Source organism: Bradyrhizobium sp. CFUWI, from assembly GCF_056429085.1.
In genome coordinates this window covers 566,516-619,896 of sequence record NZ_JBWJZE010000003.1, presented here as the reverse complement: position 1 = coordinate 619,896, position 53,381 = coordinate 566,516, and the positions used below count along the sequence as shown (strand labels likewise).

Here is a 53,381-nt window from a genome sequence, read left to right as displayed (position 1 = left end):
GGCCGATCGGTTTTCCGGCGCCAGCCAAAGCCTGGTACAATGCGTTCGACCCCAAGGACGTGGTCGCGCTCTATCCGCTCGATGGCGCGAACTTCCCGGTCACGCCTGCCATCGAGAACTATGCGAACGTCCGCAACGGGACAGACAACCGCCACGGCATCGTGGGCTACCTCGACGATCCCGTGGTTGCGCGGCACGTTCTCGACGCACTGGGCTCCTGAACTCGCGTAAAACCCGACCGCAGGGCCTCTCATTGGTTAACAAAGAGTCACCAAATGGTCACACCTGCCCGCAAAAGCCGCAGGTGTGACCGGCTGTTCATTGACGGGCCCGCGAAGGCATTGAATCATCGCGCATATTTTGGGTGTTGCGATGTTAGAGATCAGTGTTTTCTGCGTCATCCTGCTGGCGGCCGGCTATTGGACGACCATGTTCATCATGGGCCGTCGCGACGACGTCATCCATGGCAAGTTCGTCCGTATCGACGAGGAGGGCGATTTGACCCGTCCCGCGATGCCGGCGCCGCCATTCCCGAAGCGCCCGGTCAAGGCCGCGCAACCTGCCAGGCAGCCATCCGCCAAGGATCTCGCGGCCAAGCCGGTGAACAGCGAGGCGCTACAGTCCCTGCTCGCCGCGATCCAGCAGGATCTCAAGAGCATCGCCTAAATCGCAACGCTCAGACGCTACCGCGCTCGACCATGGACAATTCGACGGCGAGCCGCTGCTCGGCTGCCGGCGGACCGGATAGCCGCGCCAGAAGCAATTCCCCCGCGATCCGCCCCAGGGCCGCTGCATCGAACGAGATGGTGGTGAGGCCGGGCGTGATCTGATCGGCGACGTCGTTGTCGCCGAAGCCGAGCACGGCGAGATCGCGCGGTACCGAAAGGCCGCGGGCGCGCGCCTCGATCAGTGCGCCGGTCGCGAGCAGGTCATTGGCGCAGAACACGGCATCGACCTCGCCGCCGCGATCGAGCAGGGCGGTGAAGGCGGCGCGGCCGTCAACGAGGCCCGTGATCTCGCCGACACCGATCTCGTGGACGATCTCGAGACCGAGCTTTGCTGCGGCCGCGCGAAAACCGTCGCGGCGGAGGGCGCCACGGCCGCTGCTGCGGCCGATGAAGGCGACGCGGCGATGTCCGGCCTCGGCGAGCCTCTGCGCCGCCATCGCGCCGGCATCCGCATTGGGCAGGCCGACCAGCATATCGATGGGATCGCGCGGAAACGCCCAGGTCTCGATCACGGGAATGCCGAGTTCGGCCAGCGCGGCCCGGTTCTCCTCGAGCTCGATTACGCCAGTGAACATCACCGCGGCGGGACGGATGCCGCGCAGCGACTGGATCATCGCGACCTCCTTGGCATAGGAGTAGGAGGTCTGGCCGACCAGCACCTCAAAACCTTCCGGCTCGAGCGTCGCGGCAAAGCTGCGTACCGCGAGGCCGAACTGCTGGCTGAGGATGTTGGAGACGAAGGCGATGACCACGTTCGACCGGCCCGAGCGCAGCGCGCGGGCATGCGGGTTGGAGGCGTAGCCGGTCGCCTCGATCACCGAAAGGATTCGCTCGCGGGTCTTCCGATTGACCTTCTCGGGGTGGCGCAGCACCCGCGACACCGTGATCGGCGCGACGCCCGCGCGCGCCGCGACTTCCTCGATACGCGGCGGCCGTCCGGTCGCATTGCTGCGGCCGGGCGGCGCCGGAATGCGCACCACGTCATCATAGCCTGGCTTTGCCGGATCGGTCATCGAATCCCGAAGTTGGTCGCGGTCGATATCGTCTCCAAAGTTCAGTGCGCAGGCAACTCCTCGCGTGACAGCGCACGGCCGACCTGGACCAGGCAGTCGCCGCTCTGGCTGTCGGTGTGCAGGCGTTGCGAGATCACGATGCCGTCGGCGGGGAAGCGCAGCGCCTCTTCGGCAAGCTCCGGGCGCTCGAAGTCGTGGTACCAGCCGGCGACGTCGCCCGCCTTGACCCGTGCACCGACGGTGACAGCTGGCTCGAACCAGCCGCGGCGCGTCGCGAACACCGCCTGGGCATGGCTCTGCAGGGCCAGCAGCTCTGTGGCGCGCTCGACCGGCGCATGCGGCCCCAGCACAGGGGCCTGGACGAGGCCGAGCGCGAGCAGCAGCCGGTCGACGGCGCGCGCGGTGAGCGCCATGGTCTGCGGCGTCACGGTGCCGCCGCCGCCGAATTCGCCGGAGAGGCCGATCGCGCCGGCGCGTGCGGCCGCCGCCATGGAGGTCGGCGCCGAGGCGCCGTTCTCGGCGACGAAGGCGAACGGCATCCCCAACCCCTCCATCAGACGTAGCGCGTGGCCGAACATCTCGGGCGGTCCCTGCCGCTCGATCAGCGCGCAAGGCACGTGCGCCATGGACGTGCCGCCGGAGTGGAGGTCGAAGACGACGTCGTGTCGCGGAAACAGCTCGTGCTCGAGGAAATGCGCCAGACGAAATGTTGGCGTGCCCGCTTCATCGCCGGGAAAGGCGCGGTTGAGATTGCCTTCGTCAAGCGGCGAGCGGCGGCGCGCCGCCATCACGGCGGGCCAATTGGCGAACGGCAGGATGGTGATCTCGCCCTTGATGGCGTTCGCATCCAACCGGCGATACAGCCGCGTCAGCGCGATCTCACCCTCATATTCGTCGCCGTGATTGCCGGCCATCAACAGCAGCTTCGGCCCGGCGCCGTTCTTGATCCGGAAGATCGGGATCTTGAGCTGGAAGTAGGGGGAGCGGTCGATCGAGAAGGGAATGCCGAGATGGCCGGACCATTTCTGGTCCTTCTCGAAGTCGATCTCGTGGAAAAGTCCGGTATGCATGGCTCGCCTCGAGGCCGCGCCGCCACCGGCGCCGGCCGCAGGTTGAAGAAAAGGGCGGCGCCTTAGAGCAAGGCGACCGCGGTCATCTCGACGCGCAGGTCGGGATCGGCGAGGCGGGCTTCGACGCAGGCGCGCGCCGGCGGATTGGCCGGATCGATCCAGGCGTCGTAGACCGAGTTCATGGTGTCGAAATCGGTGATGTGCGGCAGGAAGACGTTGACCGCAATGAGCCTGGACCGATCCGAGCCGGCTTCCTTGAGCAGAGCGTCGATCTTGGCGAGCACCTGCTGCGTTTGCGACATGATGCCGGCCTTGCGGTCATCGGCGACCTGGCCTGCGATGTGCACCATGCCGCCGGCGGCGACGGCCTGGCTCATGCGCGATCCCACGACGTAACGTTTGATCATCTCAAAACTCTCCTCGTGAAGGTGGGCTCTCACATGATGCGAGAGCCCGTCCAAAACTCACAGCGTCGGCAACGACTGCTCTTCCTTGAACCATTTCAGCTGCAGTGCGCCGAGCTTGCCGTTGAGTTTGTTGAAGAAGATGTCGGTGTTGATCCAGTTGAGCAGGTTCTGCTCGCCCTGGCGGACGCCGACATGGGCCGGCGACTGGCGGATCACGAACTTCAGCTCGACCTCCTTGGTCGGGTTCTGGTCCTGTACCTTCAGCGCGATGGCGCTGTTCTCGGCAAACGTGTCGGCCTGTCCGGCCAGATAGGCCGCAATCGCCGCCGGCGTGTCCTCGAAGCGCACCAGCTTTACCTTCGGTGCGTTGTCGGTGAGCCAGACGTCGAGCGTTGAGCCCTTGGCCACTGCCACGCTGCGGCCGTCGAGATTGTCGGGCTTCTTGGCGGTCGAAGCGGGCAGCGACTTGGCGCCGTACACGCCGAGATTGACCACCGCGTAGGGCTGCGAGAACATCACCTGTTGGGCGCGCTCCGGCGTTGCGCCGAGACCGGCGATCAGCATGTCGATCTTGTCCGACAACAGGCTCGGGATGCGCGCGGCACCCGTCACCGGGACGAGCTCCAGCTTCACACCCATGTCGGCAGCGATCAGCTTGGCGAGATCGGCGTCGAGGCCGGCGATCTCGCCCTTGTCGTCCTTGAATCCCCAGGGCGCGGCGTCGGTCAGGATGCCGACGCGCAGCTTGCCCGAACCGAGCACGTCCTGAAGCTTGTCGGCGCTGGCGAGACTTGGCGCTGCGAGAACGGCAAGCGCCGCGGCTGCGATGGTGAAGAGGGATTTCAATTTTCTCATGACTCTCTCCTTGAAGGGTGGAAGGTTCTCACTTGGCGGATGCGATGAAGCTTGCGAGCTCGGGCGTCTCGGGGCTGGCGAACAATCTTGCCGGCGGTCCCTGTTCCCAGACGCGGCCCTGGTGCATGAACACGATGCGGTTGGCGACGTTGCGGGCAAAGCCCATCTCGTGCGTGACCAGGATCATGGTCATGCCTTGCTTCGCCATCGCCTCCATCACCTTCAGGACTTCGCCGACGAGCTCGGGATCGAGCGCCGAGGTCACCTCGTCGAACAGCATGAGGTGGGGCGCCATCGCCAGGCACCGGGCGATGGCGACGCGCTGCTGCTGGCCGCCGGACAGCTGCTCCGGCCATGCGTCGATCTTGTCGGCGAGGCCGACGCGGGTGAGCACATCCTCGGCCAGCGCACGTGCTTTCGCCTTCTCGATGCGGCCGGTGAGTAGCGGAGCCAGCGTGATGTTGCGCTCGACCTTGAGATGCGGAAACAGGTTGAAGGCCTGGAACACGATGCCGACGCGCTGTCGGAATTTCTTCAGGTCCGGCATCTTGGCGTGGACCTTCTGGCCTTCCACCCGGATCTCGCCGGAATCGACGCTCTCGAGCGCATTGATGCAGCGGAGCAGCGTCGATTTGCCCGAGCCGGAGCGGCCGATGATCGTGACGATCTCACCTTCCTCGACATCGAGCGAGACGCCCTTGAGCACCTCGACCTTGCCGAATGTCTTGTGCACGTTGCGGATTTCAACGAGAGCCATCGAGGCGGGCCTCCAAGGAGCGGGACCAGAGCGTGAGCGGCAGGCACAGCGCGAAATAGATCGCGGCGACCAGCGCGTAGGTGAGCAGTGGCTGGAACGTCGCCGCGCTCACCACTTGTCCGGCGCGTGCGAGTTCGACGAAGCCGAGGATCGAGGCGAGCGAGGTACCCTTGATCAGCTGCACCAGGAAGCCCACGGTCGGCGGCAGCGAAAGCCGCAGCGCCTGCGGCGCGACGATGTGGTGGAATTGCTGCCAGGCGGAGAGGCCGAGGCAAGCGCCGGCCTCCCATTGCGCCTGCTTTACGGCCTCCAGCCCGCCCCGCCAGATCTCGCCGAGGAAGGCGGCGGTGTAGAGCGTGTAGGCGACGGTCACGGCGACGAGTGCCGGCACCTGGATGCCGAGGAAAACCGGCATGCCGAAATAGAAGAAGAACAGCAGGCCGAGCAGCGGCACGCTCTGGATCACCTGGATGAGCGCGGCCATCGTCCAGCGCAGACCGGCAAAGCGGCTGATGCGGCCCATGGCGAGCCCGAGCGCAAGCGGCGCACCGAACAGAAGCGCGAGCACGACGAGCGCAACGGTCCAGCGCAGCGCGATGAACAGCGAGGCGAAATCGATGAGGGAGAAGGATCGCATCGCTTGTCCCTCAGCGCCGCCGCGGCCAGCGGAAGGCAGCCAGACCGATGACGGCGAACAGCGCCTTGAACGACATCGCCATGGCGAAATAGACCGCGCAGATCACCGCATAGACCTCGAAGCTGCGATAAGTACGGCTCTCGATGAAGCCGGCGACGTGAAACAGCTCGTCGGCCGCGACCTGCGAGGCGAGCGAGGTGCCCAGCAGCAGCAGCACGAACTGGCTGGTCATGGCCGGATAAGCGTTGCGCAGCGCCGGCGGCAGGATGATGTGGCGGAACACCTGCCAGCCCGACAGCCCGATGCACTGGCCGGCCTCGACCTGGCTGCGCGGAATGGAATCGAGACCGGCGCGGATGATCTCGACCGAGTAGGCGCCGAAATACAGCGACAGCGCCACGGCGGCGGCCTCGAAGGCTGGCAGCTTCAACCCGAAGTTCGGCAGCACGAAGAACACGATGAAGATCTGGATCAGGGAGGGCGTGTTGCGGAACAGCTCGATGTATCCGCGCACCATCCAGCGCAGCGGCGTGATGCGGCCCTTCAGCGCGACCGCGCCGGCGATGCCGATCACGAGGCCGGCCAGCGCCGAGATCACGGTCAGCTCCAGCGTGACGATGGCGCCCTCGATGAGCTGGTTCTGATAGCGCCACAGCGGCAGGAAGTTCATCGCGCTGCTCTCAGCCGAACTGGGTGGGAAGGGCGCGCGTTACGACCCCATCGGCGTCGAGGCCGAGGATGACGCGCCAGCGGTCGAGGCAGGTGCAGGGATGCGAGATGCCCAGGGCGATGATGTCGCCGACTGCAAGCGCGGCTTCGGGTGTGACCGACAGGAACGCGTGCTGGTCGTTGAGACGGGTCACGGCGAGCGCAGCGGCAAGCCCGTGCAGTTCGACGCCATCGCGGAATACGCGCAAGGGCACGGGCAGTCCCTGGTCGAACGAGGCGTCGCGCATGCCGAAGCCGGCGATCGCAAGTCCGTCTTCGGGACGCGACAGCACCTCGGCCCAGAGCGTCAGCGCGGGACGAAAGCTCTGCGCGGCGGAGTGGAGCAGGCCGTCGATGAGGAGGCCTCCGCGCCGGTCGACTTCCGCGAAGGCGCGCGCATAGATGCCGTGGTCGGAGAAGAACAGCGCGCCCGAGCGCAGGATCACACTCGCGTTGCCATCGGCCTGCGCCGCCGGCGTCAGTGTCCGCGCGACGATATCGAAATAGGCGGAGCCGCCTGCGCTCAGGATCAGCGGTCGCTGCGGGGCGGCGGCGCGCACCCGCGCCAACGCCTCGATGGTGCGCCCCAGCAGCGTCGCGATGGCGCGCATCGTCGCCTCGGGGTCGGACGTTGCGGCCGCGCCCTCATAGGTCGCGACGCCGCCGAGCACGAGCCGGTCGGCTGCGAGCACGGCCGCTATCGTCGCCTCGATTGCGGCGCGATCGCGTGCGCCGGCGCGGCCAGCACCGAGCTCGACCAGCACCGACAATTCCCTGCGGCCTGCGATCCGCGCGGCTTCAGCGAGCGCTGCGACCGCGGCCGGTGAATCCGCGAAGGCGTGAAATTCGACGTCGGGATAGGCGCTGAGCAGCGTCCCGAGCCGTCGACCGGCCGCGAGCCCGCCGATCTCGTTGGCCAGCAGCAGGCGTCGCTCGCCGCTTGCGAGCAGCACGGCGGCCTGCTGGGCATTGGCGACCGTCGTGCCCCAGGTGCCGGCTGCGCGCAGCGAGCTCGCGAGCTCCGGCGACATCGGCGTCTTGGCATGGGGAGCAACGCTGACGCCGGCGCTCGCGCACCATCTCAGGAAGAGGTCGCGGTTGGCCGCGAACGCGGCCTCGTCCAGGGTGAGGGCGGGGAGGGCCAGATCACCGCGCGATGGTGACCAGCGCTGGCGGCCAATGTCCTCGGTGGCTGCGCCATCGACCAGAGGGATGCCCCGCGTCGTCGTCGAAAGGCGTTGGCTATCCCACCGGGACAAGAACTGCATCGTCGCTCCCTCGGCGGCCCTTCGCCGCCGGAATGAAAGATATGTCCGTATGACAACGTTGTCATTAGCCAAATCTAATCATTCTTGGGATAAATCCGGTGCATTGAGGTATTTAGATAAAGATTCGTGCCTGCGAATTGGGCTAGTGCTCGCCGCCCATCTGGGCGAGGAGCTCTTCGACGTCGACATCGACTTGGCCCGCGGCCCTGACGTGGCGGACCTCGAAACTGTCGGGGCGGAAGCGATATTCGACCAGGCCGACTTCCTTGATCGCGATCCTGTCCTGCCGCCGATCGTTGATGATGAAGCCGGCCGACGGCGCCCAGACATGGCGGGTGTGGCGCCAGGTGAAGTCGCGCCGCTGGTGCACGTGGCCGCTGGCGACGAGGCGCAGATCGATCGTCCCGAGCATCTCGATCAGCCGTGCCCGTGCCGGCTGCGGCACGTAGCGGATCGAGGTCTCCGGCGTCTCGGGATCGTCGGGCAGGTCGAGAAACAGCGGCTTGTGCAGGAACAGCGCAACCGGCCTGCCGCTCGTGCGCGCGAGCTGGGCGCCTAGCCAGTCGAATTGCTCCGCCTCGAAAGCGAGCGCTGAATTCATCACCAGTGAATTGAGGCCGATGAAGCGCCAGCCCGCGGCCTCGAATGCCCAATGGTCTTCGCCGATGATGTCGCAGAACTGCCGGCAATGCGCCTCGCTGACCGGCGGCTTCGGCGCCGGCCCGATCGCGGTCGGATTATCGCCGATGTCGTGATTGCCGGGGATGTAACGGCACGCGACGGGAAGGGCGTCGTGCAGGCCTTTCGCGAAGACCATATCGTCGCGGCCGGTCGGTCCGTCGAAGGCGACGTCGCCGGTGTTGACGACGAGATCGGGCCTCTCGGCGTCGATACGCTCGCAAACCCGATGGAAGTTGGCGATCAGGCCGGGGAAGCGGCGGCCGAGATGGGTGTCGGAAATCTGCGTCAGGCGAAATTCGGACATGCGATCAACTTACCCGTTGTCGCGCGTCGGAACGATGACGGCGCCGGCATGGATCGCAACGAACAAAGTTTAAAGCACGCGGTAGCGGATCGTGTAGCCGTCCTGCGGCGCGATGGGACCTGCGAGCGGCGAGGCGATGCGGTCGGCGAGGTGCCAGGGCCCGAACTCCAGGGAGCGATGCGGTTCGGCGGGCAGGCGGAGGCGGAACTCGAACGTCCCCTTGCCCGGCAGGTTCACGACCAGCATGCGGTCCGCGGTGCGGTGGTTGAGCGCGACCGCGCCGCGCAGCAGGGCGCGGCCGTCGGCGAGGTCGCGCACGCCGCCGATCAGCGCCAGCGTCTGGTTGCGGTCGGTGTGCAGCTCGATCTGGCTGTCGGCCGCCGCCGTCAGCATCTCCCGGGGCATGCGGATCTCGAACTCGACCGCCGGCTTGGACGGATTGAGACCGAGATAGGCAAGCGCGGCATGGCGCATGTCGTAGGCGGCAAAGGCGAACAGAGCGAGCGCGGCGAGCGCCGCAAGGCCATGGCGGGCCACGTCCCGCCAGCTCCGGTAGTTCAAGCGGAAGTACACCGTCATCGCCAGCGCGACTGCGAGCGCCATCGCGATGCCCGACAGCGCCGACATCAGGATTCCGAGCTGGCCGTCGGCGGATTCGGTCCATAGTCTGGACAGGGTGGTCATGGCGCCATCTCGCCTTGGGGCCCCGAGTGGGCCGAAATCGCTTCAACTTTCGGTGGTTGGTCGCAAGATCGGGAAGGCCGGTTCAACTCGCTGATTGTCAGCGTTGGAAGTCGCGGCTAATGACGGTCCGCGACGTTTCGCCTTCCGGGAAAGTTCCGATGTCCGTTCAAATGGTCTTGCTGCCGGTCTTCGTCCAGATCGGGCTCACCTTCGCCCTGCTGATCGGCATGGTGGTCGCGCGCCGCAAGACGCTGGTCTCGGGCGAGACCAAGATCCGCGACATTGCGCTCGGCGAGCCGAACTGGCCCAAGGGCGCCACCCAGATCGCCAATTGCTACCGCAACCAGTTTGAGCTGCCGGTGCTGTTCTACGTCCTGATCGCGCTGGCATTGCCGTTGCGCCGCGCCGATCTCTTCATCGTGCTGATGTCCTGGGTGTTCGTGGTGACGCGTTTCGCCCATGCCGGGGTGTTCGTCTCCTCGAACGATCTCGGCCGGCGCTCCACGGTCTGGCTCGCCGGCGTGCTGGTGCTGCTCGCCATGTGGATCTACTTCGCGCTGAAGCTCTTGTTGCTGATCTAGGCGCTCGCCTGCCAATGCTGATCTGAAAGATCCAGAATGACCCCCGCTGCCCGGCTGTCCGCAGCCATCGAACTGATCGACACCATCGAGAAAGACCGCGTGCCTGCGGCCAAGGCGCTGAAGGAGTGGGGCACCGCGCACCGCTTCGCCGGTTCCGGCGACCGCGCCGCCATCGCCGGCCTGGTCTGGGACGTGCTGCGCCGCTACGCCTCGAGCGCGTATCTGATGGATTCAGATACCGCGCGGGCGCGGCTGATCGGCATGCTCCGGCTTGAGCGCGACATGGACGCGGCGACGATGGGCGCGTTGTTCGACGGCAGCCGCTTTGCGCCTGCGCCGCTGACGGAGGCCGAAGCGGCCGCGCTCGCCTCGCGGTCCCTTGAGGGGGCGCCGGCCGCGATCGCCGGCGACTATCCCGAATGGCTGGATCCGCACCTTGCAAAGGTGTTCGACGAGGACCGCGCGGCGGAGGCGGCCGCGATGGCCAGCCGGGCCCCGCTCGACCTTCGCGTCAACACGCTAAAATCCAATCGCGACAAGGTGCTGCGCAATCTTTCTCATCTTCATGCGAAACCGACGCCGTGGTCCGCAACCGGCTTGCGCATCGAGCTTTCGGCCGATGCACGCAACCCCGGCATCCAGGCGGAAGAGGATTTCATCAAGGGCGCCGTTGAAGTGCAGGATGAGGGATCGCAGCTGGCGGCCCAACTCACCGCGGCAAAACCCGGCGAGCAGGTGATCGACCTCTGCGCCGGCGCCGGCGGCAAGACGCTGGCGCTCGCCGCCCTGATGCAGGGCAAGGGCCGGTTGATCGCGACCGATCGCGACAAGCGCCAGCTCGCGCCGATCCACGAGCGGCTGTCGCGCGCCGGCGTTCACAATGCCGATGTGCGCTCGCCCAAGGGCGAGGCCGATTCCCTCGCCGACATCCGCGCCTCGGCTGATCTGGTCGTGATCGATGCGCCCTGCACGGGAACCGGAACCTGGCGCCGCAACCCCGATGCGAAATGGCGGATGCGCCCCGGCGCGCTGGAGATCCGCCTGCGCGACCAGGCCGAGGTGCTGGCGCGTGCGGTTCCGCTGGTGAAGCCGGGCGGCCGCATCGCCTACATCACCTGCTCGGTGCTTGCGGAAGAGAACGGCGAGCAGGTGAGGGCGTTCGTCGCGCGCCATGGCGAGTTCGCGATCGTGCCGCCCGAGCAGACCGCAAGCGTGCTCTGGGACAAGGCGGACGATTTTGCGCAGGCCGCACGACGCTCGGACGAAGGCTGGCTGATGACGCCGCGGCGAACCGGCACGGACGGGTTTTTCGTCTCGGTGCTGAGGAAAACGGCCTGATCAACCGTCATTCCGGGTTCTCGCTTCGCGAGCCCCGGAATGAAGGGGGAAAACAAAAGCCCCGCGAACCGGATCCCGGTCGCGGGGCCTTTTAACTCTGGCGTTCTGCCGGTACGTCCGTGGTCAGAACGCTGCGCGGGCGTTAGCCGACGCGGAGATTATCAGCCGACGACTTGCCGCTGCGGCGGTCGGCGACGATGTCGAACGAGACCTTCTGACCCTCGTTGAGGGAGGAAAGGCCAGCGCGCTCGACGGCGCTGATGTGCACGAACACGTCCTTCTGGCCGTCGTCCGGCTGAATGAAACCATAACCCTTTTGGGTGTTGAACCACTTCACGGTGCCCATAGCCATGGGAATTTCCTTTAGTTAGTTAGAGAGAGTACGCACGTGGACCGGTACGCAGCGTTGCGCCCATAGCCCTGTTCAGTCGATGTTTGGAGAAGTCATCTGAAGCGTGCGCGCCCGTTAGCAACGAGGCGAAGCGGCCCAGTCGTTCGGCCAAGTATCGATGATCACAATATAGCGAGAATTTAGGGCCAGTTCAAGGCACCACCCGCGGCTCGGAACGTCGCAGGACTTTGCTATTTTGCGGTGCAAATTAACCGCCGGGCGCAACTCAGTCCACGATGAAGAGCGTCGCTCCGGTGGCGGTCGAGGACCGGTGCGCGGCGTCGCCGAAATCCGAGACCTGGTAGCTCATCCCCGCCGTCAGCTTGAACCTGCGCCCGTCGCGCAACTCGGAGTCGAGCTCGCCCTTCAGCACGTAGATCACGTGGCCGCGGTCGCACCAATGGTCGGCCAGATAGCCCGGCGAATATTCCACCATCCGGACCCGGAGGTCGCCGATATTGAGTGTGCGCCACTTGGCCTCTCCCGTCTCACCAGGATGCGTGGTCGCCTCGACCTTGCTCCAGTCGGTGACGGTGAAGGGGGAGGTGGGGAGTTTCATGGTAGAGTCCTCTGTCAGCGCCGGCAGAGAGCTGGGCTAGCAATGACGGCGCAAGCAGCGTGCTCTCGCCTCACCCTCGCTGTCATCGCCCGACTTGGCGATCCAGTATTCCAGAGGCCGCCGTATTGAGCCGAGAGGCCGCGGCGTACTGGATTCCCCGCCTTCGCGGGGAATGACAGCGGTGAGGGGCGGCACCGTTCACCCCACCAAAATGTTCGGTCAATATTACTTACCTATATCCGTTTGTCCATGCCCAAAGAAGCATGTGGGCGCGCCGCCGCTGCGGTTGCGGCGCGCCCGCTGCCAGCGTATCTGCTGGCCATGACAGCAGCACAGAACGACCGCTCCGCGTCGACGCCCTCCGTGGCCTCGGCGCATGACAAGATTCTCATCGTCGACTTCGGCAGCCAGGTGACGCAGCTGATCGCGCGCCGCGTGCGCGAGGACGGCGTCTATTGCGAGATCGTCCCGTTCAACAAGGCCGAAAGCGCCTTCAACGAGATGAAGCCGAAGGCGGTGATCCTCTCCGGCGGCCCTGAATCGGTGCACGAGGCCGGCTCGCCGCGCGCCCCGCAACTGATCTTCGATTCCGGCGTGCCCGTGATGGGCATCTGCTACGGCCAGATGACCATGGCGGCCCAGCTCGGCGGCGAGGTCGAGGGCGGCCATCACCGCGAGTTCGGCCGCGCCGATGTCGAGGTCAAGGCCGACAGCCAGCTGTTTGCGGACGTCTGGTCGTCAGGCAGCAAGAACCAGGTCTGGATGAGCCACGGCGACCGCATCACCAGGATGCCGCCCGGCTTCTCCGTCGCCGGCACCTCGCCGAACGCGCCGTTCGCGATCATCCAGGACGAGACGCGCAAATATTACGGCCTGATGTTCCACCCCGAAGTGGTGCACACGCCCGACGGCGCGAAGCTGATCCGCAACTTCGTCCGCAAGATCGCCGGCCTCACCGGCGACTGGACCATGCGCGCCTTCCGCGAGGAGGAGATTGCGAAGATCCGCCAGCAGGTCGGCAAGGGCAAGGTGATCTGCGGCCTCTCCGGTGGCGTTGATTCCGCCGTCGCCGCCGTCCTGATCCACGAGGCGATCGGCGACCAGCTCACCTGCGTCTTCGTCGACCACGGCCTCCTGCGTCTCGACGAAGCCAAGACCGTGGTCGACCTGTTCCGCCACCACTACAACATCCCGCTCGTGCACGTGGATGCCTCCAAGCAATTTCTCGGCGAGCTCGAGGGCGTCACCGATCCCGAAACCAAGCGCAAGACCATCGGCCGCCTCTTCATCGAGGTGTTCGAGGCCGAGGCCAAGAAGATCGGCGGCGCCGACTTCCTGGCGCAAGGCACGCTCTATCCCGACGTGATCGAGAGCGTCTCCTTCACCGGCGGACCCTCCGTCACCATCAAGTCGCACCACAATGTCGGCGGACTCCCTGCGCGCATGAACATGAAGCTCGTCGAGCCCTTGCGCGAGCTGTTCAAGGACGAGGTGCGCAAGCTCGGCCGTGAGCTCGGCCTTCCCGAAATCTTCGTCGGCCGCCACCCGTTCCCGGGCCCCGGCCTCGCCATCCGCTGCCCCGGCGAGATCACCAAGGACAAGCTCGACATCCTGCGGAAAGCGGACGCCGTCTACATCGACCAGATCCGCAAGCACGGCCTCTACGACGAGATCTGGCAGGCCTTCGCCGTGCTGCTGCCGGTGAAGACGGTCGGCGTCATGGGCGACGGCCGCACCTACGACTACGTCGTCGGCCTGCGTGCCGTGACTTCGACCGACGGCATGACCGCGGACTTCTACCAGTTCGACATGAAGTTCTTGGGCGAGACCGCGACGCGCATCATCAACGAGGTGAAGGGCGTGAATAGGGTGGTGTACGACGTGACGAGCAAGCCGCCTGGGACGATTGAGTGGGAGTGATTTTATGCTGTTTCGTCGCCATGGCGGCCACTCCGTATGTTCTGAAATTGAGACCGAATTTTTTGGGAAGGTGCCGGCACCGCGGTGTGCAGGGTCACTGCCCTCCCGTCGGTGCCGGACGTAGCCACTGCAAAAGCAGCCGGCTTGTTTACATGTTCAGCATACGGCCGCCGTCCACGACGATCTCGCTGCCGACCGTCCAAGCCGAATCGTCAGACGCGAGATAAACCACCGCCTTGGCGACTTCCGCCGCGCTGCCGAAGCGGCCGGCCGGGATCCCTGCGATGATGTCTTTGTTGATCTGCTCGCGATAAGCATCGGGAACGCCAAGCTTGTCGTAGAGCGGTGTGTCGATCGGACCGGGGCTGACCGCGTTGAATCGGATGCCACGCTGCAGGAGTTCCGCGGACAGCGTCTTCGACAGGTTGAGGAAGGCCGCCTTGGTCGCTCCGTAAACCGACGAGGTGGCGGCGCCGACATGCGCGCTGATCGAGGTGTTGAGTACAACCGACGCCGGATTGGCGAAGATGGGCAGCAGTGCCTGAATCAGGAAGTACGGCCCCTTCACGTTGATCGCGAAGATCCGGTCGAAAACTTCCGGGGTCCACGCTTCGATTGGCTGCCAGATCGAGATGCCGGCGTTGAGGAAGGCGACGTCCAACTGGCCGTAATGCTCCTTCACCGCAGCGGCGAGCGCCTGCTGCTCTTCGACGCTCGCGCTGTCGGCCTTGATGACGGGAACTTCGGAGCCCAGGATCGACTTGGCCTGTGCGATTGTCTCAGGGTTGTTGCCCGTTACGATGACGCGCGCGCCCTCGTTCAGGAACTGTTTGGCGGCTTCGAGGCCGATCCCCGTTGTGCCGCCGGTGATGAGGGTGCGCTTTCCATTAAGTCGCGTCATGTGTATCGCCCTTATATTTGAATTCATTGCTATGACCCAAAGTGTCGGCCATGGTCGCGCCAAGTCCTGTTGGGTATCTGGTAAATAGGCGCCACGCAGGCTTCGAGCGCGCCGGATCCGCTCAATATCTTGCCCAATTATCTCAATGTGCTCCCGGCAACCACACCACACAGGCACTGCTCGTTGATGAAGTGGATCATCGAGCAGCGCAGAATCATCTGGATGAGTTGATTGCTGCCGGGTCATTGACCGTTCGCGGCCTAGCTAGCGAGACATAGGCAGTCTGCAGCCCCAAGCCGTTCCAGCCGTGGAAGCTGGATCGCGCGCCTTGTCGAGCCTCAGTTCGGCGGTGCCATAGCGCGCCTCTGTCGGCCAAAGGTCGTAGAACGTCGAGGCGGCAAGGGCGGGCGTGCCAGGTCTGGAGGTGGCGCATGAACTCGTCGGTTGACCAACTTCCGATCCCAATCTCACGGTCGGAGGTGATGTTGCACACCTTTCACCTCTGTGGGATCGCTCGTCGGGCGGACGGTTTCCATGTGGCCCGGCGTATGGCATTCAGCGCAATGGACAGGGCGTTCGATCGGATAGCGCCTCGGTGCCATTCCGCAGACCGGTTGGGGGCCTTAACAGGCTAAGGCTGCGCGGCAGGGCGTGCCACCGGATGTTGGCGGCGATGCCATAGCTCAGCCCGGTGCGACTGTTGCAATGATGGCTCATGGCCACCGCCTGGGCGATGACGGGCACGTCCGATGGACCGGTCGGTTCGGGTCGTCAGGCGACGTGCGAGACGACGTCGAAAGCGCGCGTCTCGGACCGCCCGGCTAGGAACGGCAGGGTCAACGGCCGATTGGCCGCCATGTGCGGCGAATTGCGGTGCGCGGCGAGGGCATCCTCGTCCTCGTAGATTTCGACGAGCGTGTAGCCGTCCGGCGCGACCCGCGACCGAAAAAGCGCGTAAAGGCTGTTACCCGGTTCGTTGGCACGCACCGCCGCCGCCTGGATGGCGAAGGCGCGCTCGAACTCTGGGCCGCTGCCCGCCTTAACTGTGAGTTCGATCATTATTCCGATCATCATTTGCCCCAACCTGAAAGGGTATGGCATACTCGGCACCCTGTCGTGGTGCCGGGGATGCCGCTAGCCGCCTACACCTGCTTGATGAACTCCTGCGTGGTGATGGCATTGGCGTAGAAGGGTGCGATTTCGGCGAGGAAATCTTCCTGCTGCTTCTTCGTGTAGCCCGCCGAGGCATCCCAGACGACGTTGGTGTGATAGCCGAGGTCGTGCTCGTTGCGCATCGAGGATTCGACGCACTGGCGCAGCGAGAAGCCGGCAAGATAGATGTCGAAGATTTCGTTGTTGCGCAGATAGCCGTCGATCGTGGTGCCGACAAAGACGCTGCTGCCTCCGGCGCGCTCGCGCACGACATGTTCGCCCGCGGCCGGTTCGAAGCCGGGGAAGAAATCGGCCTGCTCGCCCAGGAACGAGCTATAGGTGCGCATCATGCTGCGCAGCCCGTACTTACCATCGCCCAGCACCTTGTATTCCGGCTCGAACTTCAGCGAGGCGTGGAGGACATGCATACCGCGTCGGCGGGCCTCAGCGAGGATGATCTTCGAATTGGCGATCGCGGTGTCGACCTGCTCCCTAGCGCGCCATGCTGCCGAAGGTGGTCGCGGAACAGCTCGGGATAGGTGTCGACGACGGCGTTCCTGACGCTCGACCGATCGGCGAGCGCCGCACGCCATGCGTTCACGCGCGGCAGGCCGTCGAAGATCGCGGTCGCTGCCGCTGGGTCGATGATCCCGAAATAGCGGAAGAGCGGGGCATAGACGGCATCGACCATGCCGAAATTGAGGCCGGCAAAATACGGCCCTTCGCCCAGTTCCGCCTCCAGTTTGCGCAGCTTGTCGCGGAACGCGGTGCGCCGAGCGTCAGCGGTTGGAGCGTCCACGGCGTGGAGGAACTGCCAACCGTCGGCCATGGTCTGGGTTGCGAACTCGATCCAAGCGCGGTGCCGAGCGCGGACGAGAGGATCCTCAGGGTACATCGAGGCACCGTCTTGCGTTTCGTTCAGATATTCGCAGATCACCATGCTTTCGAAGAGAACCGCATCCTCTCCGTTGGGCTGTCGCACCTTCAACACCGGGACCTAGCCGGTCGGCGATAGCGCCAGAAACCAGTCAGGCTTAGCCGACAGGTCGACGTTTATACGCTCGAACGGCACTCCCTTTTCCAACAGCGTTATCGCGGCGCGCTGGACGAATGGGCAGAGCGGGTGACTTATGAGGGTTAGGTTTGTGTCGGTCATGGGCTGGCCCTTTGTCGAAATGATCAATCCAGGCGCCGCTGCCGCAGTGCCGGTCCGATATCAGACAAATAGTTCCCGAACGCTCCGCCCGCCCGCCCGATACTCTCAATATATTGCCCAATTGTCTCAAGGGGCTTGCTCGGAGGTTGAATGGTGTCATAATAAGACCATGACCGATCATCTTCAGCCCCATCTCAACCTTGCCCTGCGCCACGCGCGATCGGGGATGACTGTGACGCCGATCCCCCGTCTCGAGATCGGAGTAGGTCAGACGACGTCCGGCACATCGCCCTGCCTATACCGCTCGATGATTTGCTTCATCTTGCAAGGTTCAAAGGACGTAACTATCCATGACAACCTGCATTGCTACGGTGCTGAGCAGTATCTGGTCAGCGCTTTGGACTTGCCGCTGAGCGGCCAAATCTACGACGCTGGCCATGGCCGACCGTATGTCGCAGTTTCGCTCGTTCTCGATCCTGCATTGCTTGCGCAAATTGCTTCCACCATGCCGCCAATACGCGACACTGACGCACCGGGCAGCGGTATCGCGATCAACCCAATGACGCCCCAAATTCGCGAAACATTGCTACGACTGCTTGCGCTGCTCGACACGCCGAGCGACATCCCCGTCTTGGCTCCAATGGCTGAACGCGAATTGCTCTATCGTCTCTTGCAGGGACCGCAGGGACGCCTGCTGCGTCATATTGCTCGGCCTGAAGGAGCGCTTGGTCGGATCCGGCGTGCAGTTGAGTGGATCCGAGACCACCATAACACTCGGTTGCGGATCGAAGACCTGTGCGATGCAAGTGGCATGAGCCGCGCCAGCTTGCACCGCCACTTTGTCGCACTGACTGGACTTAGCCCGATCCAGTACCAGAAACAGATCCGGCTGCAGGAGGCGCGGCAGTTGCTGCTTGCCGGTGGGAACAGCGCCTCCGACGTGGCATTCGCGGTCGGCTATGAAAGTGCCTCGCAGTTCAGTCGAGAATATCTTCGGCAGTTTGGAGCACCGCCCGTTCGCGACCTGCGTCGGCTTAGACAGTCGATCGAGAACCCCGCAATTCACTGATCGTTGCGTCGCCGCCAGACCACGTGCGCTGACACCTTGTCGCGCATTCTGCCCGAATTGCGAGCTACCTAGTTTGCGCGTACATCAACTTGAACGCCGCGCCCGGGAAAAGCCCCGATCTGTCGCCATGAAGCGCTGGATCATGGGAACTATCAATTTGGACGGCTCGGACACCCCTTGGCCGGTTTCGTGAGCAAGTGCCTCGGCGTAGGCGACTAGGTCGCGATGGACGGTGGCGGGCAGCTCTAGGGTCACTCTCACCGACTTCTCATCTTGAATTGCGCCGAGCTTCAGCTTCGTCATCTCACGGTCCGTAGGGTTCGAGGATCAGGTCGCGCGTGACGATCACGCGCACGGGAAAGCCCGGACGGATGGTGAGCGTCGGCGCGATGTTGAGCTGGCGGCGGACGATCTGCTGGCCTGCGTCGTTGATCGTGTCCTGACCGCCGTTGTGGATCGCCTGGATCAGCCGATCGTTGTCGTTGGGGTTGATCCAGATCGTAGGCCCAATCGTCGGCCTGTTGCTCAATAGCGCCGACAAGGGCGCATGGCCGGCACTTCTGGCTGCGACCGGCAAGGTGGAGCCCGGAGGCTATTACGGTCCTACCGGCTTTGGCGGAATCCGCGGAGTAGTCGGCGAAGCAAAGCGCGCGCCGCACGCCGAAGATCCCGCGCTCGCGAAGCGGCTCTGGGACGTCTCCATCGCCATGACCGGCATCGATCCAGGCTTGCCGGCCGCCTGACGTCACTCACCAGATCAACGCTGCGAAGCCGTGGCTTCCAGGCGCTGCGATGCGCCTCATGCATCGTCACGCTACATCCGCGTGATCTTCGATGCGGCATCCGCGCTCAAAGATGGCGCAGTTTGCGCAAGTCTTGGCGCCGTCTGTCAATGCCGCAGGTCCGGCGCCGACCTATCTTCCTCACACAAGCAAGGAAGGTGACATATGTTCGATCGCAACAAAAAATCCGCTCTCGTCACGGGAGCATCATCCGGCATGGGCAAGGAGATCGCAAAGCGGCTGATCGCCGACGGCTACCAGGTTTACGTGGCTGCCCGGCGTGTGGCCGAGATGGATGACCTGAAGGCGCTCGGGGCGCATCCGCTCCGCATGGACATCGCCAGCGAGGCCGATATCGTTGCGGCGGTCGATACGATGATGGCGCAGACGGGCGGCGTGGACGTGCTGGTCAACAATGCCGGCTTCGGCCTTTATGGGCCGATGGAGGAGATCAGCATGGAGGAGGCGCGATACCAGTTCGAGGTGAATGTCTTCGGCCCCGGTCGGCTGACGCAGCTGTTGCTGCCGGCGATGCGCGCAAAAAAGGCCGGCCGGATCATCAACATCACGTCGATGGGTGGCAAGATCTACACGCCGCTGGGCAGTTGGTATCATGCCACTAAACATGCGCTGGAGGGCTGGTCCGATTGCCTGCGTCTCGAACTCGCCCCACTGGGCATCGATGTGGTCGTCATCGAACCCGGCTTGATCGAAACGGGATTTGGCGACGTGGTGGCGGACAGCCTGCTCAAGCGTTCCGGCACCGGGCCGTATGCGGAGCTGACCCGAGCGGTCGCGGCCGGAACCCGCGACACCTATGGCAAGGGAAGGACCAGCCACCCGCGCGTGATTGCGGATGTGGTCGGCAAAGCAGTCGCCGCCGCTCGTCCGCGCACCCGCTACGTCAGAGGGAAGTTCGGTGCGCTGCTGATCGCGATGCGCACATGGCTGGGTGACCGCATGTTCGATCGCATCATCCTCAGCCAGCTCCCGAAGGGAGCGTGAGCGTCATGCGGCCCGCTCCCGCTGACCGGTGCAAGGTGCCGCATGGATTGTGGCATGCGGTGGAGGCGATCGGCATCCCGCCCTCGGCGCTGCTGCGCCAGGCGCGGCTGCCGGTCACGCTCCCCCAGACCGGGCAAGTCATCACGACTGCGCAGTATTTCGCGCTGATGCGGGCGCTGGAGACGCTGTCCGACGATCCCGCGGTTGGCCTCAAGATCGTGCGCAGCGCCGACACGGCCGTCCATCCGCCTTCCACGCTCGCCGCCTTTTATGCCCGCGATCTGCGCGACGGGCTCGAACGGCTGGCACGGTTCAAGCGGCTTTGCACGCCGGAGACCCTGCAGGTCACCGACGGTCTGGATGGGGGACGGCGCAGCTGCACCGTGGGAATGTCATGGTTTCACGCCAGCGAGGCCGAGCCGTCGGTGAGTGTGGACGCGACCTTTGCCACGCTGATGGAGCTGGCACGCCGCGGCACGGGCACTGACGTACGACCCTTGCGCGTAGACCTCGCCCGGCCCGGCGCACGAAGCGCTGCCCACGAAAGCTATTTCGCCGCGCCGGTCCGGCTCGGCGCGCCGCGCGACCTTCTCGTGCTCGACGCCGCCGATCTCGATCGACCGTTTCCAGGCTACAACCCCGAGCTGCTCGCCATGCTGACGCCGGCGCTGGGCACCGCGCTCGAGGAGATGCAGGCGCGCTCGCTGAGCGAACAGGTGGTCCTCGAGCTCAAGCGCAGCCTGCCGAGCGGTCGACCGGACGTAAGCGAGGTCGCCCGCCGTATGGGCATGAGCGAGCGGACGTTGCAACGTCGGATCACCGAGGAAGGCCGCAGCTTCCGCGAGCTGCTGGTCGAGGCCCGGCGGGAGCTTGGTCGCCGTCTTCTCAGCGACGAAGCTTTGGAACTTGACGAGATCGCGTTCCTTCTGGGTTACCAGGACGCGACCTCGTTTCATCGCGCCTTTCGCGAGTGGGAAGGCGTCACGCCCGCACGTTGGCGGCAGCTCCGTTCCAATGACGCCACCTACACGGCGCACTGATCTTGAGCAAAGAACGCCAACAGTGCGTCTTTGACGGTAGTGTTGGCGTCCATCTTCGTGGGGTGGCGCCGTAGCAGGGCGCCTGCGCCAGCCCGAAGCTCATCGGACCGCTTCGACAGTAACGCGATGGACCTTGAATTGTGTTACATATAGCCGTATGTAACCTCCATGACCCACATCAGCATCCGTGATCTCCAGAAGATTTCCGGCGAGGCGATCGGGGCGCTGCCGGGGCCGACGCCGGTGAAGTCGGGCGAGCGGACGGTGGGACTGCTGATCCCGCTGAAATCGGCCGATCCCGATCGCTTGGCCGCCGTGTTGAGGCGAGCCGAGAAGCTGGCGAAGGGGCGCGACGCAGCTGCGGACGACGCGGCGCTGGTTGGATTCGGCGACGTCGATCCGGTCGATTGGTCGGTCGCCGCCGTGAAGGCCCTGACCGGCAAGCCGAAGTGAAACTGCCGTCGACGACGATCGTCATCGACGCGGCCATCCTGATTGCCGCGGTTCGGGGCCGAAGCTCCGGCGCGATGCTGAAAGCCGCCGAGGGCACGGTCCTGGTCACGACGGACCGTCTGGTTCAGGAGGCACGCCGACGGATCGAGCTCGGGTTGAAGCGGCCGGAGCTGCTCGATGTGCTCGACGAATTGGCGGAGTTGCTGACGGTTGTCCCCGTCGCCGCCCTGGAGCCTGTTCGCGTTCGCTGCGAGGAAGCCCTTCGCGATGCGGTGCCGAGCCGCAATGGTTCAGTGCGCGACGCGCACGTGCTGGCGCTGGCCTGGAGTGTCGAGGCCGATGTCTGGACGACGGACCGCGATTTTGCGGGAACTGGCGTTGCGACGTGGTCGACGCCGAACCTCATGCGAGCACTTGCCGAAGCCGGCGCGCGCTAGGGGCATGCAAATCATCGCGCAGCCGCCCGGCGCAAACGCTGGATCTCCAAACCGCAGTGCGGTGCTAAGACCTCGCAGTGTCCGAGCATTCAATCGATGAAACGCATTGCCTCGTCCACGTGGGCTGGAGCAGCGAGTTCGAGAAAGATGGCAGGCGTATCGATGTGCCTTTCACCAACGCCTATCTGCTTGAGCAGAATGACGGGCTGCTGAAGTTTTCGGCTGGATTACGGGTGATGAAGTCCAACTGCTCAAGGACCATGGCCTCTTGTGAGGCTTGCCCCGACGGCAGCGCGTCCGCGAGCTTGCACTGATTGGAGAAGCTCGGCGCCGGCCCTTCTGCGGGGCGGTAGGACATTTAGGCGTCTTGAGACCGTATTGTGCCAACGATATCGTCCAAGGACAGTGCCCGCAGGATGCTTAAAACCCTCGATATATGATGATCGAGGCAGCTGGAACCAGCGCACGTTGAAAGCGTTTGCTGCGGGCCGCAGTTGATGTGGGGGCGGAGCTATGTCCGACTTACTGCCCAGCGCGTTGGATCTTGCGCGCTTTCAGTTCGCCTTCACGGTGGTCTGGCATTTCCTGTTTCCCGCCTTCACCATCGGACTGGCGAGCTATCTCGCCGTGCTCGAAGGCTTATGGCTGTGGACGGACCGGGGCGCCTATCTCGATACCTATCGCTATTGGCTGAAGATTTTCGCCGTCGCCTTCGCCATGGGCGTCGTGTCCGGCTTGGTCATGTCATACCAGTTCGGCACGAACTGGTCGGTGTTCGCCGACAGGACGTCGCCGGTGCTCGGACCGCTCCTTGGCTACGAAGTGCTGACGGCATTCTTTCTCGAGGCCGGCTTCCTTGGGGTCATGCTGTTTGGCCTTGGCCGCGTTGGTCCCCGCCTGCATTTCGTCGCGACGTGCTTCGTGGCGGGCGGCACGTTGCTGTCGGCCTTCTGGATTTTGGCGGCGAATTCCTGGATGCAAACGCCGGCGGGACATGCAACCGGGCCGGACGGCCAGTTCATTCCGGAAAGCTGGCTCGGGATCATCTTCAATCCGTCGTTCCCCTACCGTTTCGCCCATACGGTGACGGCGGCTTACCTGACGACCGCGATGATCGTGGGCGCGGTGGGGGCCTGGCATCTCCTGCGGGACAGGATGAACGAACGCGCCCGCATCATGTTTTCGATGGCCATGTGGATGGCCGCAATCGTGGCGCCGATGCAGCTCCTGATCGGCGATCTGCACGGCGTGAATTCGTATCACCACCAGCCCACCAAGGTCGCCGCCATGGAAGGTCATTTCGAGACCGAGCGCCGCGCGCCTTCCATCCTGTTCGGAATGCCGGATGCCGATGCCGGCGTGACGCGCGGCCAGATTGCCATTCCCGGCTTCGCGAGTCTTTACCTCACGCACAGCCTTGATGGAGAGGTCAAAGGGCTGAAGGCGTTTCCGAAGGACACTTGGCCCACCAATATTCCGCTCGTCTTCTGGGCGTTCCGCATCATGGTCGGTTTGGGCATTCTGATGATCGCGCTCGGTGTGGTCTCGCTCATCCTGCGTTGGCGCGACAGTCTGTATGACTCGCCATGGCTGCACCGCTTTGCCGTGGCTATGGGACCGTCCGGGCTCGTCGCGGTTACCGCCGGATGGACTGTGACGGAGGCTGGCCGCCAGCCTTTCACGGTTTATGGACTGCTGCGGACGGCCGACAGCGTCGCGCCGATCGCCGCGCCGGCGGTGGCCGCATCGCTCGCTGCATTCGTCGTGGTGTATTTCGTCGTGTTCGGCGCGGGCATCGCTTATCTGTTTCACCTCTTCCGCCAGGCGCCCGAAGCCGGCGAGCACGGACCGCCGCAAGGCCAGCCGGTGCGCACGGCCGGCATCACGCCGGCGCCGGGGCTCGTCAATCGCGAGACGCACGGAGCAGAACCGAGGCAGGCGAGGATCAGGCCATGAGCATCGACCTCACACTGATTTGGGCGCTGCTGATCGCCACGGCCGTGCTGCTCTACGTGGTGATGGACGGCTTCGACCTTGGCGTGGGCATCCTGTTTCCGGCCGAGGTGGCGAGAGCCGACCGCGATGTCATGGTCAACTCCGTGGCACCGGTCTGGGATGGCAACGAAACCTGGCTCGTCCTGGGCGGTGGCGGATTGTTCGCCGTGTTTCCGCTGGCCTACGCGACGATCTTTCCCGCGCTTTACATGCCGCTCATTCTGATGCTGCTCGCGTTGGTGTTTCGCGGCGTCGCCTTCGAGATGCGGTTTCGGGCGCGGACATCCGCCGGTGAGATCTGGTGGGACCGCGCATTTTCGTGGGGCAGCTTTGTCGCGGCCTTCCTGCAGGGCGTCTGCCTCGGCGCCATCGTGCAGGGCATCCGCGTGGAAGGGCGGGCCTACGCCGGCGGTTGGTGGGATTGGCTGACTCCCTTCTCGGTGCTGACCGGAGTTGCCCTGGTTGTCGGCTACGGCCTGCTCGGCGCGTGCTGGCTGATCTGGAAGACGGACGGCGCCCTTCAGGCACGCTGCCGGAACTATGCACGCGTTCTCGGGTTTGCGACGCTCGGCTTCATCGCGGTCATATCCGTGATGATGGTCATCCAAAGCGCGGCGTTTCGCGAGCGATGGCTGACGCTGCCGAACATGCTTTACGCAGCGCCTGTGCCGATCCTCCTGGCTCTGCTGGCATGGCGCTTTCACCGCGCGCTGGGCAGGGCCGAGGATGTGGCGCCGTTCCTGTGCGCGCTCGGCTTCTTCCTGCTGTCCTATATCGGGCTGGGGATCAGCATGTGGCCGATGATCGTGCCGCCTTCCGTCACGATCTGGCAGGCAGCCACGCATCCCAGCAGCCAGTTGTTCCTGCTCGTCGGGGCAGCGGTGCTGGTGCCGGTGATCCTTGTCTACACGGGCTACGTCTATTGGATATTTCGCGGCAAGGTGCGGCACGGCGAGGGGTATCACTGATGCCGCGTGTGTCTCGGGCCTGGCGGCAGTTGCTGTGGTTCGTTGCGCTGTGGACCGCGGGTGTGGCCACGCTCTTCGTGATCGCATTGCCGATCCGATGGTTGCTGAAGACAGGATGAGGGCGTTCTCCTCGCCGTCGGCGTGTATGCGCCGAACGTGCCCGGCACTTTCAAAAACGCACTCGACAACTTCGCGACCGCTGCCGAGGCCGTCGACGTCCTCTCACGTGAACCATTTGCCACTGTCGCGCCGCCGCTGGGCCGCTCTCGCGCCCGTGCCTCGTCGCATCGGCGCGCCGCCGCCGTCCTGACCCGCGCGTAGGCACCCGGCGCAAACGTCGGATCTCCATCACGGCCTCTCGTGATACGACAACCGCATCGTTCCCCTCCGGAGCCCGCCTTCATGTCCGTCGCGACCGCCCCCAGCCAGCTGCCCGTCACCGCCCTCGAATCCGACCCCGAAACCCTCGGCTGGATGCGCGGCTTCCCGCCGTCGCCCGATCGCCTCATCACCTTCCAGGACGGCTCCTTCCGAACCTTCCCCGAGCTGCGCTGGGCCTGGAGCAACATCCGCCAGCTGGTGCCTACCGTGAATGTCTGGCGCGGGGCAGGGCCAGCGTCTCCGCTGCCGCGCGCGGATCACGACATCGGCGCGGTCGCCTCGACCACGATGGACGGGCGGCCCATGACCTTCGCAAAGATGCTGGAGGAGACCTACGCCGACGGCATCGCCGTGCTGCATCGGGGCAGGCTGATCTACGAGCGCTACTTTGGCGCCTTGAAGCCGCACAAGCCGCATATCGGCATGTCGGTGACGAAGTCGTTCACCGGCGTGCTCGCCGGCATTCTGGTCGCCGAGGGCAGGATCGATCCGCAGGCGCCCGTCACGGATTATGTGCCGGAGCTGAAACCAAGCGCGTTCGGCGATGCGCGCGTGCACGAGGTCATGGATATGACCACGGGGCTGCTCTACACCGAGGTCTATACCGACAAGAATTCGGACGTGTGGGGCCTGCGGCGCGCCAACGGCATGGCGCCGATCCCGGCGGGCTACGACGGTCCCACCACCATCTTCGATTTCCTCATCGCGCAGAAGAAGCAGGGCGAGCACGGCAAGGCCTTCGCCTACAAGACCGTGAACACCGACGTGCTCGCGTGGATCTGCCGGCGCGCCAGCGGCTTGACGCTGTCGGAGCTGCTCTCCGAGCGGATCTGGCAGCCGATGGGCGCGGAAGAGGACGCGCATTATCACGTCGACCGCATCGGCACCGAGAGCGGCGGCGGCGGTCTCTCCACGACATTGCGCGATCTCGCCCGCTTCGGCGAGACCATGCGCAATCACGGCCGCTTCAACGGCCGCCAGATCGTGCCGTCGCAGGTGGTCGAGGACATCGCGCGCGGTGGCGATCCCGAAAAATTCAAGCCGGCCGGCTACACCACGCTGCCGGGCGCGTCCTATCGCAATCAATGGTGGGTCACGCACAACGAGCACGGCGCCTACATGGCGCGCGGCGTCTACGGCCAGGGCATCTACATCGACCCCAAAGCCGAGATGGTGATCGCGCGCTACGCCTCGCACCCGGTCGCCGGCAACGCCGCCAACGATCCCGTGACGCTGCCGGCCTACATGGCGCTGGCAAAGGCGCTGATGGCGGGCGGGTAGGCGATAGGGGCGCACGCCCACGCCTCACACTCGCTGTCATCGCCCGACTTGATCGGGCGATCCAGTATTCCAGAAGCGATCGATTGATCGAGATGGCGCGGCGTACTGGGTCGCCCGGTCAAGCCGGGCGACGACAGCTTGCCAAAGCCGCAACATCGGTCGAGCAGGTCGTGCCCGTCACCGGCTAAGCCGCCTCGTCGTCCGCCTCCTGCCAATGCGGATAGGTGACGTAAGCGGTGACGGCGCCTTGCTCGTGCGAGCGGATGGTGACCGTCTCGCCCTTCGGCATGTAGACGATCTCGTGGGGACCTGCGGTGACGGTGCTGCCTTGGCTCATGACCGACAGCTTGCCCTCGAGGACGATCATGACGTCGTCGACCTTGATCGTCTCTTCGAGAGTCTGGTTCGGTGCGTAGCGGCCGAAGCCGATGGTGACCGGGCCTCCGTGGCGCTGGTCGATCACATTGCCGGCGAAGATCTCGCCGTCCTGTCCCGGCGAGCGTTCGAGCGATGCGTCGGAGATGGCCAATTTGCGAACTTTCATGAATTCCTACCGTGTTATCCAGCCCCGGCGGGTGGTGGGGAACCGATAGACGTTTGAGCAGGTGTTTGGTTCGCGTCGCCTCGCGAGGCGGTTTGACGCAGCGCGGCGGCTCAATATAAGTATTGACTTATATTAGTGTGGCTCGATATTCCTGCTTGAATGAAACGACAGGAAGGCATGCCATGCAGATCGATGTCGCGAGAGTTCTGGGCCTTGTCACGCGTTCGGTGACGAATTTCGAGAAGGACGGAAAACCTGCAAGTGCCGTGACGCTGACGCGGCTCTACGACACCAGCGTCGACGATCTCTGGGACGCCGTGACCAGCAAAGAGCGCATTCCACGCTGGTTCGCGGCGGTCGAGGGCGACCTCCAGCTCGGCGGGCGGTACCAGGTCAAGGGCAATGCGGGCGGCACCATCACGGCATGCACGCCGCCGACCCATTTCGCCGCCACCTGGGAATTCGGCGGCGCGACGAGTTGGATCGACGTCAAGCTGTCGGCAGAACGAAGTCAGGCGCGTTTGACGCTTGAGCACACCGCGATCATCGAGGATCATTGGAATCAGTTCGGTCCAGGTGCGGTGGGCATCGGTTGGGACCTCGCTCTCGCGGGGCTCGAGCGCTATCTTGCGACCGGCGCATCGGTCGACCACGAGACGGCCGAGGCCTGGATGGTCTCGCCCGAGGGCAAGGACTTCATGACGACCAGCGGCGAGCATTGGCGTGCAGCGCATGTCGTAAGCGGGGTCGACCCGGACGAGGCGAAGCAGCGCTCGGACCGCACCATCGCCTTCTATCGCGGCGAGATGCCGCCGGACATCGCCCATCCCGGCACGGGAAGCTGATGCACGTCTTCGAGGTCCTCGCCGATCCCGTGCGCCGTCGCATCATCGAGCTGCTCGCGCCCGGGGAGATGGCGTCCGGCGAGGTCGTCGCTGCGATCGGCGCCGAGTTCGGCATCACCCAGGCGGCCGTCTCGCAGCATCTCAAGGTGCTGCGCGAGAGCGGCTTTGCGACCGTTCGCGCGGAGGCGCAGAGGCGCCTCTATTCGGTCGACATTGCCGGGCTTCGCGCGGTGGATGCGTGGATCGGTCAGTTCCGGAACTTCTGGGAGCCGAAGCTGGACGCGCTGGCAACCGAGATCGCGCGCGGCAAACGTGAGCGTCGCAACGCGCCGCTCACCAAAAAGAGCGGGAAAAGAGCTTGAGGTGATCGCGAATGGGGAGTGAGGAGCGAGGTTACGCGGGCTGCGGAGCCGGCTCGCAATACTCGATCAGCAACTCGGTGAGGACCCGTATCTTGCGTGCGGGATGCTGGCCCGGCGGGCGGATCACGTATGCACCCGCCGGAGCCGGGGGATATCGTGTCATGACCGGCACAAGCGCGCCCGAGGTTACGTATTCATGGGTGAGCCTGTCGGGAAGATAGGCGATCCCAAGTCCTGCCAGCGCAGCGAAAACCAGAGCTGTGCCGTTGTCGGCCTTGAAGCGACCCTGCGGACGCACCGCGAGGATCTTGTCGCCATCCATGAGTTGCCACACTTCGGTTCCCTGCATGAGGGCTTCATGGGCGAGGAGTGCCTCTGGCGATTCAGGCGACCCATGGGCCTTGATGTAGTCCGGGCTCGCGACAAGCTTTCCATAGACAGGTCCGACGCGTCTTGCGATCAGATTGGAGTCCTGAAGATGGCCAACTCGTATCGCGCAATCATATCCTTCCGCGATGAGATCGACGAAGCGATCGCTGTAGCAGGTTTGGATCTGAAGATGGGGATGGCGCCGGGCCATCTCCGCAAGGATGGGAGCGAAGTGGATCGGGCCGAAAGAAAGCGGCACTGCAACTCGCAAGCGGCCGCGCAAGTCTCCGGCGGGTAGCACTGCCTCCCGCGCTGCGTCGATCTCGGCGCTGACTCTGGCGGCATGGTCTCGGAAAGTGACGCCGGCTTCAGTGAGCGCAGCCCCGCGGGTCGTTCTTGCAAGCAGTTGGACGCCAAGTTCCGCTTCAAGCCGCAGCAGCCGACGACTGACGATCGATTTGGCGACGCCCAGCCGGGCCGCGGCGGACGAAATTCCCCCAGCGTCGGCAATTTCGACGAACGTCCGTATTTCTTCGATATCCAACTCAGCGTTCCTCATTCCGCGACACGGTGTCCCTCACCGCGACACTACCGTATCGCGTTTGGGAACACCAATCTTGGCGTCGGTTACGTCGCTGCTGGCGTACGTCTTTCTAAAAACCAGTGCCGCTCACAACGGCAGTAAAGGATGCAACGATGACTTTTCGTAACGGCCTTGCTTCGCTTCTTCGTCCCGAAGACTCCGTGCTCGTTCTGATCGACCACCAGCCTTACCAGCTTGCGAACGTGAACAGCCATGAACCGCAGATGGTGATCAACAACACCGCCGGTCTGGCCAAGGCCGCCAAAGCCTTCGGCGTCCCCACGATCCTCACCACGGTGATCGCTGAACGGGGTGGTCTCCTTTTCCCTCAGATCACGGACGTTTTCCCCGGCCAGGACGTCATCGACCGGACGTTCATCAACACCTGGGAGGATCGAAAGGTGGTGGACGCAGTCAAGGCAACGGGCCGCAAGCAGCTCATCATTGCTGGCCTGTGGACCGAAATTTGCGTTGCGATGCCGGCGATTCAGGCTCGTGGCGAAGGCTGGGATGTAACGGTGATCACCGACGCCTCTGGCGCCGTTTCGGTGGAGGCCCACCAGGTCGCAATCCAGCGCATGATCGCGGCGGGCGTGAATATGATGACCTGGCTGGCGCTCGCGGCCGAATGGCAGCGGGACTGGGCTCGGACCGATCAAGCTGCCGCGCTGACGAAGGTGATCACCCAACATGCCGGCGGTAGCGGCATCGCGTACCTGTGGGAACAGCAGTTGCTCAACACGCCCGTACCCGGCAACGCGGGATGATCTGAGCGTGTGAGGGTTCAACTGCATCGCTCCGAAAGAGCGGTTGCATCTCGAAGCTCGTCACGCCCCTCAACGAACACGCCATGGATTTGCCAGCGGCTTGCGCGGGCGCGCAGGCCGCTGGCGTAGTCCATCCGCCTGGCCTCTGGCGCTGGCGGATGGCTTCGCTGCCTCTCAAGGTCTCGATATCTTCTCGAACTTCTTGACCAGCCGCTCCCGCTTCAGCCGCGACAGCCGCTGGAGCCAGAACATGCCGTCGAGCTGGTCGATCTCGTGCTGGTGGCACACCGCGCGCAAGCCGTCCGATTCCTCGTGTTGCATATTGCCATCGAGATCCTGGTAGCTGATCCGCACCCGGGCGTGGCGCTGCACCTCGTCGTTGACCCCGGGCATCGAGACGCTGCCCTCGCGGTGCAGGATCATCTCGGGGGAGGCCCATGTGATTTCCGGATTGACGTAAGTGCGCGCGCCGTCCTTGGCGTCGAGCTCCAGCACCACGAGCCGCAAGGGCACGCCGATATGCGGCGCGGTGATGCCGATGCCGGGCGCGGCGCGCATGGTCTCCAAGAGGTCGGCTGCCAGCTCGCGCAGTCCATCATCGAAGGCGGTGACGGGGCGGGCCGGGAGCGCGAGCCGGCGGTCGGGATAGCGCACGATCGGTCGGATGGTCATGCAGGCTCCTACCACTCGCTCACGGATCATTGAAGCATCCGAGGTTGACGACCTACCTACTGGAAGGTAGCTAGACGTCATGACCACTGTTTCCTCGACCGCCGACGACATTCTTGCCTGCGCCCGCACGCTGATCATCGCGGGTGGCTATAACGGCTTCAGTTACGCCGACATCGCCGATGTCGTGGGCATCCGCAAGCCGAGCATCCATCACCATTTCGCCAGCAAGGTCGACCTGGTCCGCACCCTCGTGTCGCGCTATCGCGAGGAGGCCCAGGCGGGGTTGTCGGCGCTCGAACGCAATGTCGCCGACCCCGCCGACCAGCTCAGAAACTACGTGGGGTATTGGGAGGCATGCATCAAGGATGCAACGGCTCCCTTCTGCGTGTGTGCGCTCCTGGCCAGCGAGCTTCCGATCCTGCCTGAGGAGGTGGCGCTCGAAGTCCGCGCGCATTTCCGTTTCCTGGCATCCTGGCTGACATCGGTCATGGAACGCGGCAAGCGGCAAGGACGGCTCCATCTCGCCAGCACGGCACGGGTCGAGGCGGAGGGATTCATGGCGACCGTTCACGGCGCGATGCTGTCGGCGCGCGCTTATGGCGATCCAAAGATGTTCGGAACCATCATCCGGCCGCTGCTGGACCGGCTTTCAACCAGGCACTGACGAGGTCGACACAGGCCAGTGCCGGTCAGGACGGCACAACGCTTCCGCGTCGTACGCAAACTACCAACTAGTAGGTAAGGAGAAGGAAATGAAGAATCGTGAGATCGCTTTGGAGGCGGCCGACCAGGCGCAATGGCTGAAGCAATACTACTTCCTGCGTGCCGCGTTTTCCGTCGCCTGGGTCATCGCGGCCTTCGTGATCGCGCCATCGTCCGCGGTGATCGCAGCGGCGCTGCTTGTCGTCTATCCGGCCTGGGACGCTGCCGCCAACTATCTCGACGCGCTCTCCAGCGGCGGCTTGAACCAGAACCGCACGCAGGGCCTGAACGTGCTGGTCAGTCTGGCGACCACCATCGCGGTCATCCTGGCCCTGCAGGTGAGCATGAACTGGGTGCTCGGAATCTTCGGGGCCTGGGCGATCCTGTCCGGACTGCTCCAACTCGGCACGGCCGTGCGCCGTTGGAAGCGTTTCGGCGCGCAATGGGCCATGGTGCTCAGTGGTGGCCAGTCGGCGCTGGCGGGCGGCTTCTTCATCTTTCAGGCCTCGATGCCAGCGGTGCCATCGATCGCGAATGTGGCGGGCTACGCTGCGGTCGGCGCGCTCTACTTCCTCGTCTCGGCGGTCTGGCTCACCGTCAGCACGTGGCGCCGCAGCGCGGCCATGTGAGGCGTTGCTCCAGACGCTTCACGCGTCCGGATAGGGCGTGCCGTCCTTGTGCAGGAAGCGGCCGTCGGATGCCGGGCTCATCATGTCGATGTCGGAGCAGGTGATGAGGTCGGCTTGCGAGCGCGAGCCGACCTCGAGATAGACAGCCGTCGCGTTCGACCTGTTGATCATATGATGGCCGTTGCCGCTTGCCTTGGGGAAGGCCGCGCAGTCGCCGGCGCGCAGCAGGGTTTCGCCGCCATCCTCGATCAGCGTCACCTCGCCTTCGAGGATATAGACGAACTCGTCCTCGTGCGAATGCCAGTGCCGCTGGCTCGACCAGCCGCCCGGCGGCAGGCGCATCAGGTTGACCCCGAAATCCGACAAGCCCGCGGCATCGCCGAGCCGCTGCCGGATGCGCTCGGCACAGGGAGCATCGAATGGGGCGGGGTAGCCGGAGCCCTTGCGGGCCGGCACGCCGGCAATGTCGATCTTTGGCATGGAGGGGTCTCTTGCAATTTCAGGCACTGATGATGGGGCGGATGGTCATGATGTAATTGGCGTCGGCAACTAAGCCCACACCGGCGGCGACTCGATTGAATCACCCCGCAACGCGGCAGTTCGAAACTTGACCGAACCCGACGGCCGTCGTGCGCACAAGGCCGTGAACCAGGGCGTTGTGCCCGGCGATGCCGGCGGGATGATGCCACGACGCCGCTGTTTTGCCCGACGAGTCAACTCGCGGGCTCGCCTCGCAAACCGCCGGCGGCCCATCTCGCCCGCTCGTTAAGTCCTTGATCCCGCAGAGGCCGGCTACTGTGCATGGGGTTGTTTTCGCGATTCGTGTTGGCGGGCTGCGCAAAAACTTGCGCGATGCTGTCGGCCGGTGCAGTTCCCATTCGTCTTCCACCCGGACAAGACCTGACGGGAGACCACAATGAACTCTGCCAATTATCGCTGGGTGATCGTCGCCGCCGGTGGCCTGCTCGGCTGCGTCGCGATCGGCGGCATGTTTTCGCTGCCGGTGTTCCTGCAGCCGATCGCCAAGGACACCGGCTGGTCGGTGACCGGCATCTCCAGCGCGATGACGATCGGCTTTCTGGCGATGGCCTTCACCAGCATGGCCTGGGGCACGCTGTCGGACCGGTTCGGGCCGCTGCCGGTGGTGCTGACGGGATCGACCGTGCTGGCGCTCAGCCTGTTCGCCGCGAGCCACGCGACCTCGCTTCTGGTGTTCCAGATCGTGTTCGGCCTTCTGACCGGCGCGTCCTGCGCGGCGATCTTCGCGCCGATGATGGCGACCGTCACCGGCTGGTTCGACACAAATCGCAGCCTCGCGGTGTCGCTGGTGTCGGCCGGCATGGGCATGGCGCCGATGACGATGTCGCCGTTCGCGGCCTGGCTCATCTCCAGCCACGATTGGCGGACCTCGATGCAGATCGTGGCGCTGGTGGTCGGCGCGATCATGATCCCGGTCTCGTTCCTGGTGCGCCGTCCGCCGGCGCTCGCGCAGGCCGTGGCCGCCCCGATCGGCGAGGGGGCCGCGCAGAGCGAGATATCGGTGAGCGAGGCGCTGCGCTCGCCGCAATTCATGATCCTGCTCGCGACCAATTTCTTCTGCTGCGCCACCCATTCCGGCCCGATCATCCACACCGTCAGCTATGCCGTGAGCTGCGGCATTCCGCTGATCGCGGCGGTGACGATCTACAGCATCGAGGGGCTTGCCGGCCTCGGCGGCCGCATCGCCTTCGGCCTGATGGGCGACCGGTTCGGCGCCAAGCGTGTGCTGGTGTCGGGCCTGTTGCTCCAGGCGTTCGGCGCGCTGGCCTACGTCTTCGCGAATCAGCTCGCGACCTTCTACGCGGTCGGCGCGATCTTCGGCTTCATCTATGCCGGCACCATGCCGCTCTACGCCGTGCTCATCCGCGAGAACTTTCCGCTCAAGATGATGGGCACGGTGATCGGCGGCACGGCGATGGCCGGCAGCCTCGGCATGGCCACCGGCCCGCTCGCCGGCGGCCTGATCTACGACGCGTTCTCCAGCTACGCCTGGCTCTACATCGCCTCCTGGGCAATGGGCCTCGGTGCGTTCCTGATGGCGATGACGTTCAGGCCCTTCGCAAAGCCGCAAGGGCAGGTGGCGCCGGCGGCGGCGTGAGTTCCGGATCGAGGCGTGGCGTCAGAGCTGCGCCTCGATCGCCGCCTTGTCGATCACCGACCAGACCTGCCGGATCCTTCCGTCGCGAAACTCGTAGAACACGTTCTCGCAGAAGGACACGCCCCGGCCATTGACCGCAAGTCCCAGAAATGTCCCGGCTGGCGTGCAATCAAACTTCAGTCGGGCGGCGATGCGGGGAGGATCGGAGATCAGCATCTCGACGTGGAACTGCAGGTCTGGGATCTCCCGAACGTCCCGTTCCAGCATCGCGCGATAGCCGGCCAGCCCAAGGGGCCGCGCGTTGTGGACGACCTCCTCATGCACGAATTGTCCGAGCGCCGGCCAGTCCCGCCGATTGAGACCGCCGATGTAGTCGCGATAGATGGCGGCAAGCTCGTCCCCGGTCATGGCAGGTTCCTTCGGCTCAACTGCGCCGCTGCACGTGCTCGATCAGCGCGCGCAGTTTCGGCGCGACGTTGCGGCGGCTCGGGTAGTAGAGAAAGAACCCGGCGAAGAACGGGCAATAGTCTTCCAGGATCGGCACCAGCTCACCGCGTTCGATCGCAGGACGGAAGCTCGCCTCCATTCCGAACGTGATGCCGGCGCCCGCCACCGCGAGCTTGATCATCAGTGCCATGTCGTTGGTCGTGATGTCAGGAGCGACCGCGACGCTGAACTCCCTGCCGTCTTCCGCAAACTCCCAGCGATAGGGAGCGACGGTCGGCGCAGGACGCCAGCCGATGCAGCGAAACGATGCAAGCTCGGACGGGTGCGCCGGCACGCCGAAACGGTCGCGAAAGGTAGGAGCGCAGACCGCAAGCTGACGCTCCTTGCCGGCGATCGGCACCGCGATCATGTCCTGCTCGATGACTTCACCGAGCCGGACTCCGGCGTCGAAGCCCGCAGCGACGATGTCGAATTCCGCGTCGGTCACGGTGACGTCGAGCTGGACCTCCGGATTGGCCTCGGCGAAGGCCGCAAGAAACGGCCCCGAGAGAAAATGCTCGGCGATCGAGGAGACCGCAAGGCGCAGCACCCCGCGCGGCCGCCCTCGCAGCGCTTCAGTGTTGCCGAGCGCGGCGCGCATGTCGGCGAGGGCGGGGGCGACCTCCGCGTGCAGCCGCTCACCGGCCTCGGTGAGGCCGACGCTGCGCGTGGTGCGCTGGACCAGTGCGATTCCGAGATTTTCCTCCAGCCGTTGGATGGTCTGGCTCACGGCCGAGCGGGTCACGCCGAGCCGGTCGGCCGCGGCACGAAAACTCCGCTCCTCGGCGACCAGTGCAAAGACGGCGAGAGCGTTGAGATCAGGTTCCATTGGTTAGATATGCTTGCCGTGCTGGTTAGAGATCGTCGTCTTATCACGACAGCGGCCCGGGTCCATCTTCCACGCCATCAATCCGAACGCGAGGAAGGACCTCATGCCAATCGACAAAGTCATTCTCATCACCGGCGCCTCAAGTGGGATCGGCGCGGGCATCGCGCGCGAATTGGCGAGAGGCGGCGCAAAGCTCCTGCTTGGGGCGCGTCGCGTCGATCGTCTCAAGGATCTCGCGGCCGAGCTGAAGGCGGCGGGCGGGACGGCGCTCGCGCATCCGCTCGACGTGACCGATCGTGCGAGCGTTGCAGCCTTTGCAGACGCCGCGCGCGGGGTGTGGGGCCGCGTCGACGTGATCGTCAACAATGCCGGCGTGATGCCGCTGTCGCTGATGGCCTCTCTCAAGGTCGAGGAATGGGACCGGATGGTCGACGTCAACATCAAGGGCGTGCTCTACGGCATAGCGGCCGTGCTGCCGGAAATGGTCGCGCGCGGCTCCGGCCATGTGATCAACATCGCTTCGATCGGGGCACTGAGCGTATCGCCGACCGCGGCGGTCTACTGCGCGACCAAGCATGCAGTGCGGGCGATCTCGGACGGCCTGCGCCAGGAGCACGACAACATCCGCGTCACCTGCATCCATCCCGGCGTGGTGGAGAGCGAGCTCGCGGGCACCATCACCGATCCCGCAGCGGCCGAAGCGATGAAGACCTATCGCGCCATCGCGCTTCAGCCGGATGCGATCGCACGCGCGGTGCGCTTTGCGATCGAGCAGCCCGATGACGTCGACGTCAACGAGATTGTCGTGCGCCCGACGCGGACGACGTGATCCCCTCTCGCGGCGTCACAGCCGCTTTTCGAAGAACAGGTCCGGATAGGGATCGTCGTTAAAGCGGGGGATCTCGCGCCAGCCCGTGCTGCGATAGAGCTGACCGGCTTCGGGCAGCGCGCTGTTGGTGTCGAGCCGCAGCAGCGCGATGCCGAGCTCGCGCGCGGCATCCTCGGCCGCTTCCATCAGCCGCCGGCCGAGCCGCAAGCCGCGTGCGGAGGGAGCGACCCACAGACGCTTGATCTCGGCGTAGCCGTGATCGGTTCCCTTCAAGCCGACGCAGCCGATCGGCAGCGTGTCCGACATCGCGACGATGAAGGTGCCGCGCGGGCGGCGCATGTCCTTGGCGTCAGGATCGCGCGACTGCGAGACGTCGAAGCCTCGGCTGAAGCGGCGGCCGAGCTCGGCATAATACTCGCCGAGGCAGTGGCGCGCTTCCTCGGATCGTGGATCCATCTCGTCCAACGCGATCCGCTCGCGCGTCAGGGTAGAGGCGATCAGGTCCATCGCCACCAGCAGCGCCTCGCGTTGTGAATGCCGCGCGAGGAAGCCTTCGGCCTGCGCGTTCGACAGCGCCTCATAGGCGGCGAACTCGCGCCGGCCTGAACGCGTCAAGGTCGCGACGCGCCGGCGCGCATCGTCGTGGTGCGCGTCGGTCTCGACCAGCCCTTCTTCCTCGAGGCTGCGCAGCAGGCGGCTCATCAATCCGGAATCGAGACCGAGATAATCGCGGATCTCCGCCACGTCCGAACGTCCGTGCCCGATCGCGTTGAGCACGCGCGCCGCACCGAGCGGGCGGCCGCGGCCCAGGAAGGAGGTATCGAGCGCGCCGACCGCCGAAGTGACGGCGCGGTTGAAGCGGCGAACGCGCGAGATCGGGTCCAGCATGATATCTGACTATAGTCAGAGATATTGGCTTGTCAATCGCGGGGGGGGAGATCTGGCAGCCGGCCGCCGCGATGAAGCGTGGAGGAAGCCGCTGGTCCGTACCGCCTCGTTGCGCGCGCCATGACGAGGTCGATCCGGCCGCGCCTTTCTTTGTGAGTTGTGCCGAAGCCGCGAGCCGCTACGATGTGCCGACTGCCGTGGAACACGGCAGCGAGCATAGGTGGGAGGCGGCATGAGTGGGCAGGAACGCAAGACGAAAGGTTCGGACCTGTTTGTCGCCGCGCTGGAGAACGAGGGCGTCGATCGCATCTTCGGTGTCCCCGGCGAGGAGAATCTCGATCTGGTGGAATCGCTTCGCACCTCCAAAATCGAGCTGGTTCTGACCCGCCACGAGCAGGCCGCCGCCTTCATGGCCGCCACCCATGGCCGGCTGACCGGCAAGCCCGGTGTCTGTCTGTCGACGCTCGGCCCGGGTGCGCTCAACCTGTCCACCGGTGCGGCCTATGCGCATCTCGGCGCGATGCCGATGATCCTGATTACCGGCCAGAAGCCGATCATGAGCAGCCGGCAGGCGCGCTTTCAGATCGTGGACGTGGTCGCGACCATGAAGCCGCTGACGAAGCTGTCGCGGCAGATCGTCAGCGCCTCCAGCATTCCGACGGTGGTGCGCGACGCCTTTCGCGTCGCGATGGAGGAGCGGCCCGGGCCGGTGCATCTCGAGCTGCCTGAGGACATCGCAGGGGACGAAGTGCCTGCCGTGCCCGTGATTCCGGTCCATCCGATCGAGATCCCGGTCGCCCATCGCGCCGCGCTCGACCGTGCCGCCGGGATGATCTTGGCCGCCAAGCGCCCGCTGGTGATGATGGGCGCGGCAACCAGCCGGCCGCGATCGACCCACGGCATCGCAAGCTTCGTGCGGCGTACCGGCATTCCGTTCTTCACGACGCAGATGGGCAAAGGCACCGTGCCCGGCGGCACCAATCTCTACATGGGCACCGCCGCGTTGTCGGAGCGCGACTACGTGCATGACGCCATCGACGCCGCCGACCTGATCGTCGCGATCGGTCACGACCCGATCGAGAAGCCGCCCTTCATCATGGGCCCGTCGGGGCCGAAGGTCATTCACGTCAGCTATACCTCGGCCAGCGTCGAGCAGGTCTATTTTCCGGACGCCGAGGTGGTCGGCGATGTCGGCCCGAGCCTGGAGCTGCTCGCCGACCGGCTCGAAGGCAAGCTGCCGCAGGCTGCGGCCCTGCTGCCGTTGCGCGAGGAAATCCTCGCACACATCGCCGACCGCGCCACCGAGTCGCGCTGGCCGCCGACGCCGCAGCGGATCGTGCACGACATCCGCCAAGTGATCCCCGAGAACGGTATCGTCGCGCTCGACAACGGCATGTACAAGATCTGGTTCGCGCGCAACTACCGCACCCGCGTCGCCAACACGCTGCTGCTCGACAATGCCCTGGCGACCATGGGCGCCGGCCTGCCGTCGGCGATGATGGCCGCGATGCTCTATCCCGACCGCCGCGTGCTCGCGGTCGCCGGTGACGGCGGCTTCATGATGAACAGCCAGGAGATGGAAACCGCCGTCCGCCTCAAGCTCAATCTGGTCGTTCTGGTGCTGGAGGACAACGCCTACGGCATGATCCGCTGGAAGCAGGCCGTGGATCGCTTTGCCGATTACGGCATGACCTTCGGCAACCCGGACTTTGCGCTTTACGCGAGGGCTTATGGGGCGAGGGGGCATCGCATCGCGAGCATCGACAGTTTTGTTCCGACGCTCGACGCCGCCTTCAAGGAGGGCGGCCTGCATCTGGTCTCGATCCCGATCGACTATTCGGAGAATGTGCGGGTGCTGGTCGATGAGCTGCGCGCGCATGAGAAATCAAAGGCGTGATTGATGTTCGTGGCTCTCACCTCGTCATTGCGAGCGCAGCGAAGCAATCCAGACTGCGTCCGCGGAAAGACCCTGGATTGCTTCGCTGCGCTCGCAATGACGGAGGTCTGGGCGGGCACGTCCAGCCGACATGAGAGGCGCACTTGTCTCGCGCTCTCCGATCACCCACACTCGCAACCACCAAATCAACCACAGGAATATGAAATGACCCGCGTTCGTTGTGTCACCGAGATGGGCATGGGCGTCGACGTCCACGGCAGGGACGCCACCAAGGCGGCGAAGCGGGCGGTGTCGGACGCGATCCGGCATTCCAGCCTCGGTTTCTTCCGGATGATCGGCAAGACCGCGAACGACATGTTCGTGGACGTCACGATCGGCGTCCCCAACCCTGAGGCGGTGGACAAGGAAGCCGTGGCCAAGGAGCTGCCTTACGGCACCGTGACCGTCACCGCGGTCAAGGGCGGGCTGGAGATTCCCTCGGCCACGGAAGTGGCCAACGACCCCATCCTCATCGCCAACGCCGCCGTCATCGTCAGCTTCGACAAGGATTAGACCGGTGTCCGACAGCGATGAGGCGCTGCTGGATCGTCCGATCTGGAGCGCGCTGACGACGAGCCAGAAGCATCTGGCCGAGGGCGGCCCGCGGGCGTTGCGCTATCCCGTCGACATGACGCCGTTCGCGGACATGGCCGACATGTCCGCGGCGAGCTTTGCCGCGCTCCGCGATCTCCTGTCGGGCACGCAGGTCGCCGCGCTGTTCACGCCGGAGCCGGTCGACATGCCCTCAGGGTTCAAGGTCGTGCTGGCCGAGACTGGCGAGCAGATGATCGGCTCGCCGGCCGACAGCCCGCTTCGCGATGCCGAGATCGTCACGCTGGGTGCTGCCGACGTTCCCGCGATGATGGCGCTGACGGAGCTGACCAAGCCCGGGCCGTTCGCGCCGCGCACCCATGAGCTGGGCACGTTCCTCGGCATCCGCGCCGGCGGCGAGCTGGTTGCGATGACGGGCGAGCGGATGAAGCCGGGCAAATTCGTAGAGATGACGGCCGTCTGCGTGCATCCCGATTATCGCGGGCGCGGCTATGCGCAGGCGCTGCTCGCGGCGGTCGCGCGGCGGATCGAGGCGCGCGGCGAGATTCCGTTCCTGCACGTGTTTTCCAACAATACGTCCGCGATTGCCCTGTACCAACGGCAGGGCATGCGGAATCGGCGTCGCCTGCACGTCACAGTGCTGATGAAACAGGGATGAGCTGCGCGGTGGGCTTCATTTCCCGCGAATTCGCGCTATATCGATGCCAAACACAATTGGGGGGAATACATGGACGCCAGGACACCTGATTTTTCCGCGGCGCGGACGGCGATGCAGCGCTATGTCGATCAGGAGATCATTCCGGGCGCATCCTGGGCCGTCCTGCGCGGGCGCGAGGTGGTGGACCAGCAATGCGTCGGCTTTGCCGACCGCGAGGCCAACGCCGTGCTGCGGCCCGACCATATCTTCCGCGCGTTCTCCAACACCAAGATCTTCGTCACGTCCGCGATCATGCTGCTGGTCGAGGAGGGCCGCATCGGGCTCGATGATCCGGTCGAGACATTCCTGCCGCAGCTCGGCAATCGCATGGTGCTCAAGCCGGGCGCTTCGAGCCTTGCCGATGTCGAGCCGGCAAAGAGCCCGATCACGATCCGCCAGCTCCTGACCCACACTTCAGGTCTCAGCTACGGCATCTTCGATCCCGGCACGGTGCTGTTCAAGGGCTACAACGAGGCGCGCGTGCTCAATCCGCTGACGCCGCTCTCCGATATGATCGACAAGCTGGCCGATCTGCCGTTGTCCTATCATCCCGGCACGGCCTGGGAATATTCCGTCGCCACCGACGTGCTCGGCCGCGTCGTGGAGGTCGTCTCGGGTAAATCCCTCGATGCCTTCCTCAAGGCGCGCATCTTCGATCCCCTGGGCATGACCGACACCGGCTTCTACGTTCCCGAGGCACAGCAGGGCAGGCTGGTCGCGCTCTACAATGGCGCCGACGTGCTCGACCCCATGAAGCCGGGCCTGACGCGCGCCGACGATCTTCCCTTTCCGCAGGCCTATCGGCGGCCGTTCCCGAGGCTCTCGGGCGGCGGCGGTCTGGTCTCGACCCTGCCGGACATGCTCGCGCTGGTCTGTGCGCTGTTGCCCGGGTCGGATGCGCTGCTCAAGCCGGAGACGCTGCGGCTGATGATGACGAACCAACTCGCGGCGGGGCAGACCATCCGCTTCGCCACTCTCGGGCCGATCCCCGGCAAGGGCTTTGGTCTTGGCGGCGCCGTCACCTTCGCGCCGACGCCGTTCGATCCGCCGAACTCGACCGGTGAATTCCAGTGGGGCGGCCTTGCCGGCACCCATTGGTGGATCTGTCCTGAGGCCAACACCGCCGGCGTGTTGATGGCGCAGCGCTACATGGGCTTCTGGAATCCGTTCTTCTTCGAGTTCAAGCGCCTGGCCTATCAGGCCGTCGGAGGCTGACGAAGCGGGCGGTCTCGCTTAAGATGAAACGAAACGAGCGGGAGGCACCGCCTCCCGCCCGCGGTTTCGCATCAATCCTTCCACGGATCGAACTCGCCTTCGCCGGCCATGGCGACGGCGAACGGCCGCAGCGTGTGCAGCACTTTCACGGTGCCAGCGTGCTGCGCCAGCACGTCCGGCAGGCGGCGATAGGCCATCGGGCTCTCGTCGAGGTCGGCACCGATCAAGGTGACGCCGCGCTCGTTGAGCCAGCGGTCCATCTCCGCGCGCGAGAAGCGCCGCTTCGCCTCCCGTCGTCCGAACAGGCGGCCGGCGCCGTGCACGGTCGAATAGAGCGAGGCCTTGGCTTCCGCGCTGTCGACACCTTCGAGGATGACGGCGTCGTCGCCCATCGAGCCGCCGACGAATCCCTTCTGGCCGGGAAACGCCGGCGTGGCGCCCTTGCGCACCACCCACAGATCCTTGCCGTCGTGGGTCTCACGCCAGGCATAATTGTGGTGGTTGTGCACGCTCTCGGTGACGCTGCCGCCGATGATCTGGCGGACGCGCTCGACGACCCACTCGCGGCCCGCATAGGCGTAACGCCCGGCGAGCTGCATCGCCGCGATGTAGCGGCGACCGAGCTCGCTGTCCTCGTCGACCACGGCGGGCGGGACGTTCATGCCGTCCTTGCCGCCGGCGGCCTTGAGGTAGCGCGTCGCGGAGGTGTGGCCGAGACCGCGGCTGCCGAAGTGGACGCCGATCCAGACGAAGCCTTCCTCGTCGCGCATGAGGTCGACATAATGGTTGCCCGATCCGACCGTGCCGAGCTGGCTCACCGCCTTCTGACGGTAGGCCTCCATGTCGCTCTCGCGCCAGGCATCGCCGTCGTCGAACAGGTCGTGCTCGGCCCGTTCGGCATTGGCACGTCCCACGCCGAACGGGATCGTCCTGGCGACGTCGCGGATGATCGTGGGCACGAGGCCCGCGATGTCGTCGAAGCGCGTATCGAGCCGGGCCGCCATGTTGCCGCAGCCGATGTCGAAGCCGACGCCGGAGATGCTGATCTGCTTCTCATAGGCAATGACGCCGCCGACCGGCTGTGCATAGCCGAGATGGCCGTCGGCGCAGATCACGCCGGAGACGACGTTGCCGACCGCCATGCAGTTGCGCATCTGCGCGATCGTCGCGTCCTCGTGCGGACCGAACACCTTCAGCGGCGCATTCTGGAAGCGGGCGTCCTGCATTCGGAACTCGGCGATCGAGCTCGCGATTGCATTGGCCTCGCGGGCCAGATGCTCCTTGCGCGCGGCGTCCTTGTACAGGCACCAGGCCGGCTGGCCGCGTCCTTCGCCGACGCGCGAGTCGGGATTGACACCGGCGGCGAGGCAGAGCTCGCGCGCGCGTTCCATGTAGGGATCGGGTCGTCGCATGGTCGTAGTCCTTGTCATTCCGCTCGCACCATAACGGGCCGGCGGATCATTTCCGAGAGTTCTGAAGCCCCGGGCGCAGTTCTTGCGTCCGGGGCCGCTGTCGTTGTGCGCATCAGTGCAACGCCGTCTCCGACGCCGCGATCCACGCGACCACGGCCTCAGAGAAGCCGTTGACGCGGGTCCAGGCGCCGTGGCCGACACCGTGCTGATACGAGGCCACGTTGACCATGGTGCCGCGCGCCCTGGGCTCGGGCACCTGGTCGTGGCTCTGCTCGTCGGTGAAGACGATCAGGCGATCGCCCTTGCGGTCGATCTCCGTCACGGCCTTGCCGAGATAGGTCCCGCCATGCGGCTGCGAGTTGATGATCGCATCCCTGAGCGCGAAGCCGCGGCGGGGCGGGACCTTCACGACCTCGTTGGAGAAGGTGAAGATCTCGACCTCGTCGCAGATCTCGCGCGCCAGGATGGCAAGGCCGCACGCCGCCTCCGCGCGCGTCATTTCCGACTGCGCGGAGAGGGTTGCGAACATCGAGCCCGAGACGTCGATCAGGAGCCGCGTCCGGCCCGGAAGCCGCACGTGGTCCTTGACCGACTTGAGCATCGCAGCCTCGAGCTCGGGCTCGAAGTCCGGCGCATAGCGCGCCGCCGTGATGAAGCGGTAGGGAAGGATACGATCCGTCCGCATCGCCTCGATCGCGCCTGCGATGGTCTCGCGCGGGACCTGCGCAGTCTGCATCAGCCGCAGATTGCGCAGCAGCGCGAGGCCGCCGAGCTTTCGCTCGGCGATCAGCCGCTCGAAGGTCTCGCGCTTGTTCTTGCCGGCCGACAGGGAAACCTCCCAGGTGTCGGGAGAGGCGAGCTCGCCGTCGACGAGCTGCTTCCACACCTTGGCCTGCTCGGCATCCCTAGGCTTGGCGTGCACCAGGAACAGCACGTCCCTGATCCGCACCGCGCCGTCGCGGTCCCACTTGGCGAGCTGGTAGGCGTCGAACTTGGTCAGCGCGCGGGCAAGACCCTTCTTGACCTGCGCCGAGACCGGCTGACGCTTGCGCTGCTGCTGAGGGCCGAGCGCATCCGCCCAGTAGATCGCGAGCAGCTCCGTCATCTCGTCGGGCCGCTGGATCACCCGGGCGAGCGTGTCGGCAACGAGCGCACGGTGCTTCTCGCTCCGCGCCATCTCGCGGATGACCAGCAGCGGCGCGTGCCGCAGCTTCATCGCCTCGCGCGCCTCGATCGCGAGCTGCGCGACCTTGGCAGGCGCGACCTTGGGCACGAGCGCCTTGATGCGGTCGGCGATCGCGACGCCGTCCTCATAGAACTGGTCCTCCCACAGGAGGCAGTTCATCAGCGCGCGCTTCAGCTCCATCTCGGGCGTGAAGCGCACGGCGCGCGCGCCCTCCCGCGTGAAGGCGCGAACGATCTTGTTGAGCCTGACCATGATGGCCTCCTCTTGGGTTGATGGGACGTGGAAACGGTGCCGGGGAACAAGCGAGGCTGCTCTGCCCACGAGGGGCTCCACATGCTCTACCGCTGAGCTACGGACTTTCGTCCGGAAGGAGTCGAACCTTCGACAGTGTGATTCACGAAGTAACAGCGCTCTTCACCACCGGCGGTGGCTAAGGGGACACGATCCGGGAACAGGCGATTCTGTGACCCGGCAAGCGACAGCTTGCCGGAAAGCGCTCTGGCCACTGAGCTACCGGTGCATGGTACACCGGGCGGGATTCGAACCCGCGACCTCTCGCGTGATAAGCGAAGTAACAGAAATCTTCACCACGGACCGTGATGGGTTGGCGGGGAACGATCGATGCTGTTGCTGCCCTTGCGGGCCAACCGCCTTTCGGCGCACAGGAGTCGAACCTGCTCGGCGCTCTCGCGCCTTTACCACGAAGTAACAGACATCTTCACCACCGCCAGGCCGATGCTTTCGCACCGGCCGTTGAGGGGTACGCTGGGGAACGGGCGATATCGGCTTCAGTGACGACAACACAGGACCGTCCTTGCGGATGGACCTGCGCCGGGCCGCGTGCGTACCTTTTCCGAGGCCGCATCCCGGTGCGTGTGTCAAAGGCGGGAGGCATACCCGCTTTGCCGTGTGGAGAAGTATCCGACATCTTCACCACCAGCGTCGGTTGAGCCGCGATGAAAGCGGCAAAACGAGTTACAAAAATTCTATCGCGGCGCTGTCGACGCGCCGCATCTTGCGAACCCTAAGGGTTCGCTCTGCCATCGGTGTCCGGCTCATCGCCTCGTTCCCTCCGGCAGGCCCCGCGCACTTGGGCACGCGCCTTCTCAGCGCGAGCCCCGGGATCCGGGTCTCCCGTTCCGGCCGATGCCGGGTTGTTCGGTTGGGCCGCGCGGCGGGCAATAAAAAACCCTCCGGAGCGGCAGGCTCGGGAGGGTCCGTGAGAAGCGGACGATCGATCTTGCGGTCAGGCAAGATCGCTCCCATGAGCCGGGCATGCGCAGTCGAATAGCTTTGGGCTATTCGGCATGCGGACAATTCTTTCGTAGCGGTTCAGCATCGCTCGGTTCATGGTGTCTGTCGCAAACGGAAGTGCTTGCGAGGGCGCGGGACATACGCCGGCAACTTGCGGATGTCAAGCGATGGTCGCTAAGGAAATTGAAAATGACGGATGCATGAGGTGCCGAACTATCTCGGCCTCGATGGATTTCGTTTCGGTTGGGTCGCGGCCTGGATCGACGAGCGCGGCGATCACGGCTTCGATTATTCACCTCGCCTGACGCGCCTGCTCGCGCTGCCGCATGCGCGCGCGATGATCGACATGCCGATCGGATTGAATTCGAGCGGCTATCGCGCTTGCGATCTGCGCGCCCGCGAGCTGATCGGCCCTGCCGTGTTTCTCGGTGCGCGCCGCGACCTCTGGACATTCCCGCACATGGCCACGGCCAATCGCCATTACTGGACGCACGAGGGCAAGGGCAGGGGCGTGTCGGCGCAGCTTTGGAATATCAGGGACAAGATCAGAGAGGTGGACGAGGTCATGACGCCGGCGCGGCAGGCGACGATCGGCGAAGCGCATCCGGAATTGGTGTTCTGGAATCTGGCAGGGCGCGTGCGGCTCGCGCCGAAGACGTCGCAGCTAGGCCGCGAGCAGCGCGTTGCGCTGCTGAGAGACCGCGGCTTCAGCAAGGTCGAAAGATGGCTGACGCTTCGCCACGGCACCGGCATCGGTCGCGACGATCTCATCGATGCCTGTGCCTGCGCGGTCGCAGCGCGCGACAGCACGCAGCGCGTGGGTGGCGAGGACTTCGATCCGCGCGGACTGCGGATGGAGATCAACTATTGAACCGATCAATTCTGCCGATCGCCTGTATCGGCAAGGCGGCTGCGCTCGTGACGGTCCGGCTTCGAGGAGCCATCTTCGTCGGCCAATTGTGCTGCTCGCGCCTCGTAGACATCGGCCATGGCCCGTAACCGCCGCGCGGCTTCGCGATGGGCGAGATCGTCCGCAACGCGGCGACAGCGCTGTGCGTGGTCGAGCAGGGCGCGCTTCTCGATGTTCATCCCGTCACAACGCGCAGAGCTGCTCGATGGTCCCTAAAAACATCGCAGGGGCTCTCTGCGGAGGCGGGAAAAACTGGCAAAATTTTCGGTCGACGTCGGAACGCGGCACGTGAGCTTGGCGTTTAGGCCGAAGGAGTTGAGGGACAAATGCCATGTACGATGTCTGCCAATGGGCGACCGCGACGCTCGCGGCTGCCTTCACGGCTGCGCTGCTGATCACGGGGCAATGGTTCATCCAGTATCGACTGCAGCATGAAACCATGACCCCGGTCGTCAGGATCGCAACGCTGCCGCCTTAGTCGCTTCAAGGGCCCTACCGATCTTCCTCCTCCCCCAGCGATCTTCCAGACAATTGGTCGGCCTTGCGTCGTTCGTCCGCTCGCCTAGATTGGGCGGCATCTCACGAACAGCCGGAGTGCCGATGTCTGATCTATCCGCTTTTCCCATCACCAAGCGCTGGCCGGCCAGGCATCCCGAGCTGCTTCAGCTCTACTCCCTGCCGACGCCGAACGGCGTCAAGGTCTCGATCATGCTGGAGGAGATCGGACTTCCCTACGAGGCGCATCGGGTCGACTTCGACAAGAACGACCAGAGGACGCCTGAATTCCTCTCGCTCAATCCGAACGGCAAGATTCCGGCGATCCTCGATCCCAACGGTCCGGGCGGCAGGCCGCTGCCGCTGTTCGAGTCCGGGGCGATCCTGCAATACCTCGCGGAGAAGACCGGCAAGCTGCTGCCTGAGGACCCCGCGCGCCGCTACCAGACCATCCAGTGGCTGCATTTTCAGATGGGCGGCGTCGGGCCGATGTTCGGCCAGGTCGGCTTCTTCCACAAATTCGCCGGCAAGGATTTCGAGGACAAGCGGCCCCGCGACCGCTACGTCGCCGAAGCCAGGCGCCTGCTCGGCGTGATGGACGCGCATCTTTCCGGCCGGCAATGGTTCATGGATGACGACTACACCATCGCCGACATCTCCATGCTCGGCTGGGTGCGCAATCTCATCGGCTTCTATGGCGCCGGCGATCTCGTCGAGTTCACCCAGTTCAAATCGGTCGGTGCCTGGCTCGAGCGGGGCCTCGCGCGTCCGGCGGTGCAGCGTGGGTATGCCTGAGCCCGCGCACTCCAAAGACCTCCCGGCCGGGCGATGGCATATCCGGGCCTCATCTGCGGGATCACCGACCGCATCCATGCGGAACGATGGCCGTCGGAATCGCATTTGCAGTCAGTGAGCCCGCCGCGGACGTGCCGCGGCCATGCGTTCGCCGGTGGAGGACCATGAGAAACAGTGCGTCGGATGTCGCCGAGATCAGGGATGCCGTTCACCTCTGCATCGACATGCAGAACATTTTCGCGCCCGGCGGTCTGTGGGCGACACCCTGGATGGAGCGCGTCCTGCCGACGATCGCCTCGATCGTTGCGCGTTATCAGACCAGAACGATCTTCACGCGCTTCATCACGCCGCAGGATCCGGAAGACCGTGCCGGGCAATGGCAGAACTATTTTCGCCGCTGGCACCAGGCCACCCGCAGGCATCTTCCGCCATCCGCGCTCGAGCTCGTGCCCGCCCTGAGCAAGTTCGTTCCGCCGGCTGCAATGATCGACAAGCCGGCCTATTCCGCCTTCAGCAATCCCGGCCTCGCGGGCCGGCTGGTCGACAAGAAGGTCGGCACGGTCGTGATCTCGGGCGCCGAGACCGACGTCTGCGTGCTTTCGACGGTCCTCAGCGCCGTCGATTTCGGCTTCAGGGTCGTGATCGTCGAGGACGCGCTGTGCAGCTCCTCCGACGTCGGGCACGACGCGCTCATGACGATGTACCGCACCCGCTTCCACGGTCAGGTCGACCTGATGACCGCGGAGGAGCTGACCGAGTTCTGGCGCGAGTAGGGTGCTATCAGCTCAATTGACGTTGTCGCCGAACATGTTGCGGAACGCGGTGGCGACGGCTGCAACGCCGTCCATGCCGTGCATCAGCGCGATCTCGCCTTGCTGCTCGTGGCGAATGGCATGCGCCATGACGCGCAGGCGCAGATCGCCGCGGCTCTGCCACATCCGGTCGGCCATTTTCACCGCGCCGGCATGATGCCTGCTCATGGCCTCGACAAAGGCCGCATCGAATTGATCGGGCGGTGCGATCTTGACCGCTCGCATCTCGGCCGGCGTCAAGTAGCCGGGCATGGCAGCGCGTTCCTCCGTGCTGCAGTCGGGCATCTCGGTGTCGAACCAGCTCAGCCACCAGTTCTCGAAAATCCTGCTCTCGCCGGCCTGGCTCGCGACCATCAGCATCGCAAGCTTGCGCAGATGCGGGTCCTGGGCGCGCTCTGCGCCGATCCGCGCAAGCTCGATGCCCTGGGCGTGATGCGCGGTCATGTGACGGATATAGGCCTGGTCCGCATCCCTGTCGCGGCCCATCCACGGCGGCTCGTAGCCGTGGCTGCCGAACAATGCGGTCGCGCCGAGCAGCACCGTGAAGGCCACCGCGCCGGTGGCCCAGGCATTGGTGAAGCGGATGTCGCGCGCCGGCGCATGGCCGCGCGCCCAGCGCAGCCGGGCGAACAGGGGATACATCACGGCAGAAGCGGTATGGACCAGAAGTCCGATCCAGTAGGGCTGTTGCAGCGTGAACAGCGGCTGCCAGAACGGATACAGCGGCACCAATACGAACCATTCCACGCTCGAGGTGAATGCCGCCCACGGCAGCGCAAGCAGCAGGATCGTTCGCGGCCGCAACTCCGCGGTCCAGCGCCCGAGCACGCCGAAGAACACCAGCGCCCAGGAGAAGTCCGCCCATTGATGAAAGGCGATGCCGGCGAGGATCGCGCTCCACGACGGCTCGGCACTGAGGGCCCAGTCGCGCGCGGGAATGGCGGCGACCGTCATCCAGTCGACCGTGGCGTCGCGGCCGATGCGGGCGGCAAACAATTGGCTGACCAGCGTCGAGAACGTGCTGCTGATCAGGCCGAGCTCGGCGGCGGCGATCCAGCGCGAGCGTCGTTGCCGCGCGAGCCGCGACGCGCCTCCGCCAGCGTACCGTGCCGTATCGGAGAGCGTTGGTCGCGGTTTCGCGTTCACGTCAGCTGCTTGAGCTGCTTCAGTGGATTGAGCTCGCTCGGTTGGTCCTGTTCGTCGCGCCCGCGCTCGGCTTGCGCCTTGCCGTCATCGTGGAGATCCTGGTCGCCGACGATCTCGCCGACGGCCTGCCTGGTCTTGCCGACGATCCGTTGCCGAAGACCCCTCGTCTTGGTCTTGCTCATGAGCTGCCTCCCTTGGCCCGCCGCCAGCCCCGGCGCCTGAAGGCGGCGAGCGCCGGGGCCGCGGTTCGCGCAGTCCGCCTCCGGCAGGGGGGATGTCGGAGGCGTTGATCAGACGCGCTGATGCGCCGATGGTTCCTGCGGTCAGCGCGCCTCGATTGCGATGATCACGCCCTCATTGCCGCGGAGCAGGATGGATGCGTCCGGCAACGGCTCCGGCGGCCTGTCGAGGTGCGTCGACATCAACAGGCGGCCGCGGCCCTGCCAGTGGTACCTCCGCGGCTCGGCAGCGATGTTGAGCGCGATCAGGAATCCGTTTCCGCGATCGGTCCGCTTGTAGGCGAGAACGTCGTTCTGCGAACGCAGCGGCTCGTAACCGCCCCGGCGCAGGCAAGCATGCTCGCGCCGCAGCGCCATCAGCGCACGAAACAGCGCCACGATCGAGCGCTCGTCGCGCTGCTGCGTGGCGATGTTGGCCGCGCCGTCAGGCCGCTCCAGCGGCAGCCATGGCTGGCCGGTCGTGAAGCCGCCGTCGGGACTGTCGTCCCACCGCATCGGCGCGCGCTCGGGATCGCGGCACAGGCCATAGCCCGGCACCAGCTTCTCGAAGGGGTCGCGGACGCGGTCGGACGGAATCGGAACGCGCTTGCGGCCGATCTCGTCGCCCATGAAGAAGAACGGCGTTCCGCGCAAGGTCATCAGCAGCATCGCCAGTACGCGCATCTGGGCCTCGCCGATCCTGCTGGCGACCCGCTGCTTGTCGTGGCCGCCGATCACCCAGACCGGCCAGGCATGCTCCGGGATCGCATTGAAATACGCATCGATCGTCGCTTGCAGCGACAGCGCGTCCCACCGCGAATCGAGCAGCGCGAAATTGAGCGGCAGATGCAGGCGCGGCTTGTCGTTGCCGTAGAAGTGGCCGATACGGTCGGTCTTGCCCTGGACCTCGCCGCACAGCATGCGCTCCGGATATTCGTCGATCACGCTCCGGATGAACTCGATGCAATCCATCGTCTCCGGCCGGTCGTCGGTGAAGACCGGCGTCTGACGCTGCGGCGGTGGCTTGCCCTCGGCGTCGGGTTTGGCGGGATTGTCGCGCATCAGCGCATCCTTGATCAGGACCGCGCTGGCGTCGACGCGAAAGCCGTCGACGCCGCGGTCGAGCCAGAACCGCATGACGTCGGCGATCGCGGCGCGCAGCTGCGGATTGCGCCAGTTCAGGTCGGGCTGCTCGACCAGGAACGAATGATAATAATATTGCCGCCGCGCCTCGCACCATTCCCAGCCGCTGCCGCCGAAACGGCTCAGCCAATTGTTGGGCGGCCCGCCATTCTCGGCCGCATCCGCCCAGATGTACCAATCGGCCTTGGCGCTGTTGCGCGAGCTCGAGCTCTCGACGAACCAGGCATGATCGTTGGCGGTGTGATTGGGGACGAGGTCGAGAATGAGGCGAATGCCCTTGCCGTGCAACGCCGCGAGCAGGCGGTCGAAATCCTCGAGGCTGCCGAAGGTGGGGTCGACCGCGCAATAATCGGAGATGTCGTAGCCGAGATCGCGGAACGGGCTCTTGTAGATCGGCGTCAGCCACACCGCATCGACGCCGAGCCATTTCAGATAGTCGATGCGCGAGATCAGCCCGGCGAGGTCGCCCCTGCCGTCGCCGTTGGAGTCCTGGAAGGAGATCGGTGCGATCTCGTAGATGACGGCGGATTCCCACCACGCAGATTTGTCAGGGGACTCGACGCTCATCACCTTGCTTCACCTCGTTCTGACCCGCATGCGCTGCGATCTGTCGCGCCGCAGTTCGGATGCTCTCGATGCCTTTGGGGAAACCGCTGCGGTTCGGGTAGAGCTTGCGCCGTGCATCGCGCGGAGGGCGGCGCGGCTTGGTATCCTGCGCGGCCCTGTAGTCGAGCATGGCGATGCCGCCGACCATTAGCAGCGCCAGCGCGATGTTGCCCTTCTTGGGATTATCAGGCGTCAGCCCCGACAGCAGCGCGGCGGCATCGAGGCCGTCGCCGCCGACGCGGGCCCACAGCCCGGCATTCTTGTCCACGGACAGCGACATGATCCCGGCCAGGATCTCGCGGACGCCGAAGGCCCGCACCATCGTCTCATGGCCCTCCATACCCAGCGTTTCCGTGACGCGCCGCGGCGCGAACAGCTCGACGACGCCGAGGCCAATGCTGAACCAGCCCAGCGCGCGGGCGAGTTGATCCACCGGCTGTTTCAGGCTTGGTCCGCCCTCGAGGATCTTGGGGTCGCCCTTGGTGCGCACGATGTTGGAGAAATGAAACATGGGTCTGCTCCTTCAGGGCTTCAGCACGACCTTGACGCAGGAATCGCGCTTGTCGCGAAACACCTGGTACATCTCCGGCCCTTGTTCGAGCGGGACGGTGTGGGTGATGACGAAGGACGGATCGATCTCGCCGTCCTCGATGCGGCGCAGCAGATCGTCGGTCCAGCGGTTGACGTGGGTCTGGCCGGTCCGCATCGTCAGGCCCTTGTTCATGAAGGCGCCCATGGGCAGCATGTCGGACAAGCCGCTGTACACGCCGGCCACCGAGATGATGCCGCCGGGACGGCAGACATAGATCATCTCGCGCAGCACGTGGGGCCGGTCGCTCTCCGCCATCACCATCTGCTTGGCGCGGTCGAGCAGCGTATCGGGCAGCGATGCCATCACATGCGATTCCATGCCGACGCAATCGATGCATTTTTCCGGGCCCTTGCCGTCGGTCAGCTCCTGGAGCCGCTCCAATACGCTCTCGATCTCGAAGTTGATCGTGGTGGCGCCGCCGGCTTCCGCCATGCTCAGCCGTTCGGGCAGGCAGTCGATTGCGATCACCTGGTTGGCGCCGAGCAGGATGGCGCTGCGGATCGCCATCTGTCCGACGGGGCCGCAGCCCCAGATCGCGACCGTGTCGGTCGGCTCGATGTCGCATTGCACCGCGGCCTGCCAGCCGGTCGGGAAGATGTCGCTGAGGAACAGCAATTGCTCGTCGGGAATGCCGGCGGGCACCTTGATGTGGGTCGCGTCGGCATAGGGCACGCGCAGATATTCGGCCTGGCCGCCGGGATAGCCGCCGGTCAGGTGGGTGTAGCCGAACAGGCCGGCGGTGGTGTGTCCGAACACCTTGTCGGCGAGATGGCGTTTGCGGTTGGTGGTCTCACAGACCGAAAAATTGCCGCGCTTGCACTGGTCGCATTCGCCGCAAATGATCGTGAAGGGCACCACGATCCGGTCGCCCTTCTTCAGCTTGCCGTCGACGCCGGAGCCGACCTCGACCACTTCGCCCATGGTCTCGTGGCCCATGATGTCGCCGGGCAGCATGCCGGGAATGAAATTGTGGAACAGGTGCAGGTCGGAGCCGCAGATGGCGCAGCTCGTGACCTTGATGATGGCATCGCGCGGATCCTGGATCTCAGGGTCGGTGACGGTGTCGCAGCGAATATCCTCCTTGCCGTGCCAAACCAGCGCCTTCATCTTTCGTCCTCTCGGCTGAACCAGTTGGCACTTAAGTCCAGGAATGAACGATGGTTGCTAAGCGGCGTGCGATTCTTCACGCCGCATCTTGGAACGAGATGGCGGCGGAGTGATTGGGCGTCATCATCCCATCTCAAGGACA

General features: G+C 65.1%; 59 protein-coding genes and 4 pseudogenes (1 of these 63 cut by a window edge). 30 read left to right on the top strand and 33 right to left on the bottom strand.

The genetic code is table 11. The features are described 5' to 3' along the window. Positions 1-221 carry the 3' portion of a lipase family protein gene (locus tag AC066S_RS10360; RefSeq protein WP_135168421.1) on the top strand. It extends 730 nt beyond the left edge of the window, so only the last 221 of its 951 coding nucleotides appear in the window; the start codon falls outside the window, past its left edge; its stop codon occupies positions 219-221. A gap of 151 nt (positions 222-372) precedes the next feature. Further along, positions 373-666, top strand: a complete 294-nt coding sequence (locus AC066S_RS10355) for a hypothetical protein (protein WP_478269580.1) — start codon at positions 373-375, stop codon at positions 664-666. Positions 667-676: 10 nt separating this feature from the next. On the opposite strand, the gene AC066S_RS10350 is transcribed toward AC066S_RS10355, so the two are convergent. The 10 genes from AC066S_RS10350 to AC066S_RS10305 form a co-directional block, all read right to left on the bottom strand. Then, on the bottom strand, positions 677-1,741 hold the full coding sequence (locus AC066S_RS10350) for a LacI family DNA-binding transcriptional regulator (RefSeq protein ID WP_126258705.1): 1,065 nt from the start codon (positions 1,739-1,741) through the stop codon (positions 677-679). A 41-nt stretch (positions 1,742-1,782) separates the two neighbouring features. Further along, positions 1,783-2,811: a succinylglutamate desuccinylase/aspartoacylase family protein gene (locus AC066S_RS10345; RefSeq protein ID WP_478269579.1), complete on the bottom strand. Its 1,029-nt coding sequence runs from the start codon at positions 2,809-2,811 to the stop codon at positions 1,783-1,785. Between the two features lie 62 nt (positions 2,812-2,873). Continuing rightward, positions 2,874-3,218, bottom strand: a complete 345-nt coding sequence (locus tag AC066S_RS10340; RefSeq protein ID WP_478269578.1) for a RidA family protein — start codon at positions 3,216-3,218, stop codon at positions 2,874-2,876. A 57-nt stretch (positions 3,219-3,275) separates the two neighbouring features. Continuing rightward, entirely contained in the window at positions 3,276-4,073 is a 798-nt protein-coding gene (locus tag AC066S_RS10335) for a transporter substrate-binding domain-containing protein (RefSeq protein WP_478269577.1), read from the bottom strand. A gap of 28 nt (positions 4,074-4,101) precedes the next feature. Then, positions 4,102-4,830 carry an amino acid ABC transporter ATP-binding protein gene (locus AC066S_RS10330; protein WP_478269576.1) on the bottom strand — a complete coding sequence of 243 codons (729 nt, stop codon included), beginning with the start codon at positions 4,828-4,830 and terminating at the stop codon, positions 4,102-4,104. Further along, positions 4,817-5,467 carry an amino acid ABC transporter permease gene (locus AC066S_RS10325; protein ID WP_126258700.1) on the bottom strand — a complete coding sequence of 217 codons (651 nt, stop codon included), beginning with the start codon at positions 5,465-5,467 and terminating at the stop codon, positions 4,817-4,819. The genes AC066S_RS10330 and AC066S_RS10325 overlap by 14 nt, the downstream gene beginning before the upstream one ends. Positions 5,468-5,477: 10 nt before the next feature. After that, the gene (locus tag AC066S_RS10320) at positions 5,478-6,137 is read right to left on the bottom strand and encodes an amino acid ABC transporter permease (protein ID WP_135168424.1); all 660 of its coding nucleotides are present in this window, start codon (positions 6,135-6,137) and stop codon (positions 5,478-5,480) included. Between the two features lie 10 nt (positions 6,138-6,147). Beyond that, positions 6,148-7,443, bottom strand: coding sequence for a type III PLP-dependent enzyme domain-containing protein (locus AC066S_RS10315; protein ID WP_478269575.1), 1,296 nt, complete (start codon positions 7,441-7,443; stop codon positions 6,148-6,150). A gap of 142 nt (positions 7,444-7,585) precedes the next feature. Continuing rightward, on the bottom strand, positions 7,586-8,428 hold the full coding sequence (locus AC066S_RS10310) for a metallophosphoesterase family protein (protein WP_478269574.1): 843 nt from the start codon (positions 8,426-8,428) through the stop codon (positions 7,586-7,588). Positions 8,429-8,497: 69 nt separating this feature from the next. Next, positions 8,498-9,112 carry an acriflavin resistance protein gene (locus AC066S_RS10305; RefSeq protein ID WP_478269573.1) on the bottom strand — a complete coding sequence of 205 codons (615 nt, stop codon included), beginning with the start codon at positions 9,110-9,112 and terminating at the stop codon, positions 8,498-8,500. Between the two features lie 158 nt (positions 9,113-9,270). On the opposite strand from AC066S_RS10305, the gene AC066S_RS10300 reads away from it, so the two are divergent. Both AC066S_RS10300 and AC066S_RS10295 read left to right on the top strand, forming a co-directional pair. After that, entirely contained in the window at positions 9,271-9,693 is a 423-nt protein-coding gene (locus tag AC066S_RS10300) for an MAPEG family protein (RefSeq protein WP_135168427.1), read from the top strand. 36 nt (positions 9,694-9,729) lie between these two features. Beyond that, positions 9,730-11,031: an RsmB/NOP family class I SAM-dependent RNA methyltransferase gene (locus AC066S_RS10295; protein ID WP_478269572.1), complete on the top strand. Its 1,302-nt coding sequence runs from the start codon at positions 9,730-9,732 to the stop codon at positions 11,029-11,031. A gap of 142 nt (positions 11,032-11,173) precedes the next feature. Here the strand turns inward: AC066S_RS10295 and AC066S_RS10290 are convergent, their stop codons facing one another. Further along, a complete protein-coding gene (locus AC066S_RS10290) occupies positions 11,174-11,383 on the bottom strand; it encodes a cold-shock protein (RefSeq protein WP_008141931.1) in 210 nt (69 codons plus the stop codon). Positions 11,384-11,648: 265 nt separating this feature from the next. After that, on the bottom strand, positions 11,649-11,981 hold the full coding sequence (locus tag AC066S_RS10285; RefSeq protein ID WP_135168429.1) for a DHCW motif cupin fold protein: 333 nt from the start codon (positions 11,979-11,981) through the stop codon (positions 11,649-11,651). A gap of 321 nt (positions 11,982-12,302) precedes the next feature. Here AC066S_RS10285 and guaA point away from each other — a divergent pair, with 321 nt between their 5' ends. Then, entirely contained in the window at positions 12,303-13,901 is a 1,599-nt protein-coding gene (guaA, locus tag AC066S_RS10280) for a glutamine-hydrolyzing GMP synthase (RefSeq protein WP_126258692.1), read from the top strand. Positions 13,902-14,049: 148 nt separating this feature from the next. On the opposite strand, the gene AC066S_RS10275 is transcribed toward guaA, so the two are convergent. The 4 genes and pseudogenes from AC066S_RS10275 to AC066S_RS10260 all read right to left on the bottom strand — a co-directional run bounded on the left by AC066S_RS10275 (position 14,050) and on the right by AC066S_RS10260 (position 17,110). Next, positions 14,050-14,802: an SDR family oxidoreductase gene (locus tag AC066S_RS10275; protein ID WP_018323862.1), complete on the bottom strand. Its 753-nt coding sequence runs from the start codon at positions 14,800-14,802 to the stop codon at positions 14,050-14,052. Between the two features lie 771 nt (positions 14,803-15,573). Next, entirely contained in the window at positions 15,574-15,861 is a 288-nt protein-coding gene (locus AC066S_RS10270; RefSeq protein WP_478269571.1) for a putative quinol monooxygenase, read from the bottom strand. Between the two features lie 83 nt (positions 15,862-15,944). After that, positions 15,945-16,448 (bottom strand): annotated as a pseudogene (locus tag AC066S_RS10265) (cysteine hydrolase family protein); the annotation flags it as partial. Further along, positions 16,358-17,110 (bottom strand): annotated as a pseudogene (locus tag AC066S_RS10260) (glutathione S-transferase family protein). The pseudogenes AC066S_RS10260 and AC066S_RS10265, both read right to left, overlap by 91 nt. A gap of 169 nt (positions 17,111-17,279) precedes the next feature. Here AC066S_RS10260 and AC066S_RS10255 point away from each other — a divergent pair. Continuing rightward, positions 17,280-18,179 (top strand): AraC family transcriptional regulator, encoded by a 900-nt coding sequence (locus AC066S_RS10255; RefSeq protein WP_126258691.1) that lies wholly within the window; start codon positions 17,280-17,282, stop codon positions 18,177-18,179. An 84-nt stretch (positions 18,180-18,263) separates the two neighbouring features. Here the strand turns inward: AC066S_RS10255 and AC066S_RS10250 are convergent, their stop codons facing one another. After that, on the bottom strand, positions 18,264-18,482 hold the full coding sequence (locus tag AC066S_RS10250; protein WP_135168431.1) for a DUF2274 domain-containing protein: 219 nt from the start codon (positions 18,480-18,482) through the stop codon (positions 18,264-18,266). A gap of 1 nt (position 18,483) precedes the next feature. Continuing rightward, positions 18,484-18,744, bottom strand: a pseudogene (locus tag AC066S_RS10245) (TrbI/VirB10 family protein); the annotation flags it as partial. Here AC066S_RS10245 and AC066S_RS10240 point away from each other — a divergent pair. The 9 genes and pseudogenes from AC066S_RS10240 to AC066S_RS10200 form a co-directional block, all read left to right on the top strand. Next, positions 18,665-18,922 (top strand): annotated as a pseudogene (locus AC066S_RS10240) (oxidoreductase); the annotation flags it as partial. The pseudogenes AC066S_RS10245 and AC066S_RS10240 sit on opposite strands and share 80 nt — an antisense overlap. Before the next feature lie 204 nt (positions 18,923-19,126). Next, the gene (locus AC066S_RS10235; RefSeq protein WP_135168433.1) at positions 19,127-19,966 is read left to right on the top strand and encodes an oxidoreductase; all 840 of its coding nucleotides are present in this window, start codon (positions 19,127-19,129) and stop codon (positions 19,964-19,966) included. Positions 19,967-19,971: 5 nt separating this feature from the next. Beyond that, positions 19,972-21,006, top strand: a complete 1,035-nt coding sequence (locus tag AC066S_RS10230; protein ID WP_478269570.1) for an AraC family transcriptional regulator — start codon at positions 19,972-19,974, stop codon at positions 21,004-21,006. Positions 21,007-21,174: 168 nt separating this feature from the next. Beyond that, positions 21,175-21,459 carry a hypothetical protein gene (locus tag AC066S_RS10225; RefSeq protein WP_167767366.1) on the top strand — a complete coding sequence of 95 codons (285 nt, stop codon included), beginning with the start codon at positions 21,175-21,177 and terminating at the stop codon, positions 21,457-21,459. Next, the gene (locus AC066S_RS10220; RefSeq protein WP_478269569.1) at positions 21,456-21,896 is read left to right on the top strand and encodes a PIN domain-containing protein; all 441 of its coding nucleotides are present in this window, start codon (positions 21,456-21,458) and stop codon (positions 21,894-21,896) included. The genes AC066S_RS10225 and AC066S_RS10220 overlap by 4 nt, the downstream gene beginning before the upstream one ends. Before the next feature lie 77 nt (positions 21,897-21,973). Then, on the top strand, positions 21,974-22,210 hold the full coding sequence (locus AC066S_RS10215; protein ID WP_126258688.1) for a hypothetical protein: 237 nt from the start codon (positions 21,974-21,976) through the stop codon (positions 22,208-22,210). A 199-nt stretch (positions 22,211-22,409) separates the two neighbouring features. Then, positions 22,410-23,852, top strand: coding sequence for a cytochrome ubiquinol oxidase subunit I (locus AC066S_RS10210; protein WP_126258687.1), 1,443 nt, complete (start codon positions 22,410-22,412; stop codon positions 23,850-23,852). Continuing rightward, positions 23,849-24,859, top strand: coding sequence for a cytochrome d ubiquinol oxidase subunit II (gene cydB / locus AC066S_RS10205; protein ID WP_135168436.1), 1,011 nt, complete (start codon positions 23,849-23,851; stop codon positions 24,857-24,859). The genes AC066S_RS10210 and cydB overlap by 4 nt, the downstream gene beginning before the upstream one ends. A 402-nt stretch (positions 24,860-25,261) precedes the next feature. Beyond that, the gene (locus AC066S_RS10200) at positions 25,262-26,521 is read left to right on the top strand and encodes a serine hydrolase domain-containing protein (RefSeq protein ID WP_478269568.1); all 1,260 of its coding nucleotides are present in this window, start codon (positions 25,262-25,264) and stop codon (positions 26,519-26,521) included. 184 nt (positions 26,522-26,705) lie between these two features. Here the strand turns inward: AC066S_RS10200 and AC066S_RS10195 are convergent, their stop codons facing one another. Then, the gene (locus tag AC066S_RS10195) at positions 26,706-27,065 is read right to left on the bottom strand and encodes an AraC family ligand binding domain-containing protein (protein ID WP_478269567.1); all 360 of its coding nucleotides are present in this window, start codon (positions 27,063-27,065) and stop codon (positions 26,706-26,708) included. Positions 27,066-27,247: 182 nt separating this feature from the next. Between AC066S_RS10195 and AC066S_RS10190 the strand changes: the two genes are divergently transcribed. Further along, positions 27,248-27,910 (top strand): SRPBCC family protein, encoded by a 663-nt coding sequence (locus AC066S_RS10190; protein ID WP_126258682.1) that lies wholly within the window; start codon positions 27,248-27,250, stop codon positions 27,908-27,910. Then, on the top strand, positions 27,910-28,272 hold the full coding sequence (locus AC066S_RS10185) for an ArsR/SmtB family transcription factor (protein ID WP_126258681.1): 363 nt from the start codon (positions 27,910-27,912) through the stop codon (positions 28,270-28,272). Before AC066S_RS10190 ends, AC066S_RS10185 begins: the two co-directional genes overlap by 1 nt. A 31-nt stretch (positions 28,273-28,303) precedes the next feature. Here the strand turns inward: AC066S_RS10185 and AC066S_RS10180 are convergent, their stop codons facing one another. After that, positions 28,304-29,185, bottom strand: coding sequence for a LysR family transcriptional regulator (locus AC066S_RS10180; protein WP_164718731.1), 882 nt, complete (start codon positions 29,183-29,185; stop codon positions 28,304-28,306). 152 nt (positions 29,186-29,337) lie between these two features. Between AC066S_RS10180 and AC066S_RS10175 the strand changes: the two genes are divergently transcribed. Further along, the gene (locus AC066S_RS10175) at positions 29,338-29,991 is read left to right on the top strand and encodes a hydrolase (RefSeq protein WP_478269566.1); all 654 of its coding nucleotides are present in this window, start codon (positions 29,338-29,340) and stop codon (positions 29,989-29,991) included. Positions 29,992-30,165: 174 nt separating this feature from the next. Here the strand turns inward: AC066S_RS10175 and AC066S_RS10170 are convergent, their stop codons facing one another. Then, positions 30,166-30,663: a peptide deformylase gene (locus AC066S_RS10170; RefSeq protein WP_478269565.1), complete on the bottom strand. Its 498-nt coding sequence runs from the start codon at positions 30,661-30,663 to the stop codon at positions 30,166-30,168. Between the two features lie 79 nt (positions 30,664-30,742). Here AC066S_RS10170 and AC066S_RS10165 point away from each other — a divergent pair, with 79 nt between their 5' ends. Continuing rightward, positions 30,743-31,327, top strand: a complete 585-nt coding sequence (locus AC066S_RS10165) for a TetR/AcrR family transcriptional regulator (protein WP_135168443.1) — start codon at positions 30,743-30,745, stop codon at positions 31,325-31,327. Between the two features lie 88 nt (positions 31,328-31,415). Continuing rightward, positions 31,416-31,994 carry a DUF308 domain-containing protein gene (locus AC066S_RS10160; RefSeq protein WP_126258676.1) on the top strand — a complete coding sequence of 193 codons (579 nt, stop codon included), beginning with the start codon at positions 31,416-31,418 and terminating at the stop codon, positions 31,992-31,994. 18 nt (positions 31,995-32,012) lie between these two features. Here AC066S_RS10160 and AC066S_RS10155 read toward each other — a convergent pair whose 3' ends face one another. Beyond that, a complete protein-coding gene (locus AC066S_RS10155) occupies positions 32,013-32,474 on the bottom strand; it encodes a cupin domain-containing protein (protein ID WP_126258675.1) in 462 nt (153 codons plus the stop codon). 436 nt (positions 32,475-32,910) lie between these two features. Here AC066S_RS10155 and AC066S_RS10150 point away from each other — a divergent pair, with 436 nt between their 5' ends. After that, a complete protein-coding gene (locus AC066S_RS10150; RefSeq protein WP_478269564.1) occupies positions 32,911-34,131 on the top strand; it encodes an MFS transporter in 1,221 nt (406 codons plus the stop codon). 21 nt (positions 34,132-34,152) lie between these two features. Here the strand turns inward: AC066S_RS10150 and AC066S_RS10145 are convergent, their stop codons facing one another. Both AC066S_RS10145 and AC066S_RS10140 read right to left on the bottom strand, forming a co-directional pair. After that, positions 34,153-34,539 (bottom strand): ester cyclase, encoded by a 387-nt coding sequence (locus tag AC066S_RS10145; RefSeq protein WP_478269563.1) that lies wholly within the window; start codon positions 34,537-34,539, stop codon positions 34,153-34,155. A 16-nt stretch (positions 34,540-34,555) separates the two neighbouring features. Beyond that, the gene (locus AC066S_RS10140; protein WP_478269562.1) at positions 34,556-35,446 is read right to left on the bottom strand and encodes a LysR family transcriptional regulator; all 891 of its coding nucleotides are present in this window, start codon (positions 35,444-35,446) and stop codon (positions 34,556-34,558) included. Positions 35,447-35,549: 103 nt separating this feature from the next. Here AC066S_RS10140 and AC066S_RS10135 point away from each other — a divergent pair, with 103 nt between their 5' ends. Continuing rightward, positions 35,550-36,275, top strand: a complete 726-nt coding sequence (locus AC066S_RS10135) for an SDR family oxidoreductase (protein ID WP_126258671.1) — start codon at positions 35,550-35,552, stop codon at positions 36,273-36,275. 15 nt (positions 36,276-36,290) lie between these two features. Here the strand turns inward: AC066S_RS10135 and AC066S_RS10130 are convergent, their stop codons facing one another. Continuing rightward, positions 36,291-37,163: a GNAT family N-acetyltransferase gene (locus tag AC066S_RS10130; RefSeq protein ID WP_478269561.1), complete on the bottom strand. Its 873-nt coding sequence runs from the start codon at positions 37,161-37,163 to the stop codon at positions 36,291-36,293. Positions 37,164-37,395: 232 nt separating this feature from the next. Here AC066S_RS10130 and AC066S_RS10125 point away from each other — a divergent pair, with 232 nt between their 5' ends. The 4 genes from AC066S_RS10125 to AC066S_RS10110 all read left to right on the top strand — a co-directional run bounded on the left by AC066S_RS10125 (position 37,396) and on the right by AC066S_RS10110 (position 41,563). Next, on the top strand, positions 37,396-39,060 hold the full coding sequence (locus tag AC066S_RS10125; RefSeq protein WP_478269560.1) for an acetolactate synthase large subunit: 1,665 nt from the start codon (positions 37,396-37,398) through the stop codon (positions 39,058-39,060). Positions 39,061-39,264: 204 nt separating this feature from the next. Further along, positions 39,265-39,612 carry a Lin0512 family protein gene (locus AC066S_RS10120; protein ID WP_018646107.1) on the top strand — a complete coding sequence of 116 codons (348 nt, stop codon included), beginning with the start codon at positions 39,265-39,267 and terminating at the stop codon, positions 39,610-39,612. A 4-nt stretch (positions 39,613-39,616) separates the two neighbouring features. Continuing rightward, the gene (locus AC066S_RS10115) at positions 39,617-40,309 is read left to right on the top strand and encodes a GNAT family N-acetyltransferase (protein WP_478269559.1); all 693 of its coding nucleotides are present in this window, start codon (positions 39,617-39,619) and stop codon (positions 40,307-40,309) included. A gap of 69 nt (positions 40,310-40,378) precedes the next feature. Next, on the top strand, positions 40,379-41,563 hold the full coding sequence (locus AC066S_RS10110; RefSeq protein ID WP_478269558.1) for a serine hydrolase domain-containing protein: 1,185 nt from the start codon (positions 40,379-40,381) through the stop codon (positions 41,561-41,563). Positions 41,564-41,634: 71 nt separating this feature from the next. Here AC066S_RS10110 and AC066S_RS10105 read toward each other — a convergent pair whose 3' ends face one another. Continuing rightward, positions 41,635-42,975, bottom strand: coding sequence for an RtcB family protein (locus AC066S_RS10105; protein ID WP_478269557.1), 1,341 nt, complete (start codon positions 42,973-42,975; stop codon positions 41,635-41,637). A gap of 112 nt (positions 42,976-43,087) precedes the next feature. Next, positions 43,088-44,413: a vWA domain-containing protein gene (locus tag AC066S_RS10100; protein ID WP_478269556.1), complete on the bottom strand. Its 1,326-nt coding sequence runs from the start codon at positions 44,411-44,413 to the stop codon at positions 43,088-43,090. Positions 44,414-45,620: 1,207 nt separating this feature from the next. On the opposite strand from AC066S_RS10100, the gene AC066S_RS10095 reads away from it, so the two are divergent. Next, positions 45,621-46,286: a DUF429 domain-containing protein gene (locus AC066S_RS10095; protein ID WP_478269601.1), complete on the top strand. Its 666-nt coding sequence runs from the start codon at positions 45,621-45,623 to the stop codon at positions 46,284-46,286. Positions 46,287-46,291: 5 nt separating this feature from the next. Here the strand turns inward: AC066S_RS10095 and AC066S_RS10090 are convergent, their stop codons facing one another. Then, entirely contained in the window at positions 46,292-46,504 is a 213-nt protein-coding gene (locus AC066S_RS10090) for a hypothetical protein (RefSeq protein ID WP_478269555.1), read from the bottom strand. Positions 46,505-46,656: 152 nt separating this feature from the next. Here AC066S_RS10090 and AC066S_RS10085 point away from each other — a divergent pair, with 152 nt between their 5' ends. From AC066S_RS10085 to AC066S_RS10075, 3 genes are all read left to right on the top strand, one after another. Beyond that, complete coding sequence (locus AC066S_RS10085) at positions 46,657-46,803, top strand: hypothetical protein (RefSeq protein WP_259211489.1); 147 nt, start codon at positions 46,657-46,659, stop codon at positions 46,801-46,803. Between the two features lie 122 nt (positions 46,804-46,925). Further along, positions 46,926-47,615 carry a glutathione S-transferase family protein gene (locus AC066S_RS10080; RefSeq protein ID WP_126258661.1) on the top strand — a complete coding sequence of 230 codons (690 nt, stop codon included), beginning with the start codon at positions 46,926-46,928 and terminating at the stop codon, positions 47,613-47,615. A 164-nt stretch (positions 47,616-47,779) separates the two neighbouring features. Continuing rightward, positions 47,780-48,388, top strand: a complete 609-nt coding sequence (locus AC066S_RS10075; protein WP_478269554.1) for a cysteine hydrolase family protein — start codon at positions 47,780-47,782, stop codon at positions 48,386-48,388. Positions 48,389-48,400: 12 nt separating this feature from the next. Here the strand turns inward: AC066S_RS10075 and AC066S_RS10070 are convergent, their stop codons facing one another. The 5 genes from AC066S_RS10070 to AC066S_RS10050 form a co-directional block, all read right to left on the bottom strand. After that, on the bottom strand, positions 48,401-49,573 hold the full coding sequence (locus AC066S_RS10070) for a DUF305 domain-containing protein (protein WP_478269553.1): 1,173 nt from the start codon (positions 49,571-49,573) through the stop codon (positions 48,401-48,403). Beyond that, a complete protein-coding gene (locus tag AC066S_RS10065) occupies positions 49,570-49,755 on the bottom strand; it encodes a CsbD family protein (protein ID WP_478269552.1) in 186 nt (61 codons plus the stop codon). The genes AC066S_RS10070 and AC066S_RS10065 overlap by 4 nt, the downstream gene beginning before the upstream one ends. A 141-nt stretch (positions 49,756-49,896) precedes the next feature. After that, a complete protein-coding gene (locus AC066S_RS10060) occupies positions 49,897-51,501 on the bottom strand; it encodes an alpha-amylase family glycosyl hydrolase (RefSeq protein ID WP_478269551.1) in 1,605 nt (534 codons plus the stop codon). Then, a complete protein-coding gene (locus tag AC066S_RS10055) occupies positions 51,482-52,051 on the bottom strand; it encodes a hypothetical protein (protein ID WP_126258656.1) in 570 nt (189 codons plus the stop codon). The genes AC066S_RS10060 and AC066S_RS10055 overlap by 20 nt, the downstream gene beginning before the upstream one ends. A gap of 12 nt (positions 52,052-52,063) precedes the next feature. Then, a complete protein-coding gene (locus AC066S_RS10050) occupies positions 52,064-53,239 on the bottom strand; it encodes a zinc-dependent alcohol dehydrogenase (protein ID WP_478269550.1) in 1,176 nt (391 codons plus the stop codon). Positions 53,240-53,381: the final 142 nt, after the last annotated feature.

What these genes read in the sequence shown, in the direction of transcription:
- AC066S_RS10355 (WP_478269580.1), top strand. Translation starts at nt 373, where the DNA reads ATGTTAGAGATCAGTGTTTTCTGCGTCATCCTGCTGGCGGCCGGCTAT.
- AC066S_RS10350 (WP_126258705.1), bottom strand. Translation starts at nt 1,741, where the DNA reads ATGACCGATCCGGCAAAGCCAGGCTATGATGACGTGGTGCGCATTCCG.
- AC066S_RS10345 (WP_478269579.1), bottom strand. Translation starts at nt 2,811, where the DNA reads ATGCATACCGGACTTTTCCACGAGATCGACTTCGAGAAGGACCAGAAA.
- AC066S_RS10340 (WP_478269578.1), bottom strand. Translation starts at nt 3,218, where the DNA reads ATGATCAAACGTTACGTCGTGGGATCGCGCATGAGCCAGGCCGTCGCC.
- AC066S_RS10335 (WP_478269577.1), bottom strand. Translation starts at nt 4,073, where the DNA reads ATGAGAAAATTGAAATCCCTCTTCACCATCGCAGCCGCGGCGCTTGCC.
- AC066S_RS10330 (WP_478269576.1), bottom strand. Translation starts at nt 4,830, where the DNA reads ATGGCTCTCGTTGAAATCCGCAACGTGCACAAGACATTCGGCAAGGTC.
- AC066S_RS10325 (WP_126258700.1), bottom strand. Translation starts at nt 5,467, where the DNA reads ATGCGATCCTTCTCCCTCATCGATTTCGCCTCGCTGTTCATCGCGCTG.
- AC066S_RS10320 (WP_135168424.1), bottom strand. Translation starts at nt 6,137, where the DNA reads ATGAACTTCCTGCCGCTGTGGCGCTATCAGAACCAGCTCATCGAGGGC.
- AC066S_RS10315 (WP_478269575.1), bottom strand. Translation starts at nt 7,443, where the DNA reads ATGCAGTTCTTGTCCCGGTGGGATAGCCAACGCCTTTCGACGACGACG.
- AC066S_RS10310 (WP_478269574.1), bottom strand. Translation starts at nt 8,428, where the DNA reads ATGTCCGAATTTCGCCTGACGCAGATTTCCGACACCCATCTCGGCCGC.
- AC066S_RS10305 (WP_478269573.1), bottom strand. Translation starts at nt 9,112, where the DNA reads ATGACCACCCTGTCCAGACTATGGACCGAATCCGCCGACGGCCAGCTC.
- AC066S_RS10300 (WP_135168427.1), top strand. Translation starts at nt 9,271, where the DNA reads ATGTCCGTTCAAATGGTCTTGCTGCCGGTCTTCGTCCAGATCGGGCTC.
- AC066S_RS10295 (WP_478269572.1), top strand. Translation starts at nt 9,730, where the DNA reads ATGACCCCCGCTGCCCGGCTGTCCGCAGCCATCGAACTGATCGACACC.
- AC066S_RS10290 (WP_008141931.1), bottom strand. Translation starts at nt 11,383, where the DNA reads ATGGCTATGGGCACCGTGAAGTGGTTCAACACCCAAAAGGGTTATGGT.
- AC066S_RS10285 (WP_135168429.1), bottom strand. Translation starts at nt 11,981, where the DNA reads ATGAAACTCCCCACCTCCCCCTTCACCGTCACCGACTGGAGCAAGGTC.
- guaA (WP_126258692.1), top strand. Translation starts at nt 12,303, where the DNA reads ATGACAGCAGCACAGAACGACCGCTCCGCGTCGACGCCCTCCGTGGCC.
- AC066S_RS10275 (WP_018323862.1), bottom strand. Translation starts at nt 14,802, where the DNA reads ATGACGCGACTTAATGGAAAGCGCACCCTCATCACCGGCGGCACAACG.
- AC066S_RS10270 (WP_478269571.1), bottom strand. Translation starts at nt 15,861, where the DNA reads ATGATCGAACTCACAGTTAAGGCGGGCAGCGGCCCAGAGTTCGAGCGC.
- AC066S_RS10255 (WP_126258691.1), top strand. Translation starts at nt 17,280, where the DNA reads ATGACCGATCATCTTCAGCCCCATCTCAACCTTGCCCTGCGCCACGCG.
- AC066S_RS10250 (WP_135168431.1), bottom strand. Translation starts at nt 18,482, where the DNA reads ATGACGAAGCTGAAGCTCGGCGCAATTCAAGATGAGAAGTCGGTGAGA.
- AC066S_RS10235 (WP_135168433.1), top strand. Translation starts at nt 19,127, where the DNA reads ATGTTCGATCGCAACAAAAAATCCGCTCTCGTCACGGGAGCATCATCC.
- AC066S_RS10230 (WP_478269570.1), top strand. Translation starts at nt 19,972, where the DNA reads ATGCGGCCCGCTCCCGCTGACCGGTGCAAGGTGCCGCATGGATTGTGG.
- AC066S_RS10225 (WP_167767366.1), top strand. Translation starts at nt 21,175, where the DNA reads ATGACCCACATCAGCATCCGTGATCTCCAGAAGATTTCCGGCGAGGCG.
- AC066S_RS10210 (WP_126258687.1), top strand. Translation starts at nt 22,410, where the DNA reads ATGTCCGACTTACTGCCCAGCGCGTTGGATCTTGCGCGCTTTCAGTTC.
- cydB (WP_135168436.1), top strand. Translation starts at nt 23,849, where the DNA reads ATGAGCATCGACCTCACACTGATTTGGGCGCTGCTGATCGCCACGGCC.
- AC066S_RS10200 (WP_478269568.1), top strand. Translation starts at nt 25,262, where the DNA reads ATGTCCGTCGCGACCGCCCCCAGCCAGCTGCCCGTCACCGCCCTCGAA.
- AC066S_RS10195 (WP_478269567.1), bottom strand. Translation starts at nt 27,065, where the DNA reads ATGAAAGTTCGCAAATTGGCCATCTCCGACGCATCGCTCGAACGCTCG.
- AC066S_RS10190 (WP_126258682.1), top strand. Translation starts at nt 27,248, where the DNA reads ATGCAGATCGATGTCGCGAGAGTTCTGGGCCTTGTCACGCGTTCGGTG.
- AC066S_RS10185 (WP_126258681.1), top strand. Translation starts at nt 27,910, where the DNA reads ATGCACGTCTTCGAGGTCCTCGCCGATCCCGTGCGCCGTCGCATCATC.
- AC066S_RS10175 (WP_478269566.1), top strand. Translation starts at nt 29,338, where the DNA reads ATGACTTTTCGTAACGGCCTTGCTTCGCTTCTTCGTCCCGAAGACTCC.
- AC066S_RS10170 (WP_478269565.1), bottom strand. Translation starts at nt 30,663, where the DNA reads ATGACCATCCGACCGATCGTGCGCTATCCCGACCGCCGGCTCGCGCTC.
- AC066S_RS10165 (WP_135168443.1), top strand. Translation starts at nt 30,743, where the DNA reads ATGACCACTGTTTCCTCGACCGCCGACGACATTCTTGCCTGCGCCCGC.
- AC066S_RS10160 (WP_126258676.1), top strand. Translation starts at nt 31,416, where the DNA reads ATGAAGAATCGTGAGATCGCTTTGGAGGCGGCCGACCAGGCGCAATGG.
- AC066S_RS10155 (WP_126258675.1), bottom strand. Translation starts at nt 32,474, where the DNA reads ATGCCAAAGATCGACATTGCCGGCGTGCCGGCCCGCAAGGGCTCCGGC.
- AC066S_RS10150 (WP_478269564.1), top strand. Translation starts at nt 32,911, where the DNA reads ATGAACTCTGCCAATTATCGCTGGGTGATCGTCGCCGCCGGTGGCCTG.
- AC066S_RS10145 (WP_478269563.1), bottom strand. Translation starts at nt 34,539, where the DNA reads ATGACCGGGGACGAGCTTGCCGCCATCTATCGCGACTACATCGGCGGT.
- AC066S_RS10140 (WP_478269562.1), bottom strand. Translation starts at nt 35,446, where the DNA reads ATGGAACCTGATCTCAACGCTCTCGCCGTCTTTGCACTGGTCGCCGAG.
- AC066S_RS10135 (WP_126258671.1), top strand. Translation starts at nt 35,550, where the DNA reads ATGCCAATCGACAAAGTCATTCTCATCACCGGCGCCTCAAGTGGGATC.
- AC066S_RS10130 (WP_478269561.1), bottom strand. Translation starts at nt 37,163, where the DNA reads ATGCTGGACCCGATCTCGCGCGTTCGCCGCTTCAACCGCGCCGTCACT.
- AC066S_RS10125 (WP_478269560.1), top strand. Translation starts at nt 37,396, where the DNA reads ATGAGTGGGCAGGAACGCAAGACGAAAGGTTCGGACCTGTTTGTCGCC.
- AC066S_RS10120 (WP_018646107.1), top strand. Translation starts at nt 39,265, where the DNA reads ATGACCCGCGTTCGTTGTGTCACCGAGATGGGCATGGGCGTCGACGTC.
- AC066S_RS10110 (WP_478269558.1), top strand. Translation starts at nt 40,379, where the DNA reads ATGGACGCCAGGACACCTGATTTTTCCGCGGCGCGGACGGCGATGCAG.
- AC066S_RS10105 (WP_478269557.1), bottom strand. Translation starts at nt 42,975, where the DNA reads ATGCGACGACCCGATCCCTACATGGAACGCGCGCGCGAGCTCTGCCTC.
- AC066S_RS10100 (WP_478269556.1), bottom strand. Translation starts at nt 44,413, where the DNA reads ATGGTCAGGCTCAACAAGATCGTTCGCGCCTTCACGCGGGAGGGCGCG.
- AC066S_RS10090 (WP_478269555.1), bottom strand. Translation starts at nt 46,504, where the DNA reads ATGAACATCGAGAAGCGCGCCCTGCTCGACCACGCACAGCGCTGTCGC.
- AC066S_RS10085 (WP_259211489.1), top strand. Translation starts at nt 46,657, where the DNA reads ATGTACGATGTCTGCCAATGGGCGACCGCGACGCTCGCGGCTGCCTTC.
- AC066S_RS10080 (WP_126258661.1), top strand. Translation starts at nt 46,926, where the DNA reads ATGTCTGATCTATCCGCTTTTCCCATCACCAAGCGCTGGCCGGCCAGG.
- AC066S_RS10075 (WP_478269554.1), top strand. Translation starts at nt 47,780, where the DNA reads ATGAGAAACAGTGCGTCGGATGTCGCCGAGATCAGGGATGCCGTTCAC.
- AC066S_RS10065 (WP_478269552.1), bottom strand. Translation starts at nt 49,755, where the DNA reads ATGAGCAAGACCAAGACGAGGGGTCTTCGGCAACGGATCGTCGGCAAG.
- AC066S_RS10060 (WP_478269551.1), bottom strand. Translation starts at nt 51,501, where the DNA reads ATGAGCGTCGAGTCCCCTGACAAATCTGCGTGGTGGGAATCCGCCGTC.
- AC066S_RS10055 (WP_126258656.1), bottom strand. Translation starts at nt 52,051, where the DNA reads ATGTTTCATTTCTCCAACATCGTGCGCACCAAGGGCGACCCCAAGATC.
- AC066S_RS10050 (WP_478269550.1), bottom strand. Translation starts at nt 53,239, where the DNA reads ATGAAGGCGCTGGTTTGGCACGGCAAGGAGGATATTCGCTGCGACACC.